The following is a 57,170-nucleotide window of genomic DNA, read 5'->3' on the forward strand; positions in this document are numbered from 1 at the left end:
CGGTCCGTCCGTCGGCCAGCCGCGCCACGGCGTCGACCTCCACCCCGATCGCCGTCACCCCGTCGCGCCGGTGCGCGGCGGCGAGCGCGCCGCGCAGTTCGGCCAGCAGGCTCCGGCCCTCCGGTTCGCCCACGAGCGTGTCCACCGGTCCGGTGAAGCGCACCGACGGCCGGATACCGAGCACGGCCCCCGCGCCGCCCGTCTCCCGCAGCACCATCCCGCGCACGCTCGCCGGACCGTCGGCAGGGGGCTGCTGGAGCGCGAAGATCGTGGTCCTGACCTCCTGGATCGTGGAGTCCAGCTCGTCCACGGCCCGGCCGAGCAACTCGTCCAGGTCCGTGGAGGCCGCGCGCCGCCGGGTCGACTCCAGCATCATCTCGGTGGCGAAGAGCCGCTGGACGACCAGATCGTGCAGATCGCGGGCGATCCGGTCGCGGTCCTCGAAGACGGCCAGCTGCTCCCGGTCGTGCTGCGAGTCCGCGAGCACCAGGGCGAGCGCGGCCTGCGAGGCGAACTGGGTGGCCAGCAGCCGGTCCACGGCGCGGTACGGACGGCCACCGCGGCGGCGCGGCAGCGCGAGGGTGCCGATCAGCTTGCCGCCGCTCTCCAGTGGCAGCATCATGCTCGGCCCGAAGCGCGCCCGTACATGCGTGGTCATCCGGGGATCGGTCGACGAGTCCTCGATGAACACCGGCTCCCCGCCGAGGAGCTGAACGAGTACGGGGGAGCCGGGCTCGATGGTGGTGCCGACGATGCCGGCGGGGTCGCCGACCGTGGACGCGGCGACGATCTCCATCCCGCCCTCCTCGGTCGGCTGGAGCACCACGCCCGCGTACGCGTCGGCGAGCACCCGGGCCGACTCGGCCACCGTGACCAGCGCGTCGGAGGCGTTCTCGCCGGTCAGCAGCGCGGTGGTGACGGCCGCCGCCCCCTCGATCCAGCGTTCGCGCTGCCGGGCCGTCCCGTAGAGCCTGGCGTTGCCGATCGCGAGCGCCGCCTGCGAGGCCAGGACGCGCAGCTGGTTCTGGTCCTGTTCGGTGAACGAGCCGGTCCGCTTCTCCGTCAGATAGAGGTTGCCGAGGACCGTGCTGTCCAGCTGGAGCGGCACACCGAGGAAGGAGCGCATCGCGGGGTGGCCGGGCGGTACCCCGGCGGACCGGGGGTCGGCCGTCAGATCGTCCAGCCGCAGCGGCCTCGGGTCCTTGATGAGGAGACCGAGAACGCCGGTGTCTCCGTCCGGGAGCCGTCCGATGCGCTGCCGGTCGGCGTCGCTCAGCCCCGCCGTGAACAGCTCCGTGAGTCCGCCGCGCTCGGGGTCGAGGACACCGAGCGCGCCGTACCGCGCGCCGATGAGGTCGGCGGCGGTGTCGACGATGTGCTGGAGCGTGGCGCGCAGTTCGAGGTCGGTGCCGATACCGAGCACCGCCTCGAGCAGCGTGGGCAGCCGGGGCGTCGTCGCGCCGTCGTCGCCACGGCTCTCGTCGTCACGGCGCTCGTCCTCGCCGTGGCCCTCACGGTCGCCGTGGCCCTCGCCGTCGTGGCTCTCTTCGCTCATCGCCCCGTCGCGCCGTCGTCACCGTCGTACCGGTCCCGCCGCGCTCTCAGTGGGCGTCGGCGTCGGCCATCGGATTCAGGACCATCGGCTGGATCTTGCCCTCCAGCATCGCCCCGAGTCCGAGCACGGCGCAGATGTCGGGGCGCTCCGCGATGGCGACCGGCATGCCCGTCGCGTCACGCAGCATCTGGTCGAGCCCCGGAAGCAGCGCGCTGCCGCCGACCATCATGATCCCCCGGTCCCCGAGATCGGCCACCAGATCGGGCGGGCAGTCGCGCAGCACCTTGCCGATGCCGTCGAGGACGGCGGTCAGCGGGGTGTAGATGGCCTCCCGCACGGCGGCGGTGTCCACCATCACCGAACGGGCCACTCCGGTCGCCACGTCCCGGCCGTGGATCTCCGTCTTGGTGGGGCCGCCCTCGGTGAGCCCGTTGTTGCTGAGAGCCAGCTGAAGCGGGCGTACGGACTGGCTGGGCAGCATCAGTTCATGCTGGTGGCGCAGGTGCTGGATCACCGCGTGGTCGATGGCGTTGCCGCCGACCGGGATCCGTACGGCCGTGACGATCGAGCCGAGCGACAACACCGCGACCTGCGTGGTCGCCGCGCCGCACACCATGATCATGGTGGCGGTCGGCTGCTCCACGGGCAGTCCGCAGCCGACGGCCGCGGCGATCAGCGTGTCCACCAGTTCCACCCGGCGCGCACCGAGCCCGACCAGGGTCTCGACGGCGGCGCGCTGGGCGAGCGGATCGCTGTCGTGCGGGGTGGAGGCGGCGGCGCGCAGCCAGGGCTTGCGGCGCAGCTGGCGGCGGAGCTTGTCGCCCAGCAGGTGCCGCAGCATGCGCTGCGCCATCTCGATGTCGATGACGGTGCCGCCGCTGATGGGGCGGGCGACGCGGATGTAGTCGGGGGTACGGCCGGTCATCTGTTCGGCGAGGGCGCCGACGGCGATGAGCGCGCCGGTACGGGTATTGAGGGCGGCCGCGCTCGGCTCATCGACGACGAGCCCGGCCCCCTTCACGAAGACCCGGGTCCGGGCGGCCCCCAGGTCGACGGCGATATGGCAACGTCGCAACTGCTCAAGACTGACGGTCACGGCAGGTTCTCCCGAGAGCGCTGAGTGGATCACCGGCGGCCGCCGGCCCTGTTCGCATAGTGCGGCGCCGGGGCACGCCCCGCGCGCTGGGCTGCGCCAGACGGGCGTCCGGATTTGACGGCGCGCCAGGAAGCGTGGCGGGGACCCGCCGTACGGTCGGTCGGCCCACACGTCTGTCGCGGCCGATGGGGCCGGACGGGACGTGCTCGTCTAGTCGGACCAGCGTTGCAGCAGTCCCCAGGTGAACTCCGCGACGCGGGCGCGGCCGTCGGGCGGTGTGAAGGCCAGCCGCATCCTGGTCGGGGCGGTGCCCTCCATCGGCCGGGCGGGCGGGAAGGCCCGCGCGACCTCGTCCACCGTGCAGCACCACGGGCGCAGATCGTCCGCCGTACGCAACTCGGGGCCCGCCGACCCCGGAGCGCGGACCAGCCATTCGTTCCAGACGGCGCCGCCGGGCGCCACCATCACCTCGAAGCGCAGATCGGGCCAGAGCGGCACGGGCCACAGCAGGGCGTCGCACTCCAGATCGCCGATCACGCGCCGGGAGGTCCGCTCCGGCGCACCGAGTACGGATCGGTAGCGGGACAGCGAGCCGCGCGTCCGGGGCGAGCGCACCATCGCCTGCCAGCGGCGGTTGGCCTCTCGCATGCCGGCCAGGGACACGCCCAGCTCGTGGCGGGCCTCGTCGACCAGCTCCGGCTGGTGATCGGCCATCCGGCGCAGCAGGACGAGCTGGAAGTCGAGCGGCCCGAACGGCCCGGTGGACGTCATACCGCCATCCTCTCCCGTGTCCGTGGGGCGGTCCCCAACCGGGCAGACACGAACAGACGTGGGCAGACACGCCCCGGACCCGTCGCTTCACACACGATCCTCACAACCTCGCCACGTCAGCCGTGCCGCCGCCGCATAATCTGCGGGGCGCCATGGACTACTGCCCACAGTGCCGTCGGCACCTCAACGGCGCACTGATCTGCGCAGGATGCGGGACCCCCGCCGAGGAGCTGCGGCAGCACCGCCCTGTCCACCCCGGGTCGCACCACAGCCGCCTCCCGGGCGGATACGACAGGGAAACCGAGAGTCACGGAGAGTACGGCGACACGCCCGTGAGTGACCACGGGGTGAGTGACTACGGACTTGTCGGTCACGACCGTCCGGACGACCCCGCGCCGCGCCCCGGCTCCTCGCGCCGCAAGGGCTCCTCCCGCAGAGCCGGGCGGGGGAAGGGCGCGCGGGACAAGGCCCCGCGCCGTACCGGTCCGCGCCGGGCACGCAGCAGGCGGGGCCGCAGGCTTCTGATCGCCACGCTCGGCGTGATCCTCGCGGCGGGCGCGCTGAGCCTGGCCGAACTGGCGAGGGAGTCCTCGCGCAACGACAACGCCACCGCCGTGAAGGAGGAGACGCCCGTCGACTTCGACGGCGGTCCGCAGGACACGGAGCGCCCGGTCGCGCCCGACGATCCGGGTGTCCCCACGACCCCGGGACCGGCCTCGGGCACGAGTGCGGGCGGGAAGGTGCGCACGGACGGCAGCGGCGCTCCGAGCGCGCCGGAGGAGGTCGAGGAATCGCCGTCGGCCTCCAGTACGCCCGAGACCGGGGAGACGGCCACGGACGGGCCCGAGTCGCCGGGGGCCGACGACCCGGAGTCCGGTACGACCGGTCCCGCGGAGCCGACGGACGAGCCCACCTCGGACGGACCGACCTCGGCGGACCCGCCGCCACCGCCGCCGCCCGCGCCCTCTCCCACGCCGTCCGAGACCTGTAGCTGGATCATCTTCTTCTGTCTCTGACGGTTCTGTCTCCGACGGGCTCTCCGGCCGCGCTCGGAGTGCGCCGGCCGTGGCTCTCGGCGTGGCTCTCAGAGCACGGTCTCGCCCAGCATCCGCTTGAGCAGGTCGCGCAGCACCCCGCGCTCCTCGTCGGACAGCGCGGCGAGCGGCTCGCGCGCGAAGTCCAGCGAGTCGCGCAGCCGGGTCGCGGTCGCGCTGCCCTCCTCCGTGGGGGCGGCGAGCTTCACCCGGCGATCGGCCGGGTCGGGCCGGCGCTCCACCAGGCCGCGCGCTTCGAGCCGGTCCACGATGCCGGTGACATTGGACGGTTCGCACTTCAGCTTCCGCGCGATTCCGCGCATGGGCAGCGGCTCCAGGGACAGCAGCCCCAGGACGCGCGCCTGCGCGCCGGTGAGGGAGTGCCGTGCCGCGGCCTGCTCGTACTCCTCGTAGTACCGCGCCACGACAGTGCCGATGAGTTCGACGACCTCAAGGGTGAGTGGGTCTCTTCGTGGAGTGGCCATGGACACCAGGGTACTCCGTTACTTGACAGCATGAAATATTCATGAGCATTGTTGTTTCATGTGGTGAAGCTTCTCTCGGGTTCCCTGACCTGGTACCCGTGGCTCACCGCCGCAGAACTGTCTGAGGAGGCTCCGCACGATGACCGCACTTCCCGAGTCCGGCCGCGCCTGGTTTCTCGTGGCCCGCCCCCACGGCTGGCCCGAACCGGGCGATGTCGCCCTGCGCGACCCGTGACCGAGCCGGGTGAGGGCCGGATCCTGGTCCGCAACCTCCACTTCTCGGTCGACCCGTACATGCGGGGACGGATGAACGACGTGAAGTCGTACGTACCCCCGTACCAGCTGGACAAGCCGATGGACGGCGCCGCGGTCGGTGAGGTCATCGCCTCCCGCGCCGAGGGGTTCGCCGTCGGCGACCATGTCGTGCACGGTCTCGGCTGGCGCGAGTACGCCGAATTCCCGGCCGAGCACGGCACGAAGGCCGACGCCTCCCTCGCCCCGCTCTCCGCGTACCTCGGTGTGCTGGGCGCGACCGGACTCACCGCCTACGCGGGCCTCTTCGAGACCGCCTCCTTCAAGGAGGGCGACGCCGTCTTCGTCTCCGGAGCGGCCGGAGCCGTCGGCAGCCAGGCCGGCCAACTGGCCAGGATCAAGGGCGCCTCGCGGGTGATCGGTTCGGCGGGCTCCGACGAGAAGGTCAGGCTCCTCACCGAGGAGTACGGCTTCGACGCGGCCTTCAACTACAAGAAGGGCCCCGTCAGGGACCAGCTCAAGGCGGCGGCGCCCGACGGCATCGACGTCTACTTCGACAACGTCGGCGGCGACCACCTCGAAGCCGCGCTCTCCACGCTCAACACCCATGGACGCGTCACGCTGTGCGGTGCGATCGCGCAGTACAACGCCACCGATCCGGCGCCGGGCCCGCGCAACCTGGCCCTGGCCATCGGGAAGCGGCTGCGTCTCCAGGGCATGATCGTCACCGACCACTTCGGTCTGCGGCCGCGGTTCGTGAAGGACGTCGCGGGCTGGCTCGCCTCCGGTGAGCTGAAGTACCACGAGACCTCGGTCGCGGGCATCGAGAACGGCTTCGACGCCTTCCTCGGCGTGCTTCGCGGTGACAACACCGGGAAGATGATCGTCACGCTCAACGGCCCGACGCACTAGGCTCGTCACCAGGCCGCCGCGGTCCGTGGGCGCGAGTCGCGGCGTACAACAGGAGGAACGCACCGCATGACCATCCAGAAGATCGATGTCCTCTACACCGCCGTCGCCACCGCGGAGAACGGCCGTGACGGCCGCGTCTCCAGTGACGACGGTCAGCTCGACGTCATCGTCAACCCGCCCAAGTCGATGGGTGGCAACGGCGCCGGTACCAACCCGGAGCAGCTGTTCGCCGCCGGGTACAGCGCCTGCTTCCAGGGTGCGCTCGGTGTGGTCGCCCGTCAGGCGAAGGCCGACATCTCCGGCTCGACGGTGACGGCCAAGGTCGGCTTCGGCAAGCTGGAGACCGGCGGTTTCGGTCTTGAGGTCGAGCTGATCGCCTCCATCCCGAACGTGGACGAGGCCACCGCCAAGGATCTGCTGGAGAAGGCGCACCAGGTGTGCCCCTACTCCAACGCCACGCGCGGCAACATCAAGGTCGAGCTCTCCGTCGCCTGACGGACGGCCTGTTGGCCGAGGGCCGTACCCCTGACCGGGGTGCGGCCCTCAGTCATGTCCGCTCGCGCCATGTCCGCTCGCGCCATGTCCGCTCGCGCCATGTCCGCTCGCGCCGTCTCCGTTCGCGTCCTGTCCGTTTCCGACCGTTGACGCGGAAGCGCTTCGACTCTAGCTTCCCGTTCGCGGTCGTGACCGTGATTCGGCATGCCGAACGGCTCCATGTCCCGCGCGCCCCACCCCCCTTCGCCCGCCGTAAGGAGAATCCGCGTGAGCCGCACCCCTCGCAGAACCACGCTCCTTCTGGCCCTGTCGCTCGCCGTCTTCGCCGCCTTCACCGCGTTCGTCCCCCCGCCCGCCGTGGCCGCAGATCCCTGGATCCAGTACTACGACGGCGACTACTACCTGCTCACGGCGTCCCGTACGTCGGAGCTGACCATGCGCACATCGCCCACTCCGGCCGGGCTCTCGACCGCGCCGGGCGTGCGGGTCTGGACGGACTCCACCTCCTCGCGCTGCTGCCACATGGGGGCGCCCCGGATCCACTTCCGGGACGGCCGCTGGTATCTGTACTACGTGGCCGGCCAGGGCATCGCGGACTACCGACCCACCAGGCGCGTGCACGTACTGGAGAGCGCCGGCGCCGACCCCATGGGCCCGTACGCCTACCGGGAGCAGCTCGACGACGGCAGGCTGCCGGACGCCACCGCGCCGACGCCGGACGGTGGCCTCTCTCCGCCGGGCGCCGCGCTCGCCGGGGCCTCCGGCGAACGCGCGGCCACCCCCACGGCGTACACACTCGTGAACCGGCGCAGCGGCAAGTGCCTTGAAGTGGAGGACGGTTCGGTCGCCGATGGCGCGAACGTCCTCCAGTGGGCCTGTCACGGCGGCGTCCGTCAGCGCTGGCGCGTCGAGGAACTCGGCGATGAGACCAGCCGGCTGGTCAACGCCGCCAGTGGGAAGGTGCTGGACACGGCGGCCTGTTCCGTCGCGGACGGGGCCGCTTTGCGCCAGTGGTCCTGGCTCGGCACGATCTGCCAGTCCTTCCGTCTCGTCGTCACCGACCAGGGCGGCTGGGTGCGGCTCGTCGGGGCCCGCAGCGGCAAGGTCGCGGAGGTCGCGGGCTGTTCGACGGCGGACGGAGCGGACGTACAGCAGTGGCCCTGGCTGGGCACGACCTGCCAGCAGTGGCGGCTGAACCCGGTCTGAACAACGCCGCGGGGGCCGTCCCCGCACCACGCGGGAACGGCCCCAGGAGCCACGGCGTCACGGCGTCACCGCATCACTGTGGCGCGCCGTGAGGACTCAGCCGGCCGCCCCCAGCAGGGCGCGGCCGACCTGCGAGAAGAGCCCCTTCGGGTGGTCACGGAACAGCGGCTCCGTACCGAACAGCACCACGGACCCGCCCTTGGCGGACGTACCGCTGACGACCGAGGCCCGGCCCGCCGCGGCCGAGGGGCCGCCCGTACCGTCCTCCTTCGCGCGCCAGTGGCCGGACACCAGCGGACCGCCGGTGCCGTACGACTGCTCGGTCCGCACCCCGGGACCGAGGTCGGTGAACCACAGCGGTGAGTAGACGAAGGTGTGCGCCGGGGCGCCACCGGTGATCGGGCCACCCGCGTTGGTCACCCGCACCACACCGTTCGCGTCGCCGTTGCCCGCGACCGGCCTGGCCGCGAGCAGACCCGCGGCGGTGTTGAAGGCCGCCCCCGCCGAACCGAGCGTGACCACGCCCCCGCCCTTGGAGAGGAAGCCGTCCAGGGCCGAGCGCGCGGCCGGGTTGAGCGCGCCGTACTGGAGGCCGGAGGAGACGTACAGGACATCCGCCTTCGACCAGTCGAAGCCCGCGTTCAGCGTCGCGGTCGACACCGGCAGCACCTCGAAGCCCATCTCCCGCAGGGCGAACTGCTCGCCGGGCGTCACCGCCGCCGCGACGCGCGTACGGGCCACCGTCCCGGAGCCCTTCTCCCCGGTGGCGGTGAAGGCGACGCCGTAACGGTCGGCCAGGACGGCCGCCTGACGACGGGCCGAGGCCGGCACGATCGCCGAACCGTCCGCCGCCCTGCGTACCTTCACGCCCTGCCCGAGCAGGGAGTTGAGGGCGGCCAGATCCTTCGGGTCGTCCAGGCGCAGCCGCAGATCGCCCTGACCCGTCACCGCCCCGGCCGGGGACGCGGCCTGGACCGGACGCGCCGGGATGTGCAGCCCGCCACCGGCCTGCTGGATCTTGTCGACGCTCGCGCCCCACAGCAGCCCGAGGCTCCACCCCGAGATGTCGTACATGGCGGAGACGTCCGCGCTGATGTCACGGCCCTCGTCGAGGATCACGTTGGCGATGCCGCGCTTGGCCTGGTGCATGTCGACGATGTACGAGCCCGCCGGATACGAGCGTCCCGCCAGCCGGAAGCCTGCGCGGGCGCGCTCCACCCGTACGTCATTGGCGACCAGATGGTCCACGAGCCGGGCCGCCGCGGTCGCCGAGCGCTGCCCCTGGCCCGCCGGGATCACATACGCGCGCGGGAAGGACGTGGTGTACACGTCCTCCGGTCCGATGCCCGGCACGCCCGGCACCGTCTCCTCGGACACCGGCCGCTGCGCCTCGCCCGCCACGCCCCGCCGGAACGTCTCGATCTGGTCGGCGATCACCGATGTGCGGTGGTCGAGCGTGTAGTCGAGGGTCGCGCGCATCACCGCGCCCGCGATGTCGGTGTTGATCGCGGAGCGCCTGCGCAGTTCCTCCACCGGCAGGGTGTTGTAGTCGTTGTTGTTCACGCGCATCGGGAACTCGACGGTGTGCGAGGCCACCGCGCCCTGGAACGCCATGTACTGCGGGGTGAAGATCGGCGGCCAGTCGTCCCAGCCCTCCTGCTGGTCGCGGAAGGGGATGACGGGCGGCTGGACGCCGTCCTCGGCGGGGGTGTAGCCGAGATCGTTCACCGCCTTCTCCATGCCGAGGGCGTTGGCGTAGCTGTTCTTCAGGAAGAGGTCGTACTCGTAGTTCTCGCCGTGCGGCGGCGTCGTCGGCTCGATCAGCGTGCCGTTGACATAGCCGTGCAGGTCCAGCATGACGGCGGGCCGCTTGTCGACCGCGATCTGCCGGATGGCCTGCGACTCGGGCTGCGAGGCGGTGATGAAGTCGCGGTTGAGGTCGAAGCCGTTGCCGTTGGCGCGGGTTCCGGCGATCCGGCCGTCGGGGTTGGCGGTCACATTGAGATAGATCCGGTTCTTGGCGAGCAGACCGGCCGTTCTGCCGTCCTTCGCCTTCGCCAGCTCCTCGATGAGTTTCAGGGCGGCGTCGGTGCCCTCCCACTCATTGCCGTGGATGTTGTTGTTGATGAAGACCGGGGTCTTGTACGAGGACTTGATCCGGCGGTCCTTGGCGGCGGTCGCCGGGGCGTCCTCGATCAGCTCGCGCATCCGCTCCTGTTCGCGGGACTCGCGGGAGCTCTCGGGCGCGGTGACGGTGACGAGATACAGCTCATGGCCGGCCGCGGACCGGCCCGCGACCTCCACGCTGACGCGATCGCTCAGCTTCTGGAGGGCGTTGAGCCGGGGAGCGAGTGAGTGGTACGGGGCCAGCCCCAGCTTGATCGACTTGTCGGCGGGGTTCTCGGGCGGCGCGTCGAGGACCGTACGCCGGGGGTAGCCGCCGTCCTTGCGCAGCGCGGGAGGCGCGGGTGTGCCGACGGTGCCGGTGGTCTTCTGGAGCGCGGTGGCGGCGGTGTCGTGGCCGCCGTTCTCCCTGACGGGGTGCGGCCGCTGCGTGTCCCGGCCGGGGGCGGCGGTCGCGGGGAGCGGAGTGAGCAGCAGGGCGCCGGCGACGGCGCTGACGGCGGTGGTGAGCAGGACGGGTCTGGGTATCCCCATGCGTCTGTTCCTCCGGGTATTCGGGAGTGACGGCAACGTCAGAGGCGGGCGGCGGGCGATCACGGCGGAAGCGATCACAGCGGAAGTGATCGCCGCAGAGGCGATCACCGCGGAGGTGATCCCCTCAGGGCGATCAAAAATGATCGGTGTCGATCGACGTTGATCGGTACGCAGGGTCTACCGGTTACTCACGCGAACATCAAGAGGGGTCCGTATACAGCCGGTAGGCTGCACCCATGCATGATCTCGGCGCCGGCTTCGGCTACTTGATGAAAGGCCAGCGCTGGGTCGCGGGCCACGGCCGGTGGTTCGGATTCGGACTGCTGCCCGGTTTGGTCACCCTGGTCCTGTATGCGGGGGCGCTCGTCGGCCTCGCCTACGGCGCCGACGATCTGACGGCCTGGGCCACCCCCTTCGCGGACGACTGGTCCTCGCCCTGGCTCGGTCTCTTCCGGGGCTCCCTGACCGTGCTGCTCTTCGTGCTCGGGCTGTTCCTCGCGGTGATCACCTTCACCGCCGTGACGCTGCTGGTCGGCCAGCCCTTCTACGAATCGCTCTCCGAGGAGGTCGACCGCGCGGAGGGCGGCGAGGTCCCGCAGTCGGAGCTGCCGCTCTGGCGCGACCTGTGGATCTCCGCCCGGGACAGTCTGCGGATCCTGGTACGGGTGGCGCTGTACGGCGTGCTGCTCTTCGCACTCGGTTTCATTCCGGTCGTCGGGCAGACGGTCATTCCCGTGCTCGGCTTCTGCGTCTCCGGCTTCTTCCTGGCGGAGGAGCTGACGGCGGTGGCGCTCCAGCGTCGTGGTGTCGAGCTGAAGGAGCGCCTCCGGCTGCTCAGGGGCCGCCGGATGCTCACCCTCGGCTTCGGTGTCCCGCTCACGCTCGCCTTCCTCGTCCCGTTCGTGGCGGTCTTCCTGATGCCGGGCGCGGTGGCGGGGGCGACCCTGATGGTGCGCGAGCTGACGGCTGAGCCCGAGGACGCGTCCGCGGACGACGACGCCGCGAACGGCGGACAGGGCGCGCGTCGGCCGGGCGTACCGCTCGCCATGGACAAGTGAGGGACGAGTACAAGTGAGGGACGAGTAGCGGCCGACGGCCGTAGCGCCGTCCGATCCGGCAGGGGCCAGGACCGGACGGCGCTGTGCGTTCCGCCTTCTGTGCACCTCAGGTGTCTCGTTGTGCGCCTCAGGTGTCCCGGACGAACCAGGAGGCTCAGGAGTCTTCGGCGGCCACCGTGACGATCGCCCGCAGCTGCGCGATGATGTCCAGCCTGTTCTGTACGAACTCCGGGTCCGTCACGGTCCCCGTCGCCGGATCGGTGTTCCCCGCCCCGAACTGGAGCACCGGCGTGTGCACATGGCCGCCCGGAATACCCAGCCCCAGCCGGTCGCGGAGCAGCGTCGCGCGGTACGCGATCTCATTGGACAGATAGTCGCCGCCGCCCCCGGCGCGGGCCGCGGAGCCGGGCGTCGGTCCGTCCGGCCGTACCACCGGCGCGGTCCCGCCCGCCGGGACCTCGGTGACCGACGTGTTGTCGTACACCGGGAAGCGGCCGGTGTCCGCCGCCACGATCGCGCGGTACGGGAGGCTGGTCGTCGTCCACTGCGGCTGCGAGGCCTGATCGCTCACCGGCACGAGCCCGGTCTCCGAGACGTTCTCGTTGTCCCCGAACCCGCCGCGCCAGGCGCCGTTGAAGCGCTCGACATCGATCCGCCCGACGCGGCCCTGGCTGACCGTGGTGAAGAGGTCGGCCCGTGACAGCGGCCCGCGCAGGGCCTGTTCGACGGTGCCGTCGGCGAAGTCCCCCCAGCGGACGGGGAAGACGGCCGTCTCGATACGGGCGGGCCCGTCGGCGGTCCTGATCACCGTGCCGTCCAGCGCCAGAGCCGTCGCCCCGGACGGGTTGCTGATCCGGATGTCACGGTCCAGGGTGAACGGATCGAAACCGGTCAGCACGATCCGCTTGACGCCCTTGGCGGCGCCGCGTGCCGGGAAGTCCATGGAGTCCTGACCGCGCGAGGAGCGCTCCAGCTTCCCGAGCAGCGCCGTCCGCGCGGTCTCGGAGAGGCCGAATTCCGGCTGCCACTGGCGCAGTTCACGGGTGAGCGCGAGCCGTGCCCAGTACAGTGGCCGGTCGTCGTCCCGGCTCAGATCGCCACGCGCGGGCCCGCGGCCCTGCGCCCGGTCCACCGCCCGCTGCCACAGCCGCCCACCGCTCCGTACGACGGCCCGCTCGGCCTCGGCGTACGAGTCCGCGCCGCGCAACGACCGTACGAAGTCCGGCGCCACGGCGTCGAAGCCGCTGCGCCGCAGGATCTCCTGGGGTACGGCGAGGTCAAGCCGCCGCTCCTCGACGGTGAACGCGGCGGTGGTGGCGGTGGCAGCGGCGGTGGCGGACCGCGCGGGGGCCGGCTGAGCCGCGAGCGGCTGCGCGGCGGCGGGCGGGGGCGGGGCACCGAGGGCGAGCGCGGTGGTGGTGAGGAGTACGAGCCCGAGCAGTTCGGGGCGTACACGTATGTGGCCCAGGGGCCTCATGAGTCTCACGGGAGAGTCCTTCCGTCGGGTGGCGGAAGTATCACCTCCGGACAGGGCGGATGACCATGGGCCCCCTGAACCCGGCATGCGGCACGCACACACGAGGACCGCCCACACACAGGAACGCCCACACACGAGGACCGACGTGCGGTCACGTGGTGGGACCACTCCGCGCGGCCAGGATCGCTGTGCGACCATCCGGCGGAGAGACGGAGAGACTTCGACGAGGAGGTACGGCAGTGGCAGACGCATCCGGCACCCCGGCCGGTCACGCACGCGAGGCGGCCGTCGAGGCGGCGCTCGGCAAGCTGGACCTGGACGCCAAGGCGAGGCTGCTGGCAGGCCAGGACATGTGGTCCCTGCCCGCGCTCCCGGAGATCGGGCTGGCGTCCCTGGTGATGTCCGACGGCCCGATCGGGGTCCGCGGGGTGCGGTGGACGGCGGACGACCCGTCCGTCGCGCTGCCGTCGCCGACCGCTCTCGCCGCCTCCTGGGATCCGGAACTGGCCCGCAGGGCAGGCCGCCTGCTCGCGCAGGAGGCCCGCCGCAAGGGCGTGCACGTACTGCTGGCGCCCACCGTGAATCTGCACCGTTCACCGCTCGGGGGCCGCCACTTCGAGGCGTACAGCGAGGACCCGTACCTCACCGGCGAGATCGGCACGGGCTATGTGCGGGGCGTCCAGGACGGCGGAGTCGGCACCACCGTCAAGCACTTCGTCGCGAACGACGCCGAGACCGACCGCTTCACCGTCGACAACATCGTCGCCCCGCGCCCGCTGCGCGAGCTGTATCTCGCCCCCTTCGAGGCCATCGTCGCCAACGCCCACCCCTGGGGCATCATGGCCGCGTACAACCAGGTCAACGGCGCGACGATGACCGAACACCGCTATCTCCAGAACGAGGTCCTGCGCGGTGAGTGGGGCTTCGACGGCTATGTCGTCTCCGACTGGCTGGCGGCACGCTCCACCGTCGGCGCCCTGCTCGGCGGCCTCGATGTCGCGATGCCGGGACCGCGCACGGTCTACGGCGAGGCGCTCGTCGCCGCCGTCCGCGCCGGTGAGGTGACGGAGTCCGCGGTCGACGACGCCGTACGGAGGGTGCTGCTGCTCGCCGCCCGGGTCGGCATCCTCGACGGCGCCCCCGCCGCCGTCACCGCCCTTCCCGCGCCGGTCGACGGCGACGCGCTCGCCCGTGAGATCGCGCGCCGCTCCTTCGTCCTCGTACGCAACGAGCCACGGGCACACGCCGGGGCGGCCGGAGACGACGACGCCGGCCACCCGGCCCTTCCGATCGATCCGGCGAGGACCGGTACCGTCGCGCTCAGCGGCGCCCCGGCGCGCGACGCCCGGGTGCTCGGCGGCGGCTCCGCCGTGGTCTTCCCCGACCATGTGGTCTCCCCGCTGGACGGCCTCACCGCCGCCCTTCCCGACGGCTCCCTGACCTACTCCCTCGGCGCCGACCCCAACGACGAACTCGTCGACGCGGGCACCGGCTTCGAGCTGACCGCCGTCTGCCGCGCGGCGGACGGACGGATCCTCGGGACCTCCACCGTCCCCGGCGGCCGGGTGCAGTGGGCGGGCAGCGACCTGCCCGACGGCGTCACCCACGAGGAACTGCACACCGTCGAGATGACGGGCACCTTCACCCCGCGCGAGAGCGGCGAGCACACCTTCGGCACGCGCGGTCTCGGCGGCTTCGTCCTCACCGTCGGCGGCCGGGTCCTCTTCGACGGTACGGAGGAACTCGTCGCCGCGTCCGACCCGTTCGAGGCGTTCTTCGGCCGGCGGGCGGAGCGCGCCCGCGCGGAGCTGACCGAGGGCGAGCGCGTCACCGTCTCGCTGCGGTACACCGTCCACAAGATCCCGGACGCCCCGATCAGGGCCGTCGCGTTCTCGCTGCTCCACCTCGGCCCACGGCACGACCCGGACGCACTGATCGCCGAGGCCGTCGAGGCGGCCCGTACCGCGGGCACGGCCGTCGTGGTGGTCGCCACCACCGAACGCGTCGAGTCCGAGGGCTTCGACCGCGAGAACCTCAGGCTCCCGGGCCGCCAGGACGATCTCGTGCGCGCGATCGCCGCCGTCAACCCGAACACCGTCGTGGTCGTCAACACCGGCTCCCCGGTCGAAATGCCGTGGCGCGAGGACGTGGCGGCGGTACTGCTCAGCTGGTTCCCCGGCCAGGAGGGCGGCGCCGCACTCGCCGACGTCCTGCTCGGCGCGGTCGAGCCGGGCGGCCGGCTGCCCACCACCTGGCCGGTCGCGCTGGCGGACGTACCGGTCTCGGCCACCACCCCGGCCGACGGCGAACTCCGGTACAGCGAAGGTGTCTTCATCGGCTACCGGGCCTGGGAGCGGTCGGGCGTGGCCCCCGCGTACCCGTTCGGCCACGGCCTCGGATACACCGGCTGGGAGTACGAGACGATCGCGGCCACCACGGACGACGCACGCGTACGGCTGCGCAACACCGGTATCCGCAAGGGGCGCGAGGTCGTCCAGATCTATCTGGCCCCGGTGGACGACACCGTGGAGCGCCCGGCCCGCTGGCTGGCCGGCTTCGCCTCGGTCGAGGCCGGACCGGGCGAGACCGTCGAGGTGCGGATCCCGCTGCGGCGCAGGGCCTTCGAGATCTGGGACGAGGAGTCCGGCTCCTGGTCGCTCGTCCCCGGTACGTACGAGGTCCAGGCGGGCCGGTCCGTCGCCGACCGCCGGCTGAGTTCCCTGGTGGACGCGCGGGCGTAGCGGGCGAGAGGGACGAGACACAGGGGAACGGACGAGACGCAGGGGCACGTACGCGACGTGACGGCCCCGGGGCGGACCTGACACCGCCCCGGGGCCGTACCCGTACCTCTTCTACCGGACGCCGAAACCGAACGTCGTGGTCGAGACGAACACCTCGCCCGGCCGCAGCACCGTGCTCGGGAACGCGGGCCGGTTGGGGGAGTCCGGGAAGTGCTGTGTCTCCAGGGCGATTCCGTCCCCGGGACCGTACGGCTCGCCGTCGAAGTGGTCGCCGGTGTAGAGCTGCATGCCCGGCTCCGTGGTGGTCACGGTCAGCACCCGGCCCGACACCGGGTCGTACAGCTCGGCCGCCGGATCCGTCCCGTCCAGCACGAAGTTGTGGTCGTAGCCCGAGCCCACCGGGCGCGGCGCGCGGAAGTCGAAGCGGGTGCCGCCGACCGGATCCCGCTTCCCGGTCGGTACGGCGGTGTCGTCCACCGGCGTGATGTGCCCCGCCGCGATGCGCAGTTCGTGGCCGGTCGCGGGGCCGCTGTCCGCGCCGCCCAGATTCCAGTAGGTGTGATTCGTCGGGTTCACATGGGTCGGGGCGTCCGTCACCGCGCGGTAGTCGATCCGCAGCGCGCCGTCCGCGTCCAGTGTGTACGTCGCCGAGATGTCCAGCCGGCCGGGGAAGCCCTCCTCGCCGTCGGGGCTGATCCGCGACAGCCGCACCCCGTGGTCCCCGGCAGGCTCCGCGTCCCACACGCGCCGGTCGAAGCCCCGCTCACCGCCGTGCAGACTGTTCGGCCCGTCGTTGGGCGCGAGCCGGTAGGTCCGTCCGTCGAGGGTGAAGGCCGCGCCCCCGATGCGGTTCGCGTACCGGCCCACCAGCGCCCCGAAGTACGGTCCGCCGGCGCCCAGATAGCCCTGGAGATCCGGGAAGCCGAGCACCACATTGGCGACGGTGCCGTTCCGGTCGGGTATCTCGACCGACTGCACGACGCCGCCGTACGTCAGCAGACGTAGCCGGGTACCGGCCCGTTCGAGGGTCCAGCGGTGGACGGGCGTACCCTCACCGGTCGCACCGACGCGCTCCGTGTTCATGGCAGTCACGATCGAGAACCCTACGCCCGGGAGCCCCGGGAAAACCCTGCCGGGGCCACCCGGGCTCCTCGAAGGCATCCGGCCGGGCCGCCGGGCTAGACGGGCGGCTTCACGGCCGTCACATTGCGGTACGCGATCTCCGCCAGCCGGCTCTGCCCGTCCTTGCTGGGATGGAACCAGTCCCAGTGGCTCAACTGGTCGCCCGTGAACCGGAAGTCGAAGACCGCACCGCCGTCGTACCGGCAGCGCGGATCCTTCGCGCACACGTCCTTCAGCACGTTGTTGTACGCCACGACCCGCTCGTACACCATGTTCCGCCGGTCCTGCGCCAGCTTGCTCATGTTCTGCGAGTCCCCGAGCATCGTGGCGCAGATCCCCAGCTTCCAGATCTGCCGGCCCAGCGGATTGCCCCGGCCGGTCGACCAGAGCCGCTTCAGATCGGGCACGCTCGACACATACACCTGCGCCTTGGGCGCCCCGGCACGCAACTGGCGCATCGACGCCTCGAACGACTTACGGAAGTCGGCGACCGGTGTCATCTGCTTCGCCGTGTCCTGGCAGGCGTCATTGGCGCCCACCATGATCGTGACCAGCTCGGGTTTGTTCTGCGCGGCCTGCGCCAGCTGGCCCGGGAGATCGGACATCTTGGCGCCGGTCGCGGCGTGGTTCCAGCTGCGCTCCTTGGCCGCCGGAGCGCCGAGCAGCCGCAGGGCCAGGCTGCGCACCTTGCTGTCCGTACCCGTCGACCAGGACACCTCCGGGCAGTCGGCGAGCACCACACACGCGTCGAAGCCACGGGTGATGGAGTCACCGACCGCCGCCACCGAAGCCGGGGCGCGGTTCCACAGGGGCGGGCGCGCGGAGGGGGCGGAGCGCTCGGCCTCCCTGTCGGACGAGGATCCGCCGAAGACGCCGCAACCGGTCAGCAGCCCGGTCACGGCCAGTAAAGTGGCGGTCGCGGCGGCTGTTCCGGCGCGTGACCGCCGCCCTCGGCCGTTCCGGGCCGGGCCGCGATCCCCGCTCCGACCGCCGCTCCCGCTCCGGCTCCGAAGGCTCTTCCGCATCAAGGTCCCTCCCGTTGGCGTCCTCTTTGGCATCCTTTTGAGAAGTCTGGCGTCGTCAGGCATCCGGTGGCGTCCTGCCGAGTGAAAGCTTCGCGCATATCGCCCCCGGGACCGACCGTACGTCACCGCGGGCACCCCGCCGCACGGTAGTTTTTCCACGTCGAACCAGAGGTGTCCGTTCTCTTGGCTCCGGTAAATTACATCACGTCACATGCTGTCCCTTTTGCGGAGTTTCACTCCCGATGCTGTTTACTGAGGCCGCTGGGAAAGGCGAACCTCGTCCCACACTGGAGGTCCCGGTGACGACACGTGGAGTTCTGTACATTCACTCCGCACCACGCGCGATGTGCCCGCACATCGAATGGGCGGTGGCAGGAGTGCTCGGTCTGCGGGTCCAGCTCGACTGGATCCGGCAGCCGGCGTCGCCGGGCACCTGGAGAGCCGAGGTCTCCTGGAAGGGCCGGGCGGGCACGGCCTCCGAACTCGCCTCCGCCCTGCGCGGCTGGCAGATGCTCCGCTTCGAGGTCACGGCGGAACCCTGCGCCACCGCCGAGGGCGAGCGCTACAGCGCCACGCCCGATCTGGGCATCTTCCACGCCGTCACCGGTATGCACGGCGACATCCTGGTCCCCGAGGACCGGCTGCGCGCCGCGCTCGCGCGCTCCCAGCAGGGCGAGACCCAGCTGGCGGCGGAGGTCGCCAAGCTGCTCGGCAAACCGTGGGACGACGAGCTCGAACCGTTCCGGTACGCGGGCGAAGGCGCCCCGGTCCGCTGGTTGCACCAGGTCGTGTGAGCGGGCGGGGCCCTCGCGTCCTACCGTGGTCCCATGGCTGATCACCTCGCAGTAGCTGTCCTCGGCACCGGCATCATGGGCGCCGCGATGGCCCGTAATCTCTGCCGCGCCGGACATGACGTCCGCGTCTGGAACCGCACCCCCGCCAAGGCCGAAGCGCTCGTCCCCGACGGCGCGCGGGCCTTCGCGACCCCCGCCGAAGCCGTCGCCGACGCGGATGTCGTCCTCACGATGGTGTACGACGGCCCCGCTGTCGTGGAGGCCGTGACGGCCGCCGGCCCGGGGCTGCGGCCCGGCGCCATCTGGCTCCAGACGACGACCGTGGGCGTCGGTGCCATCGCCTCACTCGCCGATCTGGCCCGGCATCACGGACTGGTCTTCGTCGACGCACCCGTGCTCGGCACCAAGGCCCCCGCTGAGAACGGCGAGCTCCTGATCCTGGCCGCGGGCCCCGGGGACGCGCGCGCCCCGCTCGCGTCCGTGCTCGACGCCATCGGCAGCCGTACCGTCTGGCTGGACGACGACGGTTCCACCGGCGCCGCCAGCCGTCTGAAGCTCGTGTGCAACAGCTGGGTGATCACGCTCACCAACGGCACGGCCGAGGCGCTCGCCCTGGCCAAGGGCCTCGACGTGGACCCGCGGTACTTCCTGGAGGCCATCGCCGGCGGCGGTCTGGACTGCGGTTATCTCCATGCCAAGTCCGCCGTCATCATGGACGGCGACTACACCCCGAGCTTCTCGGTCGCCACGGCGGGCAAGGACGCCCGGCTGATCGTGGAGGCGGGGGAGTCGGCGGGCGTACGGCTGGATGTGGCGGCGGCGTCCGCCGAGCGGTTCCGCCGGGCGGAGGCCCAGGGGCACGGTGACGACGACATGGCGGCGACGTACTTCGCGAGCTTCGACGGCTGAGGCGCCGCCGCTCTCTCCTTCCGCCCAAACCCCGTTCCCCCGATGGTGTGTTCGTCCCGCCGGTCCGGGCGTGTCGTTGTGTCCGGCTGAGACCCTTCGGATACGGCGACTTCGTGTGCGGGGCCTTTGTGTGTGGCGGCCTTAGTGAACAGGGGAAGGGGGAAGCGGTGTGACCACACCCGGAACGGACTGGGGTGCCTTTCAGTCGCTGGGAGGCACCCTCGTCGACGATCCGGCCGTGGTCGCCCGCCCGGACGGCCGGCTGATCGTCCTCGCCGAGGGCCGGAACCACACTCTCCTGTCCATCCGGCAGAACAGAGACCTGAGCTGGTCCCCGTGGACGGAGTTACCCGGGGCCCGGATCAGCGGGGTGCCCGCCGCGATCCTGGGCCGTGACCGACTGATAAGGGTCTTCTGGCGCACGCCGGGCGACGAGCTGTTCGCCGGCCGGATCCCGGGGATGCCGGGGATCCCGGGCGAGTCCGGCGCTCCCGCGGTCAAGGTGGCCGGTGGCATCGCGGGCGATCCCGCCGCGGTCCTCAACGCCGACGGGCGGATCTCGGTGTTCTGCCGGGGCACGGACCACACGGTCCGGTCGGTCAGCCACACCTCGGTGGCGTACGCCGTCTGGGCCCCCGCCGCCACGATCGGCGGAGCGGCCGAGGGTGTCCCGTGCCCGGTCCTGGCGGCCGACGGGCGGGTGGCGGTGTTCGTCCGGGGCGGTGACGACGAGCTGTGGATCTCGGAGCAGCGGATCCCCGACACCACCAGCGACTGGATCCCCTTCGAGCGGTTCGCCGGGACCCCGGCCCTCTCCGACCCGAAGGCCGCGCTCGACGCGGACGGCCGTATCCGGATCTTCTGGCAGGGCCGGGACGGAGCGGGCCGCTTCCTGGGCCGGCAGGGGGACTACGCCGCGTGGAACCCGGAGGGTCTGCTCAAGGGCGGCCTGGCGGGCGCGCCGTACCCGTTCCGCTCCCCGCTCGACGGCCGTCTGCGGATCTTCGCGACCGGCCCCGACCGCGCGCTCTGGGTCGCCGGGCAGAAAACCGTCAACAGCGACCAGTTCACGGACCTCGCCCCACTGAACGGCACTCTCGCGGGCGCCCCGGTCCCCGCGTGCCACCGCGACGGCCGGATCTCCGTCTTCGTGCGCGGCACCGACGGCGTGCTCCGGTACGTGACGCAGCACTAGCCCCTGTCCGGTCCGACAGGGTCCTTGGCCCGGTGCCGTGCGGAAACCGGAGACGCCCGGCCGGGAATCCCGGGCCGGGCGTCTCCGCGAAGGTTCGCCGGGAACCGCCGCGCGATCGGACCGTACTCAGACCGTACGCAGCGCCAGCACCACGTTGTGGCCGCCGAAGCCGAACGAGTTGTTGATCGCCGCGATCGTGCCGCTGGGCAGGTCGCGGGGGCCGTCGACGACGATGTCCGCGACGACCTCCTCGTCCAGGTCGTCGACGTTGATCGTCGGCGGGGCCTTGCGGTGGTAGAGCGCGAGGACCGTGGCCACGGTCTCGATACCGCCCGCGCCGCCCAGCAGGTGGCCCGTCATCGACTTCGTCGCGGAGACCGCGACATGGTCGAGATCGTCGCCGAGCACCCGGCGCAGCGCCTTGATCTCGGCGACATCGCCCTGCGGCGTCGACGTGGCGTGCGCGTTGAGGTGCATGACCTCGGCCGGCTTGAGGTCCGTCTGGTCGAGCAGGTTCTCCATGGCCTTGGCGATACCGCGGCCGGTGGGCTCGGGCTGGGCGATGTGGTGGGCGTCCGAGGACAGGCCCTGGCCCAGCAGCTCGCAGTAGACGCGCGCGCCGCGCTTGGCCGCGTGCTCCGCCGACTCCAGGACGATCACGCCCGCGCCCTCACCGAGGACGAAGCCGTCGCGGCCCTTGTCGTACGGGCGCGAGGCCTTCGTGGGTTCGTCGTTGTTCTTGGACATCGCCATCATGTTGGCGAACGCCGCGATGGGCAGGGGGTGGACGGCTGCTTCCGTACCACCGGCGACGACCACGTCGGCGCGGCCGGTACGGATCATCTCCACCGCGTAGCCGACGGCCTCGGCGCCCGACGCGCAGGCGGAGACCGGGGTGTGCACGCCCGCGCGGGCGCCCACTTCCAGGCTGACGTTGGCGGAGGGGCTGTTGGGCATGAGCATCGGCACGGTGTGCGGGGAGACACGGCGTTCGCCCCGCTCCTTGAGCACGTCGTACTGGTCGAGCAGGGTGGTCACGCCGCCGATGCCGGAGGCGATCACGGTACCGAGCCGGTCGGCGTCGACCGACGGGTCCTCCCCGGCCCTGGCGGTGTAACCCGCGTCCGCCCAGGCCTCCCTGGCCGCGATCAGCGCGAACTGCGCCGAGCGGTCCAGTTTGCGGGCGAGCGGGCGGGGCAGGACATCGCCCGGGTCGACCGCGGCGACCGCGGCGATACGGACCGGCAGTTGGGCGAAGCGTTCGCCTTCGAGGGGGCGTACTCCCGAGCGGCCCGCGAGCAGACCTTCCCAGGTCGTTGCGCTGTCGCCACCCAGTGGTGTGGTTGCGCCGATACCGGTGACGACCACGGTGCGATTGGTCGAGTTCACTGGAATTCTTTCTCCACGTGTAGAGGGTGCTGAATTTTTACGGCGCCACCACCGGGTGGCGGATGCCGCGCGATGGGTCAGCGCGAGAGGTCAGGCGGTCAGGCGGCCTGGTGCTTCGCGATGTAGTCGGCGGCGTCGCCAACCGTCTTGAGGTTCTTGACGTCGTCGTCCGGGATCTTCACGTCGAAGCGCTCTTCGGCGGCGACGACGACCTCGACCATGGACAGCGAGTCGACATCCAGATCGTCGGTGAAGGACTTGTCCAGCTGGACGTCCTCGACCGGGATACCGGCGATCTCATTAACGATCTCGGCGAGACCGTCGACGATCTCTTCCTGGGTGGCGGCCATGTTGGCGCTCCTTCGATGTTGAGCAGAGGGATATATCGGAACACGCTCCGGAAAGATCCGGTGTGCCTAGGGGAGGGTAACGACCGTCGCGGCGTAGGCAAGACCCGCCCCGAAACCGATGACGAGCGCGGTGTCGCCGCTCTTCGCCTGTCCGGTCGCCAGAAGCCGCTCCATCGCGAGCGGAATCGAGGCGGCCGAGGTGTTGCCGGTGGTTTCCACGTCACGGGCGACCGTGACATGTTCCGGCAGCTTGAGAGTCTTCACCATCGAGTCGATGATCCGCATATTGGCCTGGTGCGGAATGAAGACGTCCAGGTCGGCGGAGCTGATTCCGGCGGCGTCCAGCGCCTGCTGGGCGACCTTCGCCATCTCGAAGACGGCCCAGCGGAAGACCGCCTGGCCCTCCTGCGTGATGGCGGGGAACCTCTCCACCGTGCCGTCGCGGTAGGCGTCCCACGGCACGGTCTGCTTGATGGTGTCGGACTTGTCGCCCTCGGAGCCCCAGACGGTGGGGCCGATCATCGGCTCCTTGGCGGGTCCGACGACCACGGCGCCCGCGCCGTCGCCGAACAGGAAGGCCGTCGCGCGGTCCTCCAGATCGGTCAGGTCCGAGAGCCGCTCCACGCCGATGACCAGGACGTAGTCGGCCGAGCCCTCGACGACCATGCCCTTGGCCAGGGTCAGTCCGTAGCCGAAGCCGGCGCAGCCCGCGGAGATGTCGAACGCGGCGGGCCTGCTCGCGCCGATCTTGTCCGCGATCTCGGTCGCGATGGCCGGGGTCTGCTTGAAGTGCGAGACGGTGGAGACGATCACACCGTCGATCTGCTCCGGTGTGATCCCGGCGTCGGCGATCGCCTTGCCGGACGCCTCGATGGACATCGCGGCGACCGTCTCCTCCGGAGAGGCCCAGTGGCGGGTCGCGATGCCGGAGCGGGAGCGGATCCACTCGTCGGACGAGTCGATCGTTTCGAGGATCACCTCGTTGGGCACGACGCGCGTCGGGCGGTAGCCGCCGACGCCCATGATGCGCGCGTACGGGGCGCCCTTGCTGGGCTTGATCTTCGACATGCTCTCTGACTCCTATTCAGCCGTGGAGGAGTGCTCGGCGATCAGCGCGCGGGCCGCGTCGAGATCTTCTGGTTTCTTCAGCGCCAGGGTCTTCACCCCGGGCAGCGCGCGCTTGGCGATACCGGTCAGGGTGCCGCCGGGGCACAGCTCGATCAGCGCGGTCACGCCCCGCTCCTTGAAGGTCTCCATGCACAGGTCCCAGCGGACCGGGTTGGCGACCTGACCGACCAGGCCCGTCACGATCCCGGAGCCGGTGGAGACCGTCCGCCCGTCGCGGTTCGAGACGTACGGTACGACCGGGTCGGCGACGGAGACGGAACGCGCGGCCGTGTCGAGCTTCTCGACCGCGGGCGCCATGTGGTGCGTGTGGAACGCGCCGGCGACCTTGAGCGCCACCACGCGCCGTACGCCCTCCGGCTTGTCCGCCTCCAGCGCCGCGAGCTGCTCAAGGGTGCCGGCCGCGACGATCTGGCCCGCGCCGTTCACGTTGGCGGGCGTCAGGCCGAGCTTGTCGAGGTGCGCGAGGGTCGTGTCCCGCTCGCCGCCGAGCAGCGCCGACATTCCGGTCTCCGTGATCGCGGCGGCCTCGGCCATCGCGATGCCACGGGCGCGTACGAGCGACAGGGCCACGTCGTCGGAGACCACACCGGCCAGCGCGGTGGCGGCCAGTTCACCCACACTGTGGCCGCCCGTGACACCCACGTCGCGCGCCACGTCCTCCGTGGTGGGGAAGAGCTGGCGGGCGGAGAGCAGGGAGGCGGCGACCAGCAGCGGCTGGGCCACGGCGGTGTCCCTGATCTCGTCCGCGTCGGCGTCCGTGCCGTAGTGGACCAGATCCAGGTCGATGGCGGCCGACCAGGCCCGCAGCCGGTCTTCGGCGCCGGGCAGTTCGAGCCAGGGAGTCAGGAAGCCGGGCGTCTGAGCGCCTTGGCCGGGAGCGACGAGTACGAGCACCCTCACACTCTCTCTTGCGATGGGTCTTCATCGCCCGTGGGGAGGGGAACGAAGAACCGCTGGGGGAATTGTTGAAGTACCACAAAAGTCTAGATCTGCGTGTCTCCGCCGGCCAAGCGCCCCAGGATCAGGGCAATCCGCAGCGTGAACGCGGACCGTACATCGGAGGGTGACCATCCGGTGACGTCAGTCACACGTCGAAGCCGGTAGCGCACGGTGTTGGGGTGCACGAACAGCATCCTCGCCGCGCCCTCAAGACTGCTCGCCTGCTCCAGATAGACACTCAGAGTCTCCAGCAGCGCGGACCCCGCCTCTTCGAGCGGTCTGTAGATCTCCTCCACCAACTGGTCACGCGCGGCGGGGTCGGAGGCGATCGCGCGCTCCGGCAGCAGATCGTCGGCGAGCACCGGGCGCGGCGCGTCCTGCCAGGCGAAACACGCCTTGAGGCCGGCCGCCGCGGCCTGCGCGGATTTGGTGGCGGCCAGCAGATCGGGCATCACGGGGCCCGCCACGACGGGGCCCGGCGCATAGGGGCCGATCAGCGCCTTGGCGACCTGGAGCGGGTTGTCGCTGCCGCCCGCGATCACCACGAGCCGGTCGCCGAGCACTCCGGTGAGGACCTGGAGCTTGGCGTGCCGGGCCGCCCGGCGGATCGCCTCCACGGTCAGTTCGCTGTCCCCGTCCGGGGCGGTGCCGAGCAGGACACAGACATGCTCGGGGGAGTTCCAGCCGAGGGCCGCCGCGCGGGAGACGGCGCCCTCGTCGGCCTCCCCGGAGAGCACGGCGTTCACGACGAGCGACTCCAGCCGCGCGTCCCACGCCCCGCGCGCCTCGGCGGCCTGCGCGTACACCTGTGCCGTCGCGAAGGCGATCTCCCGCGCGTACACGAGCAGCGCCTCGCGCAGCGCGGACTCGTCGCCCGGGGCCGCGACCTCCTCGATCGCCGTCTCCATGACCTCGATCGTGGTCCGCACCATCTCGACGGTCTGGCGCAGGGTGATCGCCCGCGTCAGCTCGCGCGGGGCCGTGCCGAAGACATCGGTGGAGATCGCCTGCGGGGTCTCGGGGTGGCGGAACCACTCGGTGAACGCGGCGATACCGGCCTGGGCGACCAGCCCGATCCAGGAACGGTTCTCCGGCGGCATCGCGCGGTACCACGGCAGCGTCTCGTCCATACGGGCGATGGCGTTCGCGGCGAGCCGTCCTGAGGACTGCTCCAGCCGACGCAGCGTCGCGGGGTGCGGATGGGGTTCGTTCGAGGGTTCGGCCACGGGGTCAAGAGTGCCCTATCGGAGCCACCGCCTGCGGGGCCGGGGTCGGCGGGCGTCTCGTGCCGTCCCCGGTGGAGCGCCTACCGTGAAGGCGTGATTCTCGTACGGTACGCAGCGCAGCGCTCTGTCGGCGGCGACCCCTCGGCGGGCATCGAATCCCTGCACGCCCTCTCCTTCGGGCGCTTCTACGATCCGGACAATCTGCGCTTCGGCGCGGTCCTCGCCTGCAACGAGGAGCGGCTCGCCCCCGGCGCGGGGTTCGACGAGCACCCGCACAGCCATACCGAGATCGTCACCTGGGTCGTCGAGGGCGAGCTGACGCACCGCGACTCGGCCGGACACGCCACCGTCGTGCGGCCGGGGGACGTCCAGCGGCTCAGCTCGGCCGGCGGGGTGCGGCATGTGGAGCGCAATGACGGCGACCGGCCGCTGGTCTTCGTCCAGATGTGGCTCGCGCCGCTGGAACCGGGCGGCGAGCCCGCGTACGAGGTCGTACGGGGCATCGCCGACTCCACGCCGTACGCACTGCCGCGGGCCGGGGCCATGCTGCACGTACGGCGCCTGCGGGACGGCGAGCGCTCGGCCGTGCCGGACGCCCGCCATGTGTACGTCCACGTGGTGCGCGGTGAGGTACGCGTCGGTGGCGCGGGCGGGGCGGACAGCGGCGCGGACGGCGCGGCGGGGCCCGCGCTGGGGCCCGGCGACTCGGCGCGGATCACGGACGCGGAAGGGCTCGAACTGACCTCGGGCCCGGCGGCGGAGGTGCTGCTCTGGGAGATGTCGGGCTGAGGCCTTGGGGCTCCGGCCGGCGGCTCAGGCCGCCAGCTCCGCGAGGACCGCGTCGGTGAACGGCGGCCAGGCCGCGACCGCCCACGGCCCGAAGTCCCGGTCGGCCAGCGCCACACAGGCCGCCCCCGCGTCCGGGTCGACCCACAGGAACGTGCCGGACTGCCCGAAGTGCCCGAAGGTGCGCGGCGACGACGAGGCGCCCGTCCAGTGCGGGGACTTGGCGTCCCGGATCTCCAGGCCGAGACCCCAGTCGTTGTTCTTCTGGAAGCCGTAGCCCGGCAGCACCCCGGACAGCCCGGGATGGACGACCGTCATCGCCTCCAGAACAGTGCGCGCGTCCAGCAGCCGGGGCGCCTGGAGTTCGGCGGCGAACCGCGTCAGGTCGTCGACGGTCGAGACCGCGTCCCTGGCCGGAGACCCGCCCTCGGGCAGCGCGGTCGAGGTCATACCGAGCGGCTCGAACACGGCCTCGTGGAGATAGTCGGCGAACGCGATGCCGGTGGCCTTGGCGATGTGTTCGCCGAGCAGCTCGAAGCCCGCGTTGGAGTAGAGCCGGCGGGTGCCGGGCGCGTTGGCCACGCGGTGCTCGTCGAAGGCGAGACCGCTGGTGTGCGCGAGCAGATGACGGACGGTGGACCCCTCGGGCCCGGCCGGCTCGTCCAGCTCGACCGCCCCCTCCTCGTACGCCACCAGCGCCGCGTACGCGGCCAGCGGCTTGGTCACGGAGGCGAGCGGAAAGCGCCGCGCCGTGGGGCCGTACGACCCGACGACGGTGCCGTCCGCACGTACGACGGCGGCCGAGGCGTTCGTCACCGGCCAGTTCTCGATCATCGCCAGGCTCTGCATGGCTACGAGGTTAGCGAGAGCGTCAGCCGCATCGAGGGGTCGGGGGTACGGACGAAGCCGAGGGAGGCGTACAGCGGTTCGCCCTCGCGGGACGCGCGGAGATCGACCCGCCGGACGCCGCGGGTCCGGTACCAGTCGAGGAGCGCCTCCACACAGGCCCGCGAGTAGCCGCGACGGCGCAGGTCCGGATCGGTGGCGACACTGAAGACGTAGCCGCTGGTGCCCGTGGGGTTGCCGGGGCTGCCGAGCCGGTACTCGATCGTGCCGACCGCGCACGCGGCCAGCCCGCCCGGCAGGCCGGGACGGTCCACGACACAGGCCATGAGATCGCCGCCGGGACCCGTGAGCCTCTCGCGCAGGGACCGTTCCGCGCCGGGCTGCCAGCTGATGTCCGGGTCCGGCCCCCGGTGCGAGTCGAGCATCACCTTCCGCAGACGGACCAGTTCGGCGGCGTCGGCGGGGACCGCGGGGCGTGCGAGGCTCATGAGGCGGAGACTAATCCGCGGCGGCCGGAAACTCGCCGACTTTTCCGCTTGCTTCGAGTGCACTCGAAGGATCTAGCGTTGAGGGTATGACGCTGACGGAGAGCACCCCCGTACGGACGGCCCGCGTGGACGACTGCGCATCGGCGCCGCGCCCGCATCCGCGGCCCGACGGGGCGGCGCGCTACACGATCAGCGAGGTCGCCGCCTTCACCGGACTCTCGGCGCACACCCTGCGCTGGTACGAGCGCATCGGCCTGATGCCGCATGTGGACCGCTCGCACACGGGGCAGCGCCGGTTCAGCAACAAGGACCTGGACTGGCTCGCCTTCGTGGGGAAGCTGCGGCTCACGGGCATGCCCGTGGCGGACATGGTCCGGTACGCCGAGCTGATCAGGGTAGGCGAGGACACGTTCGAGGAGCGGCAGGAGCTGCTGGAACGGACACGCCGTGATGTCCACCGGCGGATCGCGGAGCTACAGGACACTGTCGCCGTACTCGACCACAAGATCAGCTTTTACGCGGGCGCCCGCAAGGCGTCGGAGAGGGTCTGAACCCCGATGAGTGACAGCAAGATCGAGAAGGTGCGGCTCGGTACCGGTGGACCGGAGGTCGGTGCGCAGGGGCTCGGCTGCATGGGGATGAGCCAGTCGTACGGACCGACGGACGCCGACGAGGCGCGGGCCACGCTGGAACGCGCCCTGGAACTGGGCGTGACGCTGTACGACACGGCGGACGTCTACGGGGCCGGGGAGAACGAGAAGTTCATCGCGCCGTTCGTCCGGGCGCACCGGGACGAGATCGTCCTCGCCACCAAGTTCGCCCTGAGCGTCGACCCGGCCGACCCCACCAAGCGGACGATCCGCAACGACGCGCCCTATATCCGCCAGTGCGTCGAGGGAAGCCTGAAGCGCCTCGGCGTCGACCACATCGACCTCTACTACATGCACAGGCGCGATGTGAACGTCCCCATCGAGGAGACGGTCGGCGCGATGGCCGAGCTGGTGCGCGAGGGCAAGGTCACCCACCTCGGGCTGAGCGAGGTCACCGGCGGCGAGCTGCGGGCCGCGCAGGCCGTGCACCCGATCGCCGCCCTCCAGTCGGAGTGGTCGCTGTTCAGCCGGGACATCGAGGCGAACGCCGTACCGGCCGCCGCCGAGCTGGGTGTCGCGCTCGTGCCGTACTCCCCGCTCGGCCGGGGCTTCCTGACCGGCGCGTTCGTCCACGCCGACCAGGAGCTGGGCGCCGACGACTTCCGTCGCCAGCAGCCCCGCTTCACCGGCGACAACGCCGCCGCGAACGCCGCGCTGCTCGACCCGGTACGCAAGATCGCCGAGGGCAGGAACGCCACCCTGGGGCAGGTCGCGCTGGCCTGGGTGCAGCAGCAGGCCGGGGTGCACGGCCTGACCGTCGTACCCATCCCGGGGACCCGCAAGCGGAGCCGGATCGAGGAGAACACCGCCGCCACGCGGCTCATCCTCACCGAGAGCGAACTGCGGCTGCTGGAGCCGATCGCGGGCCAGGTGGCCGGCGGCCGGTACACCGATATGTCGTTCACCTCGGCCGGCCGCGAGTAGCGGAGCGGTTCGACGCCCCGCGCGGGACCGGACCGGACCGGCGCTCGCGCTCACGCCAGGCCCAGTGCGAAGACCGCGAAGCCCGCCGCCAGCAGCCCCGCTGCCGCGCGGCGGGCCTTCGACGCGCGTGTCCCGGTCCGCCACGGGGCGTCGAAACGGCGCGCGTACCACCCGATGAGGACGAGCAGCGTCGCGAAGAGCGGCATCCAGGTCAGCCGTGCCACGATCCAGCCGAGGGAGTCGGGGGAGGTCGTCAGACCGGCCACCGGTCCGAGGAAGGACGCGGGCACGGCGGCGGCGAGCATCGCCGTCTGGTGCCAGCACAGGATCGTCATCGCGCACAGATTGATGACGACGACCGGCGCCCACAGCGCGGGCCTGCTCAGCAGCCGCCCGATCCGGTCGCGCAGCAGGATCGCCGCGCCGCTCTGCGCGGCGGCGAGGGCGAGCACCAGCAGGGACGGCGGATGCGAGTTGGTACGGGTCTCACCGGGCACGCCGACCATCGACGCCGGGTAGTGGAAGACGACCAGCAGCGCGGCGAAGAGCAGCGTGCCACCGATGAGCAGGACACGCGCCCCGCGCCGGCCGATCCGGCCCTCGCCCCAGGAGACTCCGAGCTGATACGCGAACAGCCAGCCGGGCAGGATGTTCACCATGCTCAGCCAGGACGGCATGGTGTCGGCGTAGGGGCCGTAGCGCAGGAAGTCGACGACGGCGACCGAGACCAGCAGGGGAGCGGCGGCCCAGCCGCCCGTACTGTGTGCGGCGCGCACACAGTACGGGGTCAGCGCGGTGACCACCGTATAGACCCCGACGAACCACAGGGGCTGGATCACCAGCGTCGATCCGGTGCGCAGGGTGGTTTCGGGCACGCCGAGCACGTACAGCAGCGGCATCGCCGCCGCCCAGACTGCGGTCACCCCGAGGACGGGCCTGCCGAGCCGCACCACGCGCTGCCGGAGCCAGGCGGCGGTCGTGGACGTCCGTCTGCGGTACGAGAGCACGGAGGCGTATCCGCCGACCAGGAAGAAGATGCCCAGCATCTGGAGCACCCAGCTCACCGGTGCGAAGCCGCCGAAGGCGGCGAGCGGGCTGGCGTTGTGCAGGGCGCCGCCGGCGTCCAGGGTGAAGCCGCCGAGCAGCCAGTGCCCGGTGGGTACGGCGAGCAGCGCGAGGGCGCGCAGCCCGTCGATCGCGCGGTCGCGGTGGGCGGGGGTCCGCGCCTCGATCTTCTCGATCGTTGTCGCCAGCGTCGTCATCGGACGTCTCCCCGTGTGATCCGGCCCTGGGCGATGGCGGCGAAGGCGCGGAGCGAGTCCGTGCCGGGAGCGAAGTAGCCGGTGTGGCCCTCGGCCAGTTCGGCGGGCACCCGGCGGGCGCCGAAGGACGGGTCGGTCGGGTCCTGGCCATGGCCCAGGCCCGCGATCTCGACGTTTGGGACCTTGGAGATCCAGTCGGAGGAGTCCTTGGCGGCCCAGACCCGTGCGTCGGTATGGAGGTCCGCCCTCTGTCCGGCCCGCATTCCAGGGGCGCCGAGCACCACGATGTCGGTGGCGTTCACCTCGGAGGCGGCGAGCCCGCACACCACGGCGCCGTAGCTGTGGCAGAACAGCGCGGGTTTCCCGGCCCCGGCGGCCGTGAGCCCCTGGGTGAACCGGGCCAGCCGGCCGGCCCCCGCCTCGGCGAGATCGCCGGTGGCCACGTCGAGACCGAACCCGACGGGGGTGGTGTAACCGGCCCACGCGATCACGGCGGTACGGCCGCCCGTCGCGGCCCGCAGCGACCCGGCCATTCCGGCGGGGGTGCCGTACGGATCGTTCGTACGGTCGAAGGTCGCCGCGTCGATGTCCGATCCCGGTACGACGACGGACACATGGCGGGCGGTCGCCAGATCCCCGTACACCTCGGCGACCTGGCCACGGCCGCGCGGGTCGAAGGCGAGGATCTGCCGGCCGGGCTCCGCGAGCCGCTCGTACCGGGGGTCGTGCTCGGCCCGTATCGCGCGGGAGTTGGCCTCGTACCGCAGGGCGACCGGCGCTCCGTCGAGATTGCCGACGACCAGCGGATGGCGCTGGACGAGCCGTCGGCTCTGACCGGGTGTCAGCGTGGCGAAGAAGCGGGCCACTTGGCCGGGCGTGGCGCTCGCCGGGTCGGGCAGTGCCCGGCCGAGCGAGTCGTCCGCGCGCCAGGCGGCGCTTCCCACGGGCGGCCCCGTGACGGCCCGTTGACTGCTGCCGGAGGCCCAGCCCGCTGTTCCCCCGACCATGGTCGTCGCCAGTGCGGCGGCGACCAGGGTCCTCCTGTAGCGGCGCATTCCCGTCTCCTTCTTCCCGCTCGTCCCTGAGGTGGCGAGGAGGAAGGTAGGAAGAGGGTGTGTGGCCGGACGTCACACCGGAGAGCCAACTGACATGTCATACCGGGGTAGCGGGGGTGCCGGTCCGTGCCGATGGGCGGAGTGTGCCGACGTGCGGCGATGGGCGGGGTGCGCCGACGTGCGGCGATGGGCGGGGTGCGCCGACGTGCGGCGATGCGCGGGGTGTGCCGACGTGCGGCGATGCGCGGGGTGTGCCGACGTGCGGCGATGCGCGGGTGTGCCGGTCCGTGCCGGTGCGAGGCGGCGCTTACGGACGCCCCCGGGCCGGACGGGTCAGGCGTCGCCCGGGGTCACCAGACCCGACTCGTACGCGAAGATCACCGCTTGCGCGCGGTCCCGCAGCGACAGCTTCGACAGGACCCGGCCGATGTGGGTCTTCACCGTCTGCTCGGCGACCACGAGATGCTCGGCGATCTCCTGGTTGGACAGCCCCCGGGCGATCAGTTCGAGCACCTCGGTCTCCCGGGGCGTGAGGCCGCGCAGCCGCAGCGAGGGGTCCTTGCGGCCACGGGCCGGGCGCTGCTGGGCGAAGTCCGCGATCAGCCGCCGGGTCACGGACGGCGCGAGCAGCGCCTCACCCGCCGCCACGATCCGTACCGCCGCGATGAGATCGGCCGGCGGCGCGTCCTTGAGCAGGAAGCCCGACGCCCCGGCGCGCAGCGCCTCGTAGACATAGTCGTCGACGTCGAAGGTGGTCAGCATCAGCACCTTCGGCAGACGCGTCACCCCCGTCGGCGGGTTCAGCAGTTCGCGGGCGGCGGCGAGTCCGTCCATCTCCGGCATCCGGACGTCCATCAGAACCACGTCCGGGTGGACCGAACGGCTCACCTCGACGCCCCGGCGGCCGTCGGGTGCCTCACCCACCACATCGATGTCGGCTTGCGCCGACAGCAGAGCGGCGAACCCCGCGCGCACCATGGCCTGGTCGTCGACGATGATCACGCGGATGGTCAAGGGGCGTCCTTCGGGGCCGGACCGGCTGTGCCGGTGAGGTCGGTGAAGCCGGTGTCGGCCAGCGGGAGCCGTGCGGCGACCCGGAAACCACCGTCCGGCAGCGGTCCGGTGTCGAGTGTGCCGCCGGTCAACCGTACGCGCTCGCGCATACCGATCAGGCCGTGGCCCGTTCCGCTGGTCTCCAGCGGTGAAGTGCGCTCGGCGCCGGGGCCGTTGACGATCAGGACGGTCAGCCAGTCGCCGTCGGAGACCACCGAGACCCGGGTCGGCGCGCCGGACGCGTGGCGCACGACATTGGCGAGCGCCTCCTGCACGATCCGGTACGCGGAGAGGTCCACGGCCGGCGGGACGGGTCCCAGCTCGGCGGGGAGCGACACCTCGGCCGGCACCCCCGCCCGTACCGTCGCCTCGACCAGCTGCTGCACCCGGTCGAGGCCGGGCTGCGGGGTGCGCTCGCTCTCCGTACCGTCGCTGCGGAGCACCGTGAGCAGCCGCCGCATCTCGGTCAGGGACTCCCGCGCGCTCGCCGCGATGGTGGAGAACTCCTCGCGCGCGGAGTCCGGCAGTCCGTCGATCCGGTACGGAGCCGAATCCGCCTGGACCGTGATCACCGACATGTGGTGGGCCACCACATCGTGCAGCTCACGGGCGATACGGGCGCGCTCCTCCAGCAGTGTGCGCCGGGAGCGCTCGGCCTCGCTGATGGTCTCCTGCTCCACCAGCCTGCGCTGGGCGTCCCCCCGTTCGCGCAGCGCCGCCGTCACGACGAGGACGACGCCGCTCAGGACGAACAGCAGCAGATGGCTGCCGTCGCTGCGGTCCTGCGAGATCAGCTCGAAGAAGAACCCGGCCGCGCCGGTCGCCAGCCAGACCGCGAGCAGGGTGCGGCGCGATTCGCGCAGCCCCAGACAGGCCATCAGCACCAGATAGCCGACGATCACCGTGGGGGTCCACGGCCAGGAGCGGCCCGCGAGACCGTCCGCGCTCTGCAACAGGATCGCGCCCACGACATCGGCGGTGAAGATGATCCACCAGGCCTGGAGGGGCCGGCTCACGGCGAGCAGCAGAGGCGCGGCCTGCGCGGTGGCCAGTGCCCCGGACCAGCCGCCGCCGAGCCGGTAGTCCTGCATGAGGACCGTGGTGGTGGTCGGCAGCAGGCTCACGGCGAAGCCGAAGAGCACCACGTAGGGCGCGAACCGCTGCCATCGCCTGGGCGCCCGCGCGAACAGCGGTTCGGTGGACTGCGCCGGCGTGCGCAGCGCACCGAAGAGAGCGCGCGCCGCGTCACGCCACACGGCGGTGCGCGGTGGCGAGGGCGGCGCCGAAGGCCGGGGCGGCGACGAGGGCCGGGGCGGGGCGGACGGCCGGGGCGGCGGGGCTGGGGTACTCATGACCCGTTCAGCCTAGGCAGCGCCGTACGGCCCGGCGTCATACCGAGGAGTCGGTCCTGATGTCATACCGCGGTATGACGCCATGCCCCGGGGAGAGCGCTACTCGGGGCGTACCCGTCCAGGTCACAGCTCCGCCAGCAGTTCCGCCTTCTTCGCGCTGAACTCGTCGTCCGTCACCAGGCCCGCGCGGTGCAGCTCGCCGAGATGCCGGATCCGCTCCGCCACCTCGGCCGGGTCGCGGCGGGCGGGAGCCACGGCGTTGACCGGAACGGCGGAGCGGCCCGTCGCCGCCGTTTGGACCGCCTCCAGAACCGCCGCCGCGAACGGCAGCGACTCATGCACCGGTCCGTAACCCGGCCCGAAGACGACGGTCGCCGGATCGTGGTCCGCCGGGGCGGGCCCCGGCCGCGGCCGCGCCGAGCACGGGTCGTCGCGCCGCAGCAGCCGCAGGTAGCCGTCGAAGCGTTCCGGGGAGCGCCACTCGACGCCCTGGAGCTCGCCGACCGGAAGACTCTGGTCGCCCGCCTTCCACTTGGCGGAGGAGGCGCCCGTCCAGAACCAGCGGAAGGACACCCGGTCCCCGTCGAAGGACGCCTTCGCGTCGTACGCCTTGAACTGGAGCGGTGGTTCCGGCGCGGTCACCAGGTAGCGCTCGGCGGGCTCCTGTTCGTCCCCTATGGCCCCGGCCCCGCGGACCCGGGCGAGCGCGGCCCGCAACTCGTCGGCGTAGTACTGGGCGAGGGTCTCGCGCTCGGCCGGCAGCAGCAGCCGGTACGGATCGCCGCTCGCCCTCAGCTGCCCGGCCGCCGCGTCCGTGAGCGGGTCGGCGCCGGCTCGGGGCACAGCGTGCAGCACCACCGTCCCGCGTCTGCCGGGAGTGAGCGTCACCGATGACAACGCCTCGTAGGGGACGCGGCGTTCGCCCAGCGCCTGAAAGAGCTTCGGCGTCCGGATCCCCCGTTCGAAGCGGATGAGCACGGAGTCGCTTTCGAACTCCCAGGTGGCATGGATCCCCTGAAGCACATCACCCATGTGCTTCATCGTAGGCGGCGGGCGCCCGCACGTCGCCTGCCCCAGAGGGGGAAATCTACGCGCGTCAGCTCGGAACTCCGTTCTCGCGCCGTCGCCGGCCCCCGGTTCTCAGTCGGTGTCCGGGATGCCGCTCCGGCAGGTGTCGGCGCCGTCCGCGCAGCTCACCGCGGGGTAGGAACCCACGCCGATCTCCGCGAAGTTGTCGAGGCTCTCCGTGCCCGGCTGGAAGTAGCCGGCGTGCCCGATCGCCCCGCGCGCCGAGATCACCCGTGCCCCGAAGCCCCGGGCCACCGGATCGGCGCCGTGGCCGAGACCGCCGACCGCCATGTACGGGACGTCCTGGATCCAGTCGTCACGGTCCCGCGTGGCCCACACGCGCGCCCTCGTGCGCAGCTGCGCCGCGTTGCCGACCCGCATCCCGGGGCTGCCCGCGACCGCCACGTCCGTCACCCTGCCCGGCAGGGCGTGCGCGGCGACGCCGCACAGTACGGAGCCGTAGCTGTGGCAGAAGAGCGAGACCTGTGACGTCCCCGGCAGCGCGGCGGTCAGCGCGGTCAGCCGTACGGCACCGTCCTCCGCCAGCTTGCCGATCGCCGCGTCCACGCCGAGACCGGCGGGCGCGGTGTAGTCGGCCCAGGCGATGACGGCGGTGCGGGTGCCCGCGTCGGCGCTCCGCTCGGCGGAGTACAGGGACGCGGCCATGCCCGCCGGCGCGCTGTACCAGCGGTGGGTCCGCTCGAACGTCAGCACGTTGGTGTCGACCCCGGGGACGATGACGGAGACGCGTTCGGCGCGGTCGAGGTCGCCGAGGACCTCGGCCGCCCGGCCCTTGCCCGACGGGTCGAACGCGAGGATCTGCCGGTCGTCGCCGAGCATCGACTCGAACCGGTCCACCCGGCGTCCCGCTTGCCGCCGGCCGTCGTCGGACAGTCGGGTGTCGCGCATACGGCGCTCCTCCACCGTGCGCGCCTGCATCAGGGCGATCCGGTTGGCGCGATACCGCAGGGTGACGGGGGCGCCGTTGAGGTTGCCGACGACCAGCGGGTACGTGGCGGCCAGCCGTTCCTGCTGCCCTCGGGTGAGGGAGGCGAAGAACGCGGCCAGCCGTTTCGGCGACGCGTCGGGACTCGGCAGGTGACGGACGCCTATCCGGCCCCTTTCCCACGCGCTGAGGGCGAGCTTCAGGGGCTCGCCGGGACCGCGCCGATTCGCCACGGCTGTCCAGCCGGTGGATGTCAGCATCACGAACACGACGGCGAGAGCGAGGAGAGCGCGCCATGCGTTGAGGGTGGGTGAGGAGTCGAAGGAAGTCACTACCGCTCAGCCTAGGACGAGCGCGGAGGCCCTCGTGACGAGGGTGAGTCAGCTCACGCGCCAAGGAGGATTGGACCGAGAGTAACCGCACCGAACGCGTAGGCGGCGCTACGCTCCGGCGCGTCGCGCAGCTGTCGTCAGGCGGGTCCGCGTTCCGTATCGCACTCCGGCGTCCGCCAGTTCCCGGCGAGCGCGGGGGTCAAGTGGTCGAGATAGGCCCGGGTGATCTCCTGGAGCGCCTCGACGCTGGCGTCCCGGCCCTGTCCCCAGAGCCGGCCGGCCACCCGCATGACGCCGGTGAACGCGGCGACGACGACCCGTGGCCGTGGATCGGTGTTCACGTCGAGGCCCTCGCGGTCCGCGATCAGCCGGGAGAGCACCTCCTCCAGCTCCGCGGTGCGCCGGAGATGAACGGCGACCAGGGCGGGAGTCGACTCGATCAACAGACAGGTACGCAGATACAGCTCGACCGGGACGATGGCTTCGAGCGCTTCGCTGACGGAACCCCAGGCCGACTCGACGGCGTTGCGCATCGCCTCGAACGGGGTCTCCTCGGCGGGCCGGGCGCGCAGCGAGTCGAGGAACTTGTTCTCGACCAGGTCCACGACGGCGAAGGCGGCCTCCTCCTTGCTGGTGAAATAGCGGAAGAAGGTGCGCTGGGACACTTCCACGGCGTCCGTGATCTCGTCGACGGTGGTCTGTTCGTACCCCTGGGTGGTGAACAGTTCGAGCGCCACACGTACCAGGGCCTCCCTGGTACGGCGCTTCTTGCGGGCGCGCAACCCGACGATCGTGTTCTGCCCGGGGGTCAACGCAATATCCTCATTCCACCGCTTTTTTACTACTTTATGCTGTGCGGTCTCACTGTGAGCCACGTGACAGTTACGTGCTTAAGGAATTGTTTGTCAACTGTCAGTGGCTGACACTAACGTGTGCGGTATGACTAGTCAGACCACTGTCGACAAGGCGCCGCCTTCGCCGGAGTCCCCGGGGCCGACGCCGTCCAAGGGGCTGCGCGGCCACCCCTGGCTCACGCTGTTCTCCGTGGCGATCGGCATCATGATGGTGGCGCTCGACGGCACCATTGTCGCGATCGCGAACCCTGCCATCCAGAAGGACCTCGGCGCCACTTTCGCCGATGTGCAGTGGATAACCAACGGCTACTTCCTCGCGCTCGCCGTGGCGCTGATCACCGCGGGCAAGCTCGGTGACCGGTTCGGTCACCGTCAGACCTTCCTCATAGGCGTCATCGGGTTCGCCGCCTCGTCGGGGGCCATCGGGCTGTCCGACAGCATCTCCCTCGTGATCACCTTCCGGGTGCTCCAGGGGCTGTTCGGCGCCCTGCTGATGCCGGCCGCGCTCGGTCTGCTGCGCGCCACCTTCCCCGCCGAGAAGCTCAATATGGCCATCGGTATCTGGGGCATGGTCATCGGTGCCTCCACCGCGGGCGGCCCGATCCTGGGCGGTGTGCTGGTCGAGCACGTCAGCTGGCAGTCGGTCTTCTTCATCAATGTGCCGATCGGTGTGATCGCCCTGATCATCGGCGGGCTGATCCTGCTGGATCACCGGGCGAAGAACGCCCCGAGGTCCTTCGACATCCTCGGCATCGTGCTGCTCTCGGGCGCCATGTTCTGTCTGGTCTGGGCGATCATCAAGGCGCCCGTCTGGGGCTGGGGCGACGGCAAGACCTGGCTCTTCATGGGCGCCGCCATCCTCTCCTTCGTGCTCTTCGCCTTCTGGGAGACGAAGGTCAAGGAACCGCTCGTACCGCTGGCGCTCTTCCGCTCCGTACCGCTCTCCGCCGGCGTGGTGCTGATGGCCCTGATGGCGATCGCCTTCCTGGGCGGCCTCTTCTTCGTCACCTTCTACCTCCAGAACGTGCACGGCATGAGCCCGGTCGACAGCGGCCTCCATATCCTTCCGCTCACCGGCATGATGATCGTCGGCTCGCCCCTCGCGGGCCTGCTGATCACCAAGACGGGGCCGCGGATCCCGCTGGCCGGTGGCATGGCGCTGACCGCGGTCGCCATGTTCGGCATGTCCACCCTGGAGATCGGCACCAGCAGCTTCACCATGTCGATCTGGTTCGCGCTGCTCGGCCTCGGCCTGGCGCCGGTCATGGTCGGCGCGACCGAGGTCATCGTGGGCAACGCACCGATGGAGCTGTCCGGGGTGGCCGGCGGAATCCAGCAGTCCGCCATGCAGATCGGCGGCAGCCTCGGTACGGCCGTGCTCGGCGCCGTCATGGCATCCAAGGTCTCCAACGACCTGCCAGGCAACTGGGCCGGGGCCGGTCTGCCGCCGCTCAGTCCCGCGCAGGCCGAGCAGGCCGCCGAGGCGGTCCAGGTCGGAGTGCCTCCGGTGGCGCCGGGCACGCCCGCCGCGATCGCCGAGAAGATCACGGGCGTCGCGCACGACACCTTCATGTCGGGCATGGGGCTGGCCTCCCTCGTCGCGGCCGGTGTCGCGGTGGTGGCGGTCTTCGTCGCCCTGCTGACGAAGCGCGGCAGCAACGCGGACGCCGCGGGCGCGGGGGTGCACATCTGACGTCAGCCCCCGGTTGACTTGACGTCAACTCAGCGCCCACGACAGCCCCGCCGTAACCTTCCGGCGGGGCTGTCGCCTATCCGGGTGGAGGTCGACGTTTCCCCTTCCCGTGGCCAAGCGCCGCAGGTCAGAGTGCGGTTGACCGATTTCGCACCACACACGGGGACCGATTCATATGCGCAAGACCACACGCACAGCCATGTCCGTCGGGGCGCTGGCCTTCGCCGCCCTGCTGCCGGCGGCCGCCGCCGAGGCGGCGCCGCCCCGCCTCGGCGAGTGCGCCACCGGCGAGTTGTGCCTCTGGCCGAAGGAGGAATTCCGGGGCGCGCGGCAGACGTACGAGCTGTCGGCCACCGACATCGACAGCTGTGTGCCGCTTCCGGCGGGCATCAGCGCGCAGTCACTGGCCAATCGCACGGGGCGGAACGTGACCACCTATCAGTCCGCCGAGTGCGCGGAGACGGGGGAGTTCGAGACGTATCCGGGCAAGGGCAGCTGGATGCCGCAGTCGCCGTACCGGGTACGGGCCTTCAAGATCTGGGAGCGCTGACCGGACCGGACCGGGAAGAGCCGGACCGTGAAAGGGCCCGGCTGTGACAGCGCCTGACCGTGAAAGGGCCCGGCTGTGAAAGGGAGGAGGGCGGCGGAACCCATGGGTCCCGCCGCCCTCCGCCCGTCTCAGGCGTCGCCGCCCGCCGCGCCCGGGTCCGCCGCCGAGGCGTCCAGCAGCTGGTAGCGGTCCACCGCCTGCTTCAGCACCGAACGGTCGACCTTGCCCTCCTTGGCCAGCTCGGTCAGCACGCCGAGCACGATCGACTGCGCGTCGATGTGGAAGAAGCGACGGGCCGCGCCGCGCGTGTCCGCGAAGCCGAAGCCGTCCGCGCCCAGCGACTGGTACGTGCCGGGCACCCAGCGCGCGATCTGATCCGGCACCGATCGCATCCAGTCGGAAACCGCCACGAACGGTCCCTCCGCGCCGGAGAGCTTCTGGGTCACATACGGGACGCGCTGGTCTTCCTCGGGGTGCAGCAGATTGTGCCGCTCCACCTCGACGGCCTCACGGCGCAGCTCGTTCCAGGACGTCGCCGACCAGACATCGGCCCGTACGTTCCACTCCTCGGCGAGGATCCGCTGGGCCTCCAGTGCCCACGGCACCGCCACGCCGGACGCCATGATCTGCGCCGGGATCGAGCCCTGCTCGCCGCGCCTGTAGCGGTGAATCCCCTTGAGGATGCCCTCCACGTCCACATCGGCGGGCTCGGCGGGGTGCTGGATCGGCTCGTTGTAGACGGTGAGGTAGTAGAAGATGTCCTCGCTGTCCGGGCCGTACATCCGGCGCAGACCGTCCTGGACGATATGCGCGATCTCGAAGCCGTAGGCGGGGTCGTACGCGACACAGCCCGGGTTGGTCGAGGCCAGCAGATGCGAATGGCCGTCCGCGTGCTGTAGCCCTTCACCGGTCAGGGTCGTACGTCCGGCGGTCGCACCCAGTACGAACCCGCGCGCGAGCTGGTCGGCCATCTGCCAGAACTGGTCGCCGGTCCGCTGGAAACCGAACATCGAGTAGAAGACATAGACCGGGATCAGCGGTTCGCCATGCGTGGCGTACGCCGAGCCCGCCGCGATGAGCGAGGCCGTACAGCCCGCCTCGGAGATGCCGTCGTGCAGCATCTGGCCGGTCGGCGACTCCTTGTACGCGAGCAGCAGCTCACGGTCCACGGACTCGTACTGCTGGCCCAGCGGGTTGTAGATCTTGGCGCTCGGGAAGAACGAGTCCATACCGAACGTGCGGTACTCGTCCGGCGCGATCAGCACGAAGCGCCTGCCGATCTCCTTGTCCCGCATCAGGTCCTTGAGCAGCCGGACGAACGCCATGGTGGTGGCGATCGACTGCTGGCCCGAGCCCTTCTTCACCGCCGCGTAGGTCTTGTCCCCGGGCAGATTCAGCGGCTTCGCCCGGACGACGCGCGTCGGTACGTACCCGCCCAGCGACTTACGGCGGTCATGCATGTACTGGATCTCTTCCGAGTCCCGGCCCGGGTGGTAGTACGGCGGCGCGCCGTCCTCCAGCTCCTTGTCCGTGATCGGCAGGTGCAGCCGGTCGCGGAAGCCCTTGAGGTCGGAGACCGTCAGCTTCTTCATCTGGTGGGTCGCGTTGCGGCCCTCGAAGTTCGGCCCCAGCGTCCAGCCCTTGACGGTCTGCGCCAGGATCACCGTCGGCTGGCCCTTGTGGGCCTTGGCCGCCGCGTACGCCGCGTAGACCTTCCTGTGGTCGTGACCGCCGCGGCCCAGGTGCAGGATCTGGTCGTCGGTCATGTTCTCGACCATGGCGCGCAGCCGCTGGTCGTCGCCGAAGAAGTGTTCACGGATGTACGCGCCGGTCTCGGTGGCGTACGTCTGGAATTGCCCGTCCGGCGTGGTGTTCAGCCGGTTGACCAGTACGCCGTCCCTGTCCTGCGCGAGCAGTGGGTCCCAGGAGCGGTCCCAGACCAGCTTGATGACGTTCCAGCCGGCGCCCCGGAACTGCGACTCCAGCTCCTGGATGATCTTGCCGTTGCCGCGTACGGGACCGTCGAGACGCTGGAGATTGCAGTTCACGACGAAGGTCAGATTGTCCAGGCCCTCACGGGCGGCGATGGACAGCTGGCCCAGCGACTCGGGCTCGTCCATCTCGCCGTCGCCGAGGTACGCCCAGACATGCGAGGCGGAGGTGTCGGCGATACCGCGCGCCTCCATATAGCGGTTCATCCGGGCCTGGTAGATCGCGCCGAGGGGGCCGAGGCCCATCGAGACGGTCGGGAACTCCCAGAAGTCCGGCATCAGCCGCGGGTGCGGATAGCTGGACAGCCCGTACGGAGCCTTCGACTTCTCCTGGCGGAACGCGTCGAGCTGCGTCTCGCTCAGCCGGTCGAGGAGGAAGGCGCGGGCGTAGATACCGGGGGAGGCATGGCCCTGGAAGAAGATCTGGTCGCCGCCGTCACCGCCGTCCTTGCCCCGGAAGAAGTGGTTGAAGCCCACGTCGTAGAGGGAGGCGGAGGAGGCGAAGGTGGCGATGTGGCCGCCGACGCCGATCCCCGGGCGCTGCGCGCGCGACACCATCACGGCCGCGTTCCAGCGGGTCGCGTTGAGGATCTTGCGTTCGGTCTCCTCGTTGCCGGGGAAGAACGGCTCGTCCTTGGTGGCGATGGTGTTGACGTAGTCCGAGCTGCGCATCTCCGGCACAGCCACACGCTTCTCGCGCGCCCGCTCGATCAGCCGGAGCATCAGATAACGGGCGCGCTCACGGCCGCGCTCGTCCACAGCGGCGTCGAGCGAGTCGAGCCACTCCTGGGTCTCTTCGGGATCAAAGTCCGGGACCTGGCTGGGAAGGCCGCCAATGATGATCGGGTTGCGATCGGATCCGGAAGCCACGCTTTTCCTTCGCTGTTTGGGTCGTATCGTGCCCTGCACGCGATCGCTGCGGTGCACGCCGTCGGGTTACTGCTGCTACGCGGGCCCGGGACCTGGGTGTCTCACCGGAGCCCCCGGGGCACGGGCACGTACGCCGCCCTCCATCGTGTACCGCGGCGGCGGAAACGTCATCTCTACCGAGTGGTAACCCGTGCTCCGCGGGAAAATACCGCGCCCGAGTCCGGTTTCCACGGCGGTCAAATCGCAACCTTACGCCCACTCCGTCCAAGCGTTTCGTTCGGTCGTTCGGACCTGATTGACGTACCGAAGCGGCATAACATGGCAGAGGATGAGAAAACGTACGGCCTGTGTCACAGGGTGCGAGGTCGAAGTGACAGGAGATGCGACGAAGGAGCCCGGAACGTCACCGTTTCGGCGGTCTCGGCGGCCGGGTACTTGCGCGATCCGCCCCGCCCGTGTGGACAATGGCCAATGCCCCGCGTACGCGCGGCCGAAGCATTTATCCGAAACATGATCAGGAGGCAATCCGTGAGCGCGACCGCGGACCACGCGGAGGAACGAACCAACCTCGCCGCTCGGCTTGGGTTCGAACCCGGACAGGTGGTCCAGGAGCTCGGCTACGACGACGACGTCGACCAGGAGCTCCGCGAGTCCATCGAGGCCGTCATCGGCCAGGACCTTGTCGACGAGGACTACGACGACGTGGCCGACGCCGTCGTCCTGTGGTTCCGTGACGAGGACGGCGACCTTACGGACGCGCTGGTGGACGCCATCGGTTTGATCGAAGACGGCGGAGTGGTCTGGCTGCTGACGCCCAAGACCGGCCGTGACGGCTACGTCGAACCGAGCGACATCAGCGAGGCGGCCCAGACCTCGGGCCTGTCCCAGACCAAGAGCGTGAGCGCCGGCAAGGACTGGACCGGCGGCCGTCTCGTCACCCCCAAGGCGGCGAAGACCAAGCGCTGACTCCGAGCGCCGAGCGCGCAAGACGCAGCAGCCGACAGCGAGCAGCCCTGAACTGCGAGCAGCCTTGAGGGCCCCCGCCGACTCCGATCGGCGGGGGCCCTGTGCGTAGGGTGGTCGGGAGACAGTCAGAGCCACAGCCTTCGAAAGGACGTGCATCCATGGCGATCGAGGTCGGCGCCCCCGCCCCGGACTTCGAACTGAAGGACAACCACGGGCGGACCGTGCGACTGTCCGACTTCCGCCGCTCCGAGGACGGTGCGGACAGCGGCAAGAACGTGGTGCTGCTCTTCTACCCCTTCGCCTTCACCGGTGTGTGCACCGGCGAGCTGTGCGCCCTGCGCGACGAGCTGCCCTCGTTCGTCAACGAGGGCACCCAGCTGCTCGCCGTCTCGAACGACTCCATCCACACCCTGCGCGTCTTCGGTGAGCAGGAGGGCCTGGAGTACCCGCTCCTGTCGGACTTCTGGCCGCACGGCGCGGTCTCGCGCGCGTACGGCGTCTTCGACGAGGACAAGGGATGCGCGGTGCGCGGCACCTTCATCATCGACAAGGACGGCATCGTGCGCTGGACGGTCGTCAACGGTCTGCCGGACGCCAGGGATCTCGACGAGTACGTCAAGGCGCTCGCCGCGCTCTGACGGGCCCCGGCCGGTCCGTCCCCTCCGGACCGGCACCCCGAAATCGCACAGCAACGGGGAACCGGTCACTAGGATCCAGTCGTTGATCCGATGCCAACGCCTCAGGGGACGCGCGACCCGCGGCAGCAGCCGCCGAGCCGGGCCGCCGGCCCCGAGAAACCAAAGGGAGGACTCGTGGGAGTCAGCCTCAGCAAGGGCGGAAACGTCTCGCTGACCAAGGCCGCGCCCAACCTGACCGCGGTCACCGTGGGTCTGGGCTGGGACGTCCGTACGACCACCGGCAGTGACTTCGACCTCGACGCCAGCGCCCTGCTGACGAACGCCGAGGGCAAGGTCGCCGTCGACGGGAACTTCATCTTCTTCAACAACCTCAAGAGCCCCGACGGATCCGTCGAGCACACCGGTGACAACCTCACCGGTGAGGGCGAGGGCGACGACGAGGCGATCAAGGTCAATCTGGCCGCGGTCCCCGCCGATGTGGACAAGATCGTGTTCCCCGTCTCGATCTACGAGGCGGAGAGCCGCCAGCAGTCCTTCGGCCAGGTGCGCAACGCGTTCATCCGCGTGGTCAACCAGGCCGACAACAACGAACTCGCCCGGTACGACCTGAGCGAGGACGCCTCGACGGAGACCGCCATGGTCTTCGGCGAGCTGTACCGCAACGGCGCGGAGTGGAAGTTCCGCGCCATCGGCCAGGGGTACGCCTCGGGTCTGCGCGGTATCGCACAGGACTTCGGCGTCAACGTCTGAACCGCCGGGCCTGTCCCCACCGGACACGCCTGGGTATCTTCGAGCACGGCGCCGCACGCTTCAGTGCGGCGCCGTACGCGTCTCGCATGCGGGGTGGTACGCGTCTCGCATCGGTACGGGCACGAGCCGCATGAACAGGGTTTGAACGGGCAGGACGTCAGGCGCGTCCTGCCCGCAGGACGGCAGCACATCATTTCGGGGAGGACTCACCATCATGGGCGTCACACTCGCCAAGGGAGGCAATGTCTCCCTCTCCAAAGCCGCACCCAACCTCACCCAGGTGTTGGTAGGGCTCGGCTGGGACGCGCGCTCCACCACCGGAGCCGACTTCGACCTCGACGCCAGCGCGCTTCTCTGCCAGTCGGGCCGGGTGCTCGGCGATGAATGGTTCATTTTCTACAACAATCTGACCAGTCCGGACGGATCCGTGGAGCACACCGGTGACAATCTGACCGGTGAGGGCGACGGCGACGACGAATCCCTGCTGGTCGACCTCTCCAAGGTGCCTGCTCACTGCGACAAGATCGTCTTTCCTGTCTCGATCCACGACGCGGACAATCGCGGTCAGACGTTCGGGCAGGTCAGCAACGCCTTCATCCGTGTGGCCAACCAGGCCGACGGCCAGGAGCTCGCTCGCTACGACCTCAGCGAGGACGCCTCCACCGAAACCGCGATGATCTTCGGCGAGCTCTACCGCTATGGCGCCGAATGGAAGTTCAGGGCCGTGGGACAGGGGTACGCGTCGGGGCTGCGCGGCATCGCTCTAGACTTCGGGGTCAACGTTTCGTAAAGCAGTGCGCTGCGCGGGGGAAAACCCGTTAATCACCAGATGGGGTAGCCAGTGATCCTGAAAACCTTCGGCTGGTCGTTCGCCATCACGGCGCTCGGCCTCGCCTTCGCGGCCTGGCAGTGGGGGTGGGAGGCGTTCGGGATCGTACTGATCCTGTCCATCCTTGAGATCTCGCTGTCCTTCGACAACGCGGTTGTCAACGCCGGGGTCCTGAAGAAGATGAATGCCTTCTGGCAGAAGATCTTCCTCACCATCGGCATCCTCATCGCGGTGTTCGGTATGCGACTGGTCTTCCCCGTCGTGATCGTCGCCATCAGTGCCAAGGTCGGGCCGATCGAGGCCGTCCAGATCGCGCTGGACAACCCCGAGCGGTACGAGGCCCTGGTCACCGACGCCCACCCGGGCATCGCCGCCTTCGGTGGAATGTTCCTGCTGATGATCTTCCTCGACTTCATCTTCGAGGAGCGGGACATCAAGTGGCTGGGCTGGCTGGAGCGTCCGCTGGCCAAGCTCGGCAAGGTCGACATGCTCTCGGTCTGTGTCGCGCTGATCGTGCTGCTCGTCACGGCGCTGACCTTCGCCACCAACGCGCACACCAGTACCGGATACCAGGACAAGTCGGCCACCGTACTGCTCGCCGGTGTCGCCGGTCTGGTCACGTATCTCGTCGTCGGCGGTCTCTCGGGCTTCTTCGAGAACCGGCTGGAGGAGCAGGAGGAGCAGGAGCACGAAGCGGAGGAGAAGGCCAAGGCCGAGGGCAAGCAGGTCTCCGCGATCGGTCTCGCCGGCAAGGCCGCGTTCTTCCTCTTCCTCTACCTGGAGGTCCTGGACGCGTCGTTCTCCTTCGACGGAGTCATCGGCGCCTTCGCCATCACGAACCAGATCTTCTGGATGGCGCTGGGTCTCGGTATCGGCGCGATGTACGTACGTTCGCTCACGGTCTACCTGGTCCGCCAGGGCACCCTGGACGACTACGTCTACCTGGAGCACGGCGCGCACTACGCGATCGGCGCGCTCGCCGCGATCCTGCTGATCACCATCGAGCACTCGATCAACGAGATCATCACCGGTCTGATCGGCGTGCTTCTCATCGGCGCCTCCTTCTGGTCCTCGATCCGCCGTAACAAGGCGCTCGCGGCCGGGGAGGGCGACAAGGACGCCGACGACGACAAGGCGGCGGTCCAGGTCTGAGCCGGTGCTCCGGTGAGCCTTTGTTGAGCCGGTCCTCCCGAGGGTGACGCGGAGGGCAATCAGGGAACGCTCTGAACGGGGCGGCCGAGAGGCGTGAGCCTGCCGGCCGCCCCGTTCTTCCATGTGATCGTGGCGAGTTGAGAGTTGACGACAGGAGTGGGGTGGGCATGGCCTTCTGGGACAACCTGTGGCAGGGACAAAGGGCGACGCAATTCGATTCGGGCAACGCCGCGTCCAACTCCATCGAGCTGACCAAGCGGAGGCCGACGGTCTCGCTCACCAAACAGGGCGCGGCCACCGGAAATCTGCGGGTGAACCTCTCCTGGCAGATGCGCACCTCCGATATCGAGGGACGCTCCAGGCAGAGCGGGCGGCTGCTGTCGAACCCCCTCAAGCTGTTCAAACCCGAGGTGGTGCAGGCCCATACGCAGGGCATGGTCAATGTGGACCTCGACCTCGGCTGCATGTACGAGCTGACCGACGGCAGCAAGGGCGTGGTCCAGCCGCTGGGCAACTTCCTCGGGGATCTGAACGATCCGCCGTACGTCAAACTCAGCGGCGACGACCGGTTCGGCGCCGCCTCGGGCGAGACCCTCTACGTCAATCTCGACCACCGGGAGTCGATCAAGCGGCTGCTGTTCTTCGTCTACATCTACGACCAGACGCCCGCCTTCGACCGCACGCGCGCGCATGTGACGCTGTACCCGAGCAATGGCCCGCGCATCGAGATCGATCTCGACGAGCACGCGCCGCAGGCCCGCTCCTGCGCCGTGTTCTCGGTGGAGAACGTCAAGGGCGACCTGGTGGTGCGCCGCGAGGTGAAGTTCGTCTACGGCTTCCAGGCGGAGCTGGACCGGCTGTACGGCTGGGGGCTCCAGTGGGGGCGTGGCTACAAGACGAAGACCTGAACCGGTCCGGGTGCCCGTACCTGTCCCGATTCCGGTGCGGGCACCGGTCCGGGTGCCCGCACCGGCGTCTACGGGCGGATGAACTGCGGCCCCATGGGGGGCAGCCGGAAGTTCGGATCGGGGGCGGGCGCGGCGGCAGCGGCCGGCTGCGGATAGCCGTACGCCGGCCGCGGGGACGACACGGGCTGGGGATAGCCGTACGGCGGCTGGGCCGACGGCAGGGGAGGCTGCGGGTACCCGTACGCGGGCTGTGCGACCGGCTGGGTGGGCGGCAGCGCCGGGGGAGGCGGCAGCGGCCTGTCCGGGGCCACGGCCACGGTGGCTTCCTCGGAGGCACCGGGCGCCGCGTCCGCGGCGGCCTCTTCCGTCTCGTCCACCAGAATGCCGAAGGCGGTGGCCAGACCGTCCAGACCGGTCGGATATCCCTGGCCCACCGCGCGGAATTTCCAGCCGCCCCCGCGCCGGTACAGCTCGCCGCAGATGATCGCGGTCTCCTCGCCGGTCTCCGGCCGGATCTCGAAGACGGCCAGCGGCTCGCCGTCGGCCGCCGCCGCGTCATAGAGCAGGATCCGCAGATCGGTCACATGATGGAAGCTCGCACCATCGGAGGAGGCCGCGAGTACCACCTGGTCGACCGAGGGGTCGAGCGCCGCGAGATTGGCCTCGACGGCATCGGTCAGCTCGTCCCCGACCTGTTTCTTGGGCAGCCGCCGCACCAGCCCGGAAGGATGGCGCGGCTGGTTGTAGAAGACGAAGTCCTCATCGGAACGGACCCGGCCGTCGTGCCCGAGCAGCAGGGCGGAAGCGTCCACCACGGGAACCCCGGTACCGGGGGACCAGCGCAGCACGGCTCGTACGGCCATGGCATCGAGGGGGACGTTCGAGCCCTTGAGCATCGCGTGCGTCATATCGCCATCCTGCCTTCCCGCCGCCCGCCGGGACAACGCGGGCCCAGAGTCCGATCCGCTCCGTCCGGGCCATGGACGAGAACCGGACGAGTAACCAGGATTTCATGTAGCGGGGGAACTCTTGACACCCGCCCATACGTACTATTACCGGCCACATGACCGACGGGCCATCACGGCAGTACGGGGGATTCAGATGCGTCATTTCGGGCATATCCCGACCGCTGCTCGGCAGGCACTGTTCCATCAGGAGCCGTGCGAGTTCACCGCGGACTCGCCCGCGCGGTTGCTCTCGGCCGCTCTCGGGGCCACGCTCTACAGCCCGGCCACCCGGCCGCGGCTGGCGGACGATGTGCTGAAGCAGACCGGGCGCGGAGTCGTCTCCATGGTGCTCTGCCTGGAGGATTCCATCCAGGACGCCGAGGTCGAGGTCGCCGAGACCAATCTGGTCCGGCAGTTCGCCGACCTCGCCGAGCGGGGTGTCGCCACCCCGCTGCTCTTCGTCCGCGTGCGTGAGCCGGGACAGATATCCGATCTGGTCCGGCGCCTGGGGGACTCGATACGGCTGCTGTCCGGATTCGTACTACCCAAGTTCACCGAGGAGCGCGGGACGGCCTTCCTGGAGGCGCTCACGGAGGCGGAGAGCGCCTGTGGCCGCACGCTCTACGCGATGCCGGTACTCGAATCGCCCGAGCTGCTGCATCTGGAGACCAGGACCCGGACGCTCACCGGCATCGCGACCGCCGTCGACAAGTACCGCGACCGCGTGCTCGCGCTGCGACTCGGTGTGACCGACTTCTGCTCGGCGTACGGCCTGCGCCGGTCGCCCGATATGACGGCGTACGACGTACGCATCGTGGCCGGGGTCATCGCGGACGTGGTGAACGTACTCGGACGTGCCGACGGATCGGGCTTCACGATCACCGGGCCGGTCTGGGAGTACTTCCGGCTCCAGGAGCGCATGTTCAAGCCCCAGCTGCGGCGCAGCCCGTTCCTTGAGGGCCGGGCCGAGGAACTGCGTACCGCCCTGATCGAGCACGACCTCGACGGACTGCTGCGCGAGATCGAGCTGGACCGGGCCAACGGACTGCTCGGCAAGACCTGTATCCATCCCTCCCATGTCCCGCCGGTCCACGCACTCTCCGTGGTCAGCCATGAGGAGTTCAGTGACGCCCAGGACATCCTGCGGCCGGAGCGTGACGGGGGCGGGGTGCTGCGCTCCGCGTACACGAACAAGATGAATGAGGTGAAGCCGCACCGCGCCTGGGCCGAGCGCACCCTTCTGCGGGCCGAGGTCTTCGGCGTCGCCCGGGAGGACATCGGCTTCGTGGAGCTGCTCACCGCCGGACTCGGCGCATGAGCGTTCGGGACGTTCAGGACGTTCAGGAACAGACCACTCGGACCGGGCAGGCCGGACCGTCGTCGAAGGAAGAGATCGTCACTATGGTGTGGTCGGGCACATGGGTCGCCGAGCGGCTCGGCGTCGAACTCGCCGGCGGCGAGGGTCTGCGGGATCTGCTGGGCCTCGCGCTGCGCCGCAACCCCAAGCGGGCCCACCTCCTCGTCTCGAACGTGCTGGGCAAACACGTCCCGCAGCGCCCCGGGGTCGTGCACGGAACCGGCGTCGAGCTGGGTGGGCGCGTACGCGGACTGCTCGGCGCCGAGGTGGACCGGGCCGTGGTGCTCGGCTACGCGGAGACCGCGACCGGACTCGGCCACTCGGTCGCCGACGGGGTGCGCGACGCCCCGTATCTCCACTCCACCCGGCGGCCCGTCCCGGGTGTCCCCAGGGCGGGCGGCTTCGAGGAGTCGCACTCGCACGCCACGTCCCATCTGCTGCTCCCCGAGGACCCGGAGCTGCTCGCCTCCGACGGTCCGCTGGTCCTCGTCGACGACGAGTTCTCCACCGGCAACACCGTTCTCAACACCATCCGCGCCCTGCACGAGCGCTACCCGCGCGGCTGGTACGTCATCGTCGCCCTGGTCGACATGCGCTCGGCGGCCGACCAGGGGCGGCTGGCGGAGTTCGCGGAGGAGATCGGGGCCCGCGTCGACCTGATCGCCCTGGCCTCCGGTACGGTCCGGCTCCCGGACGGCGTCCTGGAGAAGGGCCGGGCGCTGGTGGCGGAGCAGGAGGCCGAGGCCCTCGCGCCGGGCCCCGTGGACGGCATCCCGGCCGCCGGTTCGCCCGAGGCCCACGGTTCGCCTGAGGACGGTGCGTCGCCCGAGGCCCATGCGTCGCCCGAGGTCCGCGGGTTGCCCGAGGCGCACACGACCGGAGTGGTCCGCGTGGCCCTGGAGTGGCCGGCCGGAGTCCCCGACGGGGGCCGCCACGGCTTCACCCCCGCCCACCGGGCCGCCCTGGAGGCCGCGCTGCCCGCCATGGCGGCCGAGACGGCCGCCGGGCTGGGCGACGCCCGGCGTGTGCTCGTGCTCGGCTTCGAGGAGCTGATGTACGCCCCCCTGCGGCTCGCCGAAGCGCTGGAGCGCTCCAGCGACGCCGAGGTGAGGTTCTCCACCACCACGCGGTCGCCGGTGCTGGCCGTGAACGACCCCGGATACGCGATCCGCAGCCGCCTCGTCTTCCCGGCCCATGACACCGCGGCCTTCCCCGACGGCGACGGCACCGGAGACCGGTACGCCTACAACGTCGCGGGCGCCGGTTTCGACGCCGTCGTGGCGGTCGTCGACTCCCTGGCCGACTCTCCCGAGCTGCACGCCCCCGGCGGTCTGCTGGCCCGGCTCGCCGCACACATACCCCGGGTGGTCCTGGCCGTGGTCCCCTCGTATCTCCCCGCCTCCGCGCGCCTCCCGCGCTCCTCGCACGACCCCGAACGGCAGGAACCCTCCATGCTGCCCGAGCCCCTTCGCGGCCCCGCCTTCTCCTCCTACGCACCCGACGACGTGGGCTGGCTCCTCCAGGACCTGTCCGAGGTGGAGCTGGAGGCCCCGACGGAGGAGCGCGAGGAGGCCATACAGAGCGGTGGCGCGCACTACGCCGAATCCCTTCCCGTCGAATACCAGCCGAGCGCCCAGTACCAGGAGCTCTTCAAAGCCGCGCTGGAGACCTCGGCGGCCCGGATCGCGCGGGCCGTCGGCACCGTCACCGAAACGGTGCTCGCCGAGCGGTCCCCCCGCCCCGTCCTGGTCTCGCTGGCCCGCGCCGGCACGCCGGTCGGTGTCCTGATGCGCCGCTGGGCCCAGCACCGGCACGGCCTGGACCTGCCGCACTACGCCGTCTCGATCGTGCGTGGCCGGGGTATCGACGCCAACGCCCTGCGCTGGCTCGCCGCCCACCACGACCCCGCCGATGTCGTCTTCGTCGACGGCTGGACCGGCAAGGGCGCGATCACCCGCGAACTCGCCCAGGCCCTCGAAGCGTTCGGCGGATTCAACCCCGAGATCGCGGTCCTCGCCGATCCGGGCGGCTGCGTGCGGACCTATGGCACCCGAGAGGACTTCCTCATCCCCTCCGCCTGTCTCAACTCGACGGTCTCCGGCCTGATTTCCCGTACCGTCCTCCGGTCCGACCTGGTCGGCCCCCATGACTTCCACGGCGCGAAGCACTATCGCGAACTCGCCGGCGCCGATGTCTCCGGCCACTTCCTGGACACCGTCGCGGCCCGCTTCGACGAGGTCACCCACGCCGTCGACGCCGAGGTCAAGGAACTGCTCTCGGCGGACCGCGCGCCCACCTGGGAGGGCTGGGCGGCCGTCGAGCGGATCAGTGAGGAGTACGGCATCCACGATGTGAACCTCGTCAAGCCCGGTGTCGGCGAGACCACCCGCGTCCTGCTGCGCCGCGTCCCCTGGAAGATCCTGGCCCAGCGTGACGCGGGCGCCGACCTCGATCATGTCCGGCTGCTGGCCGAGCAGCGCGGCGTGCCCGTCGAGGAGGTCGACGACCTCCCGTACACCTGCGTCGGACTCATCCACCCGCGGTACACCCGGGGCGCCACCGGCGCGGACGGCAAGGCGGTCGTCGCGCCGTGACCCTCTCCCACGCCCCGGGCTCCCACTCCTCGGGCACCCCCGCGCGGCCGTCCGTCCTGGTCGCCAGCGATCTGGACCGCACCCTGATCTATTCGGCCGCCGCGCTCCAGCTCCCGATGCCGGACGCCGAGGCTCCCCGGCTGCTCTGCGTCGAGGTGTACGAGAGCAGACCGCTGTCGTATCTGACCGAGACGGCCGCCGGACTGCTCGACGGGCTCGCCCGCGCCACCGTCTTCGTACCGACGACGACCCGCACCCGTGAGCAGTACGGCCGTATCCATCTGCCGGGCCCCGCGCCGCGGTTCGCGATCTGCGCCAACGGCGGCCACCTGCTGGTGGACGGAGTGTCGGACCCGGTCTGGCGGAACCGGGTGGCCGACCGGCTGGCCGACGAGTGCGCCCCCCTCGCCGAGGTCCGCGCCCATCTGCTCGCCGCCGCCGACCCCGCGTGGCTCCTCAAGGAGCGGATCGCCGAAGACCTCTTCGCCTATCTCGTGGTCGACCGCGCCCTGCTTCCCGAGGGCTGGGTGAAAGAACTCGCCGAATGGGCCGGAGGCCGGGGCTGGACCGTCTCCCTCCAGGGCCGCAAGATCTATGCCGTACCGCGACCGCTCACCAAGAGCGCCGCGATGCGCGAGGTGGCCCGCAGGACCGGCGCCGAACTCACCCTCGCCGCGGGGGACTCACTGCTCGACGCCGACCTGCTGCTGGCCGCGGACCAAGGCTGGCGCCCCGGCCACGGCGAACTCGCGGACAGCGGCTGGAACGCCCCGCATGTCGACGTACTCCCGCAGACGGGTGTCGCGGCGGGAGAGGAGATCCTCCGACGCCTCACCCGCGCCGCTGCCCCGGGCGCGGCTGACCCGGGCCCGGCCTGACCCGGGTCCGGCCGGACCCGGCGAGCGGTCGCCCGACCCGGCCACGAAGTCGGACAAGAGCCCCCGTATTGCTCAGATTTGACGAGCGATCAGATGTGCTCCACCGGTCGGCCGTCGCCGCCCGAGAGCGGCATCCACAGCTCGGCACACTCCCCCTGGCCTGGGAAGAAGCAACCCGTCGCCGGTTGTCCCCCGACTGCGATGCGGGTGCACACTTCCTGCACGAAAAACACCGGGAACGGTCGCGGCTGTGATGGTGCTGTGAGCGCGCGTAGATTCCCTGCCGACCTGAGAGTGCGCGTTCACTTCCCTCGGTCGGCCTGTCGACGACACCGTCGCCACGCCGGCCGGCCAAGGGCGTCGCACAGACGGCACGATCTCAAGAATGGATATCCCGGACAGTGATCCGTCACCTTTTACCTCGCCGTAGCGCGCTCGCGCTGCTGGCCCCCCTCGCCGCCGGCCTGGCCTTGGCCGGTGTCCCGGCTCCGGCCGCCGCAGCCACCGCCGTCCCCACCACCGCGACCTCGGCGTCCGTGGGCGCGATCGACCCCGCCGCCATCAACACCCGTCTGTGGATGTCGCAGATCAAGAGCGTCATCGGTGACCGGCCGCTCAACAAGATCGTGATGCCCGGCAGCCACGACGCGGGATCCTGGAGCATCACGCCTTCGTCGGGCGTCTGCGACGCCGGTTCGGAAGCCGCCATGGCGAAGAGGTTCCCGGGGGTCGCCGCCAACCTCTCGGTGACGCAGTACTCGCCCATCATCGAGCAGCTCAACAGCGGCTCGCGCTATCTGGATCTGCGGCTGTGCAAGCAGAACGGGCAGTGGTACACGTACCACGGCGGCCCGCGCGGCAACCTGTTCCTCGACGACACCGTCACCGGCCGCAAGGGCGAGATCAACGAGATAGCCGAGTGGCTCCGCGACCACCCGGAGGAGATCGTCACGATCGAGCTGCGAACCGCGGCCCCGCCGGACTCCGACCCCTCGCCCGACCGGGACACCGCCGTCGAGGACTACCGCGAGGCCGTGGAACGGCTGGGCCAGGCGATCGGCACCTCCCGGATGGCCGACCGGAACAAGCTGTCGCCGAAGTCCACGTACAACCAGTTCATGGCGGCCGGCGCCAACGTCGTCCTGATCGACACCCGGAGCCTCACCAACAACACCTGGGCCTGGCCCAGCGACCGGGTCGAGACCCGGGACAGCTACCTGGAGAACTAGGACACCGTCGCCCTTCTCAACAACCTCTTCGGCAACCCCTCGCCGTACGGCTCAGCGGCCACCCAGCTCAGCGCCCAGGCGCTGAACCAGAACCACAAGTCGCTGAGAACCCAGCAGGGCGACCCGAACAGGCTCTTCGTCCTGTCCGGCGGGGTCGACTCGTACACCATGCTTCCCCAAGCGGTGATCGACTTCGCCAACAAGGGCTTCAGCTGGAACCCCGACGAGCTGCCGTACATGGTGCAGCTGGGCCGCGAGCACAACACCAACATGCTCCGGCTGCTGGAAGGTGACTGGCGCTACTCCTACATCGCCGGGAACACGAACGTCGTCCAGATCGACTACGTCAACATGGGCGGCAGGCGTGCCGACGGCTCGATCATCGGTTCCGGCGACATGAGCCGGGCGATCATCGCCAACAACACCCCGACGACGAAGTCCGGCGTGCTGGTCGGCACCGAGCGCAGGGCCGACGGAAGCTGGACCACCGCGGAGCCGCTGCCCGGGACCAATGCCTCACTCGAATACGGCGTCCGCGAATTCGGCGGCGGCGAGCGCGCCGTGACCGCCATGCCCAACGGCGACCTCCAGGTCATCGCGTACGGCCCCGACAAGCGCCTGTACCACAACGTCCGCCGCGCCGACGGCTCGTGGACCGGCTGGGCGCGCCCCAACACCGACGCGGTCGACGCGAGGTTCCCCGGCGGACCGCTCGCGATCACGTCCACGCCCAACGGTGACGCGCAGCTCCTCGCCATCGACAAGGACGGCTACCTCAACCACAACGTCCGCCGCGCCGACGGTTCGTGGACCGGGTGGGCGGCCATCGCCGGGCCCGACAGCGGGCGCTTCAAGGCCAAGGACATGGCCGTCGCCGCACTGCCGACCGGCGCCGTCAAGGTGGCGGCGTTCGGCGCGGACGGCGCCCTGCGCATCGCGGAGCGCCTGGCCGACGGATCCTGGGACATCGCCACCAAGGGCTGGCAGACCCTGCCCGGAGTGGGCGGCGCGCCCACCTTCGCCGGCAAGGACCTCGCCATGACCGTGACGACGGGCAACGTCATCCAGATCGCCGCCGTCGGCAATGACAACGGCGTCTACTGGACGACCCGTTCCCCGCGCGGGGGACTCAACGGCCCCTGGAACGGACTCGAGTGGAAGCCCAATGACCTCATGCGCGGCCTGGGCGTCTCCCTGACCGCCCTGCCGGACGGGTCCACCCAGCTCCTGGCCGTCGGCATGGACGGCAACACCTGGCACGCGAGCAGTGGGACGGACCTGAAGTGGAGCGCGTTCGGGCAGGTGCCCGGGGCGTACGGCCGTCCGCTGGGCGCCAACGGCGCGGCGATCACCGCCCTGCCCAACGGATCGACGTTCACCCTGGTCGGCGCGCGCTGACCCGGTTGTCCTGACGGTCGTCCTGATCACGACGCACCGGCCCCGGCGCTGGACTCCAGCGTCAGGGCCGGTGCGTCCTGGACCGGTGCTCCGGCGGATCAGCCGCAGCAGCCGCCACCGCAGCAGCCCCCGCCGCCACCGCCGGCCGCCGGGGCGGGGGTGGGGGCGCCGCCCTTCGCGGTTCCGCCGACCGCCACGGTGGACAGGAGCTTCACGGTGTCGTCATGTCCCTCGGGGCACGCGGCGGGGGCCGCGGACTCCGACATCGGCCGGGTCAGCTCGAAGGTGTCACCACAGGAACGGCAGCGGTACTCGTAGCGAGGCATGCGCCCAGGGTAGGGCCTGTCACGGGACAGGACAGCCCTCAGCCGACGCCCACCTGGCCCTGGCGGCCTCTCGCCCTGAGGCGCTGTTCGCGCCGCGCCTGTTCCGGATGGCGGGCCCGCCAGTACGGATTGTCGTGCGGCAGCCCGCCGCTGACCCTTCCGTACATCCCGAAGAACATGAGCAGCAGGCCGACCACGAAGCTGAAGAGCACGTTCTGGAGCTGGAACGCCAGGAAGTTGTAACTGGTGTCCAGCAGAGCGAGATTGACGAATCCGCTGGCGATGAAGAGGACACCGAGCACCATGTTCAGGGTCGACGCGGTGTTCCCGCCGATCACCATGCCGATCAGGAGGATCAGCCCGACGCAGATGGACAGCACGCTCAGCGTGCCGTTGGTGTTCAGGCCCGCGACCGTGGCACCGCCGGTGTCGAAGAATCCGATCTTGTCGATCAGTCCGAGGATGCCGAAGGCCATCAGGATGAGCCCCATCAGCCCGGCCCCGACGCGATAGACCTGATTGAGCCGGTGATCGACGGGGAGCTGCGCGTCGAGCCTGACGTGCCCCCGGGCCGGCGGATGGAGCACTCGGGTGGCCATGGGCGGCCTCCTTCGACGGTGGCGGTCCTTCGGCGGTGGCGTTCCTTCAGTGGTGGCGTTCC

Annotated in this window: 51 protein-coding genes and 1 pseudogene (1 of these 52 only partly in view); 26 read left to right on the forward strand and 26 right to left on the reverse strand. The window is 70.7% G+C overall.

Going from position 1 to position 57,170, the window contains the following annotated elements:
* From CU044_RS12850 to CU044_RS12860, 3 genes are all read right to left on the reverse strand, one after another.
* Positions 1-1,555 carry the 5' portion of a GAF domain-containing protein gene (locus CU044_RS12850; protein WP_129768678.1) on the reverse strand. 83 nt of this gene lie to the left of the window's left edge, so only the first 1,555 of its 1,638 coding nucleotides appear in the window; the start codon lies at positions 1,553-1,555; its stop codon lies beyond the left edge, outside the window.
* 46 nt (positions 1,556-1,601) lie between these two features.
* Positions 1,602-2,651: a rod shape-determining protein gene (locus tag CU044_RS12855; protein ID WP_129768679.1), complete on the reverse strand. Its 1,050-nt coding sequence runs from the start codon at positions 2,649-2,651 to the stop codon at positions 1,602-1,604.
* A gap of 210 nt (positions 2,652-2,861) precedes the next feature.
* Complete coding sequence (locus tag CU044_RS12860) at positions 2,862-3,422, reverse strand: hypothetical protein (protein WP_129768680.1); 561 nt, start codon at positions 3,420-3,422, stop codon at positions 2,862-2,864.
* A gap of 332 nt (positions 3,423-3,754) precedes the next feature.
* Between CU044_RS12860 and CU044_RS12865 the strand changes: the two genes are divergently transcribed.
* Positions 3,755-4,438, forward strand: coding sequence for a hypothetical protein (locus CU044_RS12865; protein WP_129768681.1), 684 nt, complete (start codon positions 3,755-3,757; stop codon positions 4,436-4,438).
* Positions 4,439-4,506: 68 nt separating this feature from the next.
* Here the strand turns inward: CU044_RS12865 and CU044_RS12870 are convergent, their stop codons facing one another.
* Positions 4,507-4,941, reverse strand: a complete 435-nt coding sequence (locus CU044_RS12870) for a MarR family transcriptional regulator (protein ID WP_129768682.1) — start codon at positions 4,939-4,941, stop codon at positions 4,507-4,509.
* A gap of 139 nt (positions 4,942-5,080) precedes the next feature.
* Between CU044_RS12870 and CU044_RS12875 the strand changes: the two are divergent.
* The 3 genes and pseudogenes from CU044_RS12875 (at position 5,081) to CU044_RS12885 (ending at position 7,806) form a co-directional block, all read left to right on the forward strand.
* A pseudogene (locus tag CU044_RS12875) lies at positions 5,081-6,105 on the forward strand (NADP-dependent oxidoreductase).
* Between the two features lie 66 nt (positions 6,106-6,171).
* Positions 6,172-6,600, forward strand: a complete 429-nt coding sequence (locus CU044_RS12880; RefSeq protein ID WP_129768683.1) for an organic hydroperoxide resistance protein — start codon at positions 6,172-6,174, stop codon at positions 6,598-6,600.
* Positions 6,601-6,867: 267 nt separating this feature from the next.
* Entirely contained in the window at positions 6,868-7,806 is a 939-nt protein-coding gene (locus tag CU044_RS12885) for an RICIN domain-containing protein (RefSeq protein ID WP_240045535.1), read from the forward strand.
* A gap of 96 nt (positions 7,807-7,902) precedes the next feature.
* On the opposite strand, the gene CU044_RS12890 is transcribed toward CU044_RS12885, so the two are convergent.
* Positions 7,903-10,464 (reverse strand): M14 family zinc carboxypeptidase, encoded by a 2,562-nt coding sequence (locus CU044_RS12890; protein ID WP_129768684.1) that lies wholly within the window; start codon positions 10,462-10,464, stop codon positions 7,903-7,905.
* Here CU044_RS12890 and CU044_RS38555 point away from each other — a divergent pair.
* Complete coding sequence (locus tag CU044_RS38555; protein ID WP_165371878.1) at positions 10,463-10,627, forward strand: hypothetical protein; 165 nt, start codon at positions 10,463-10,465, stop codon at positions 10,625-10,627. The genes CU044_RS12890 and CU044_RS38555 overlap by 2 nt on opposite strands.
* Before the next feature lie 73 nt (positions 10,628-10,700).
* The gene (locus CU044_RS12895; RefSeq protein WP_129768685.1) at positions 10,701-11,522 is read left to right on the forward strand and encodes an EI24 domain-containing protein; all 822 of its coding nucleotides are present in this window, start codon (positions 10,701-10,703) and stop codon (positions 11,520-11,522) included.
* Positions 11,523-11,676: 154 nt separating this feature from the next.
* Here the strand turns inward: CU044_RS12895 and CU044_RS12900 are convergent, their stop codons facing one another.
* On the reverse strand, positions 11,677-12,999 hold the full coding sequence (locus CU044_RS12900; protein WP_129768790.1) for a pyroglutamyl peptidase: 1,323 nt from the start codon (positions 12,997-12,999) through the stop codon (positions 11,677-11,679).
* A 239-nt stretch (positions 13,000-13,238) separates the two neighbouring features.
* Here CU044_RS12900 and CU044_RS12905 point away from each other — a divergent pair, with 239 nt between their 5' ends.
* Positions 13,239-15,740: a glycoside hydrolase family 3 C-terminal domain-containing protein gene (locus CU044_RS12905; protein ID WP_240045537.1), complete on the forward strand. Its 2,502-nt coding sequence runs from the start codon at positions 13,239-13,241 to the stop codon at positions 15,738-15,740.
* 111 nt (positions 15,741-15,851) lie between these two features.
* On the opposite strand, the gene CU044_RS12910 is transcribed toward CU044_RS12905, so the two are convergent.
* Together CU044_RS12910 and CU044_RS12915 are read right to left on the reverse strand one after the other, a co-directional pair.
* Entirely contained in the window at positions 15,852-16,823 is a 972-nt protein-coding gene (locus tag CU044_RS12910; RefSeq protein WP_129768686.1) for an aldose epimerase family protein, read from the reverse strand.
* Between the two features lie 95 nt (positions 16,824-16,918).
* A complete protein-coding gene (locus CU044_RS12915; RefSeq protein WP_240045539.1) occupies positions 16,919-17,761 on the reverse strand; it encodes an SGNH/GDSL hydrolase family protein in 843 nt (280 codons plus the stop codon).
* Between the two features lie 425 nt (positions 17,762-18,186).
* Between CU044_RS12915 and CU044_RS12920 the strand changes: the two genes are divergently transcribed.
* The 3 genes from CU044_RS12920 to CU044_RS12930 all read left to right on the forward strand — a co-directional run bounded on the left by CU044_RS12920 (position 18,187) and on the right by CU044_RS12930 (position 20,785).
* Positions 18,187-18,681 (forward strand): DUF3145 domain-containing protein, encoded by a 495-nt coding sequence (locus tag CU044_RS12920; protein WP_129768688.1) that lies wholly within the window; start codon positions 18,187-18,189, stop codon positions 18,679-18,681.
* 33 nt (positions 18,682-18,714) lie between these two features.
* Positions 18,715-19,590 (forward strand): NAD(P)-dependent oxidoreductase, encoded by an 876-nt coding sequence (locus CU044_RS12925; RefSeq protein ID WP_129768689.1) that lies wholly within the window; start codon positions 18,715-18,717, stop codon positions 19,588-19,590.
* Positions 19,591-19,759: 169 nt separating this feature from the next.
* Positions 19,760-20,785, forward strand: coding sequence for a hypothetical protein (locus CU044_RS12930; protein ID WP_129768690.1), 1,026 nt, complete (start codon positions 19,760-19,762; stop codon positions 20,783-20,785).
* 126 nt (positions 20,786-20,911) lie between these two features.
* Here CU044_RS12930 and fabF read toward each other — a convergent pair whose 3' ends face one another.
* The 5 genes from fabF to CU044_RS12955 form a co-directional block, all read right to left on the reverse strand.
* The gene (gene fabF / locus CU044_RS12935) at positions 20,912-22,174 is read right to left on the reverse strand and encodes a beta-ketoacyl-ACP synthase II (RefSeq protein ID WP_129768691.1); all 1,263 of its coding nucleotides are present in this window, start codon (positions 22,172-22,174) and stop codon (positions 20,912-20,914) included.
* A gap of 98 nt (positions 22,175-22,272) precedes the next feature.
* The gene (locus CU044_RS12940) at positions 22,273-22,524 is read right to left on the reverse strand and encodes an acyl carrier protein (RefSeq protein ID WP_129768692.1); all 252 of its coding nucleotides are present in this window, start codon (positions 22,522-22,524) and stop codon (positions 22,273-22,275) included.
* A 66-nt stretch (positions 22,525-22,590) separates the two neighbouring features.
* Positions 22,591-23,592 (reverse strand): ketoacyl-ACP synthase III, encoded by a 1,002-nt coding sequence (locus CU044_RS12945; protein WP_129768693.1) that lies wholly within the window; start codon positions 23,590-23,592, stop codon positions 22,591-22,593.
* Positions 23,593-23,604: 12 nt separating this feature from the next.
* Positions 23,605-24,546: an ACP S-malonyltransferase gene (locus tag CU044_RS12950; RefSeq protein WP_129768792.1), complete on the reverse strand. Its 942-nt coding sequence runs from the start codon at positions 24,544-24,546 to the stop codon at positions 23,605-23,607.
* 89 nt (positions 24,547-24,635) lie between these two features.
* Positions 24,636-25,817 carry a helix-turn-helix domain-containing protein gene (locus CU044_RS12955; protein ID WP_129768694.1) on the reverse strand — a complete coding sequence of 394 codons (1,182 nt, stop codon included), beginning with the start codon at positions 25,815-25,817 and terminating at the stop codon, positions 24,636-24,638.
* A gap of 96 nt (positions 25,818-25,913) precedes the next feature.
* On the opposite strand from CU044_RS12955, the gene CU044_RS12960 reads away from it, so the two are divergent.
* Entirely contained in the window at positions 25,914-26,606 is a 693-nt protein-coding gene (locus tag CU044_RS12960; protein ID WP_129768793.1) for a pirin family protein, read from the forward strand.
* Between the two features lie 24 nt (positions 26,607-26,630).
* Here CU044_RS12960 and CU044_RS12965 read toward each other — a convergent pair whose 3' ends face one another.
* Positions 26,631-27,452 carry a serine hydrolase domain-containing protein gene (locus tag CU044_RS12965; RefSeq protein ID WP_129768695.1) on the reverse strand — a complete coding sequence of 274 codons (822 nt, stop codon included), beginning with the start codon at positions 27,450-27,452 and terminating at the stop codon, positions 26,631-26,633.
* Between the two features lie 2 nt (positions 27,453-27,454).
* Complete coding sequence (locus CU044_RS12970; protein ID WP_129768696.1) at positions 27,455-27,937, reverse strand: GNAT family N-acetyltransferase; 483 nt, start codon at positions 27,935-27,937, stop codon at positions 27,455-27,457.
* Between the two features lie 86 nt (positions 27,938-28,023).
* Here CU044_RS12970 and CU044_RS12975 point away from each other — a divergent pair, with 86 nt between their 5' ends.
* Complete coding sequence (locus tag CU044_RS12975; protein ID WP_129768697.1) at positions 28,024-28,488, forward strand: MerR family transcriptional regulator; 465 nt, start codon at positions 28,024-28,026, stop codon at positions 28,486-28,488.
* A gap of 6 nt (positions 28,489-28,494) precedes the next feature.
* Positions 28,495-29,511 carry an aldo/keto reductase gene (locus tag CU044_RS12980; RefSeq protein WP_129768698.1) on the forward strand — a complete coding sequence of 339 codons (1,017 nt, stop codon included), beginning with the start codon at positions 28,495-28,497 and terminating at the stop codon, positions 29,509-29,511.
* 50 nt (positions 29,512-29,561) lie between these two features.
* Here the strand turns inward: CU044_RS12980 and CU044_RS12985 are convergent, their stop codons facing one another.
* From CU044_RS12985 to CU044_RS13015, 7 genes are all read right to left on the reverse strand, one after another.
* On the reverse strand, positions 29,562-30,773 hold the full coding sequence (locus CU044_RS12985; protein WP_129768699.1) for an acyltransferase: 1,212 nt from the start codon (positions 30,771-30,773) through the stop codon (positions 29,562-29,564).
* A complete protein-coding gene (locus tag CU044_RS12990; protein WP_129768700.1) occupies positions 30,770-31,828 on the reverse strand; it encodes an alpha/beta hydrolase in 1,059 nt (352 codons plus the stop codon). Before CU044_RS12990 ends, CU044_RS12985 begins: the two co-directional genes overlap by 4 nt.
* Before the next feature lie 333 nt (positions 31,829-32,161).
* Positions 32,162-32,842, reverse strand: coding sequence for a response regulator transcription factor (locus CU044_RS12995; RefSeq protein WP_129768701.1), 681 nt, complete (start codon positions 32,840-32,842; stop codon positions 32,162-32,164).
* A complete protein-coding gene (locus CU044_RS13000; protein ID WP_129768702.1) occupies positions 32,839-34,233 on the reverse strand; it encodes a sensor histidine kinase in 1,395 nt (464 codons plus the stop codon). The genes CU044_RS12995 and CU044_RS13000 overlap by 4 nt, the downstream gene beginning before the upstream one ends.
* A 123-nt stretch (positions 34,234-34,356) precedes the next feature.
* Complete coding sequence (locus tag CU044_RS13005; RefSeq protein ID WP_193563952.1) at positions 34,357-35,265, reverse strand: DUF4429 domain-containing protein; 909 nt, start codon at positions 35,263-35,265, stop codon at positions 34,357-34,359.
* Positions 35,266-35,373: 108 nt separating this feature from the next.
* Positions 35,374-36,579, reverse strand: a complete 1,206-nt coding sequence (locus tag CU044_RS13010) for an alpha/beta hydrolase (protein ID WP_129768704.1) — start codon at positions 36,577-36,579, stop codon at positions 35,374-35,376.
* Between the two features lie 137 nt (positions 36,580-36,716).
* Positions 36,717-37,391 carry a TetR family transcriptional regulator gene (locus tag CU044_RS13015; protein WP_129768705.1) on the reverse strand — a complete coding sequence of 225 codons (675 nt, stop codon included), beginning with the start codon at positions 37,389-37,391 and terminating at the stop codon, positions 36,717-36,719.
* Positions 37,392-37,518: 127 nt separating this feature from the next.
* Here CU044_RS13015 and CU044_RS13020 point away from each other — a divergent pair, with 127 nt between their 5' ends.
* Together CU044_RS13020 and CU044_RS13025 are read left to right on the forward strand one after the other, a co-directional pair.
* Entirely contained in the window at positions 37,519-39,126 is a 1,608-nt protein-coding gene (locus CU044_RS13020; protein WP_129768706.1) for an MFS transporter, read from the forward strand.
* Positions 39,127-39,301: 175 nt separating this feature from the next.
* A complete protein-coding gene (locus tag CU044_RS13025) occupies positions 39,302-39,676 on the forward strand; it encodes a peptidase inhibitor family I36 protein (protein WP_129768707.1) in 375 nt (124 codons plus the stop codon).
* A 128-nt stretch (positions 39,677-39,804) separates the two neighbouring features.
* On the opposite strand, the gene aceE is transcribed toward CU044_RS13025, so the two are convergent.
* Positions 39,805-42,537, reverse strand: coding sequence for a pyruvate dehydrogenase (acetyl-transferring), homodimeric type (aceE, locus tag CU044_RS13030; RefSeq protein ID WP_129768708.1), 2,733 nt, complete (start codon positions 42,535-42,537; stop codon positions 39,805-39,807).
* A gap of 528 nt (positions 42,538-43,065) precedes the next feature.
* Between aceE and CU044_RS13035 the strand changes: the two genes are divergently transcribed.
* The 6 genes from CU044_RS13035 (at position 43,066) to CU044_RS13060 (ending at position 47,780) form a co-directional block, all read left to right on the forward strand.
* Positions 43,066-43,503: a DUF3052 domain-containing protein gene (locus CU044_RS13035; protein ID WP_030352588.1), complete on the forward strand. Its 438-nt coding sequence runs from the start codon at positions 43,066-43,068 to the stop codon at positions 43,501-43,503.
* A gap of 158 nt (positions 43,504-43,661) precedes the next feature.
* The gene (locus CU044_RS13040) at positions 43,662-44,141 is read left to right on the forward strand and encodes a peroxiredoxin (RefSeq protein ID WP_129768709.1); all 480 of its coding nucleotides are present in this window, start codon (positions 43,662-43,664) and stop codon (positions 44,139-44,141) included.
* A gap of 174 nt (positions 44,142-44,315) precedes the next feature.
* Complete coding sequence (locus CU044_RS13045; RefSeq protein ID WP_129768710.1) at positions 44,316-44,891, forward strand: TerD family protein; 576 nt, start codon at positions 44,316-44,318, stop codon at positions 44,889-44,891.
* A 214-nt stretch (positions 44,892-45,105) separates the two neighbouring features.
* Positions 45,106-45,681, forward strand: a complete 576-nt coding sequence (locus CU044_RS13050; protein ID WP_129768711.1) for a TerD family protein — start codon at positions 45,106-45,108, stop codon at positions 45,679-45,681.
* 51 nt (positions 45,682-45,732) lie between these two features.
* On the forward strand, positions 45,733-46,872 hold the full coding sequence (locus tag CU044_RS13055; protein ID WP_129768712.1) for a DUF475 domain-containing protein: 1,140 nt from the start codon (positions 45,733-45,735) through the stop codon (positions 46,870-46,872).
* Positions 46,873-47,039: 167 nt separating this feature from the next.
* Complete coding sequence (locus CU044_RS13060; protein WP_129768713.1) at positions 47,040-47,780, forward strand: Tellurium resistance; 741 nt, start codon at positions 47,040-47,042, stop codon at positions 47,778-47,780.
* A 68-nt stretch (positions 47,781-47,848) separates the two neighbouring features.
* Here the strand turns inward: CU044_RS13060 and CU044_RS13065 are convergent, their stop codons facing one another.
* Positions 47,849-48,688, reverse strand: coding sequence for a TerD family protein (locus tag CU044_RS13065; RefSeq protein WP_129768714.1), 840 nt, complete (start codon positions 48,686-48,688; stop codon positions 47,849-47,851).
* A 193-nt stretch (positions 48,689-48,881) separates the two neighbouring features.
* Between CU044_RS13065 and CU044_RS13070 the strand changes: the two genes are divergently transcribed.
* The 5 genes from CU044_RS13070 to CU044_RS13090 all read left to right on the forward strand — a co-directional run bounded on the left by CU044_RS13070 (position 48,882) and on the right by CU044_RS13090 (position 56,183).
* Complete coding sequence (locus tag CU044_RS13070; RefSeq protein ID WP_129768715.1) at positions 48,882-50,045, forward strand: HpcH/HpaI aldolase/citrate lyase family protein; 1,164 nt, start codon at positions 48,882-48,884, stop codon at positions 50,043-50,045.
* Positions 50,046-50,128: 83 nt separating this feature from the next.
* Positions 50,129-52,678, forward strand: coding sequence for a phosphoribosyltransferase (locus tag CU044_RS13075; RefSeq protein WP_129768794.1), 2,550 nt, complete (start codon positions 50,129-50,131; stop codon positions 52,676-52,678).
* Between the two features lie 116 nt (positions 52,679-52,794).
* Positions 52,795-53,556, forward strand: coding sequence for an HAD family hydrolase (locus tag CU044_RS13080; protein ID WP_345790134.1), 762 nt, complete (start codon positions 52,795-52,797; stop codon positions 53,554-53,556).
* Positions 53,557-53,957: 401 nt separating this feature from the next.
* Complete coding sequence (locus tag CU044_RS13085) at positions 53,958-54,785, forward strand: hypothetical protein (protein WP_129768717.1); 828 nt, start codon at positions 53,958-53,960, stop codon at positions 54,783-54,785.
* A 168-nt stretch (positions 54,786-54,953) separates the two neighbouring features.
* The gene (locus tag CU044_RS13090) at positions 54,954-56,183 is read left to right on the forward strand and encodes a hypothetical protein (protein WP_129768718.1); all 1,230 of its coding nucleotides are present in this window, start codon (positions 54,954-54,956) and stop codon (positions 56,181-56,183) included.
* A gap of 98 nt (positions 56,184-56,281) precedes the next feature.
* Here the strand turns inward: CU044_RS13090 and CU044_RS13095 are convergent, their stop codons facing one another.
* Both CU044_RS13095 and CU044_RS13100 read right to left on the reverse strand, forming a co-directional pair.
* Complete coding sequence (locus CU044_RS13095) at positions 56,282-56,509, reverse strand: zinc ribbon domain-containing protein (protein ID WP_129768719.1); 228 nt, start codon at positions 56,507-56,509, stop codon at positions 56,282-56,284.
* Between the two features lie 38 nt (positions 56,510-56,547).
* On the reverse strand, positions 56,548-57,108 hold the full coding sequence (locus CU044_RS13100) for a DUF4383 domain-containing protein (protein ID WP_129768720.1): 561 nt from the start codon (positions 57,106-57,108) through the stop codon (positions 56,548-56,550).
* Positions 57,109-57,170: the final 62 nt, after the last annotated feature.

The sequence above is a fragment of the Streptomyces sp. L-9-10 genome (assembly GCF_004151105.1).
Classification (GTDB): Bacteria; Actinomycetota; Actinomycetes; order Streptomycetales; family Streptomycetaceae; genus Streptomyces.

What these genes read in the sequence shown, in the direction of transcription:
- CU044_RS38555 (WP_165371878.1), top strand. Translation starts at nt 10,463, where the DNA reads ATGCGTCTGTTCCTCCGGGTATTCGGGAGTGACGGCAACGTCAGAGGC.
- CU044_RS13090 (WP_129768718.1), top strand. Translation starts at nt 54,954, where the DNA reads ATGCTTCCCCAAGCGGTGATCGACTTCGCCAACAAGGGCTTCAGCTGG.
- CU044_RS13050 (WP_129768711.1), top strand. Translation starts at nt 45,106, where the DNA reads ATGGGCGTCACACTCGCCAAGGGAGGCAATGTCTCCCTCTCCAAAGCC.
- CU044_RS12945 (WP_129768693.1), bottom strand. Translation starts at nt 23,592, where the DNA reads ATGTCGAAGATCAAGCCCAGCAAGGGCGCCCCGTACGCGCGCATCATG.
- CU044_RS12860 (WP_129768680.1), bottom strand. Translation starts at nt 3,422, where the DNA reads ATGACGTCCACCGGGCCGTTCGGGCCGCTCGACTTCCAGCTCGTCCTG.
- CU044_RS13075 (WP_129768794.1), top strand. Translation starts at nt 50,129, where the DNA reads ATGGTGTGGTCGGGCACATGGGTCGCCGAGCGGCTCGGCGTCGAACTC.
- CU044_RS13020 (WP_129768706.1), top strand. Translation starts at nt 37,519, where the DNA reads ATGACTAGTCAGACCACTGTCGACAAGGCGCCGCCTTCGCCGGAGTCC.
- CU044_RS13025 (WP_129768707.1), top strand. Translation starts at nt 39,302, where the DNA reads ATGCGCAAGACCACACGCACAGCCATGTCCGTCGGGGCGCTGGCCTTC.
- CU044_RS13070 (WP_129768715.1), top strand. Translation starts at nt 48,882, where the DNA reads ATGCGTCATTTCGGGCATATCCCGACCGCTGCTCGGCAGGCACTGTTC.
- CU044_RS12970 (WP_129768696.1), bottom strand. Translation starts at nt 27,937, where the DNA reads ATGAGCCTCGCACGCCCCGCGGTCCCCGCCGACGCCGCCGAACTGGTC.
- CU044_RS13080 (WP_345790134.1), top strand. Translation starts at nt 52,795, where the DNA reads ATGCCGGACGCCGAGGCTCCCCGGCTGCTCTGCGTCGAGGTGTACGAG.
- CU044_RS12990 (WP_129768700.1), bottom strand. Translation starts at nt 31,828, where the DNA reads ATGCGCCGCTACAGGAGGACCCTGGTCGCCGCCGCACTGGCGACGACC.
- CU044_RS13065 (WP_129768714.1), bottom strand. Translation starts at nt 48,688, where the DNA reads ATGACGCACGCGATGCTCAAGGGCTCGAACGTCCCCCTCGATGCCATG.
- CU044_RS12980 (WP_129768698.1), top strand. Translation starts at nt 28,495, where the DNA reads ATGAGTGACAGCAAGATCGAGAAGGTGCGGCTCGGTACCGGTGGACCG.
- CU044_RS12940 (WP_129768692.1), bottom strand. Translation starts at nt 22,524, where the DNA reads ATGGCCGCCACCCAGGAAGAGATCGTCGACGGTCTCGCCGAGATCGTT.
- CU044_RS13100 (WP_129768720.1), bottom strand. Translation starts at nt 57,108, where the DNA reads ATGGCCACCCGAGTGCTCCATCCGCCGGCCCGGGGGCACGTCAGGCTC.
- CU044_RS13000 (WP_129768702.1), bottom strand. Translation starts at nt 34,233, where the DNA reads ATGAGTACCCCAGCCCCGCCGCCCCGGCCGTCCGCCCCGCCCCGGCCC.
- CU044_RS13060 (WP_129768713.1), top strand. Translation starts at nt 47,040, where the DNA reads ATGGCCTTCTGGGACAACCTGTGGCAGGGACAAAGGGCGACGCAATTC.
- CU044_RS12985 (WP_129768699.1), bottom strand. Translation starts at nt 30,773, where the DNA reads ATGACGACGCTGGCGACAACGATCGAGAAGATCGAGGCGCGGACCCCC.
- CU044_RS12910 (WP_129768686.1), bottom strand. Translation starts at nt 16,823, where the DNA reads ATGAACACGGAGCGCGTCGGTGCGACCGGTGAGGGTACGCCCGTCCAC.
- CU044_RS13005 (WP_193563952.1), bottom strand. Translation starts at nt 35,265, where the DNA reads ATGGGTGATGTGCTTCAGGGGATCCATGCCACCTGGGAGTTCGAAAGC.
- CU044_RS12965 (WP_129768695.1), bottom strand. Translation starts at nt 27,452, where the DNA reads ATGCAGAGCCTGGCGATGATCGAGAACTGGCCGGTGACGAACGCCTCG.
- CU044_RS13040 (WP_129768709.1), top strand. Translation starts at nt 43,662, where the DNA reads ATGGCGATCGAGGTCGGCGCCCCCGCCCCGGACTTCGAACTGAAGGAC.
- CU044_RS12925 (WP_129768689.1), top strand. Translation starts at nt 18,715, where the DNA reads ATGGCTGATCACCTCGCAGTAGCTGTCCTCGGCACCGGCATCATGGGC.
- CU044_RS12870 (WP_129768682.1), bottom strand. Translation starts at nt 4,941, where the DNA reads ATGGCCACTCCACGAAGAGACCCACTCACCCTTGAGGTCGTCGAACTC.
- CU044_RS13095 (WP_129768719.1), bottom strand. Translation starts at nt 56,509, where the DNA reads ATGCCTCGCTACGAGTACCGCTGCCGTTCCTGTGGTGACACCTTCGAG.
- CU044_RS12900 (WP_129768790.1), bottom strand. Translation starts at nt 12,999, where the DNA reads ATGAGGCCCCTGGGCCACATACGTGTACGCCCCGAACTGCTCGGGCTC.
- CU044_RS12890 (WP_129768684.1), bottom strand. Translation starts at nt 10,464, where the DNA reads ATGGGGATACCCAGACCCGTCCTGCTCACCACCGCCGTCAGCGCCGTC.
- CU044_RS12880 (WP_129768683.1), top strand. Translation starts at nt 6,172, where the DNA reads ATGACCATCCAGAAGATCGATGTCCTCTACACCGCCGTCGCCACCGCG.
- CU044_RS12895 (WP_129768685.1), top strand. Translation starts at nt 10,701, where the DNA reads ATGCATGATCTCGGCGCCGGCTTCGGCTACTTGATGAAAGGCCAGCGC.
- CU044_RS12975 (WP_129768697.1), top strand. Translation starts at nt 28,024, where the DNA reads ATGACGCTGACGGAGAGCACCCCCGTACGGACGGCCCGCGTGGACGAC.